This window comes from Salmonella sp. HY31 (assembly GCF_042604575.1).
Classification (GTDB): domain Bacteria; phylum Pseudomonadota; class Gammaproteobacteria; order Enterobacterales; family Enterobacteriaceae; genus Salmonella; species Salmonella diarizonae.
In genome coordinates this window covers 2,930,542-2,988,212 of record NZ_CP170479.1, presented here as the reverse complement: position 1 = coordinate 2,988,212, position 57,671 = coordinate 2,930,542, and the positions used below count along the sequence as shown (strand labels likewise).

The window sequence follows — 57,671 nt, the reverse complement described above, 5'->3', positions numbered from 1 at the left end:
CACCTCCCGGGAGATAGATATCCTTTATATGAGGATACTATTCCACTTTTCAAGTTACATGACGCGACAGGCAAACCCTTTCAGATACAGCCCTTCCGGGTAGGTGGCGATCACAGGATGATCGGCGGCCTGACGGAACTGCTCTATAAATTGTACATCACGACCGGCATCTATTGCTGCATCGGCAATGATTTTCTGAAATAAATCGCTGGTCATCAGGCCGGAGCAAGAGAATGTCAGCAGTATGCCGCCCGGATTGAGCAGTTGAATCGCCAACATGTTAATGTCTTTATAGCCCCGGCAGGCGCCCATTAACTGGCTTTTATTTTCGACGAATTTGGGTGGGTCCATAATGATAACGTCGAATTTTTCGCCGTGTTCACGGTAAGCGCGCAGCAACTTAAACACGTCATCGCGCACGAATTCGGCTTTGCTCAAATCCAGTTGGTTCAGTTCAACGTTTTGTCTGGCGATATCCAGCGCATCCTGCGAGGTATCCACGCTGACAACCTGGCGACAACCGCCCATTAACGCCGACACGGCAAAACCGCCGGTATAAGAGAAGCAGTTCAGTACCCGTTGATTTTCCACATAGCGGCGCGTCGCCAGACGACTGTCGCGCTGATCAAGATAATAACCGGTTTTGTGGCCGCCCTGGATATTGACCAGTAATTTCATACCGTGTTCTTCAATTGGCAGAAGCGCAGGCGGCAGTTCGCCGGTGACCGGGCCTTGCGTCAGCGCCATTCCTTCTTTTTTCCGCACGGCGACGTCGCTGCGATCGTAAATAGCGCAATCCGGATAGCATGTTTGCAGAGCGCTAATTAATACGGCGCGTTGATATTCGGCCCCGGCGCTGAGCAGTTGCAGCACCAAAAAATGACCAAAACGATCAATAGTGACGCCAGGAAGGCCATCGGATTCACCGGCGATCAGACGATAGCTATCCAGACCGTCTTTTTTTGCCAGCCAGTCGCGCCACTGCTGCGCCTGGCGCAGGCGACGGGTGAAAAACGCAATATCAATGGATTCTGCTTTATCAAATGTCCAGACGCGCGCGCGGATCTGAGACGCTGGCGACCAGGCGCCGCGTGCTAACCACTTTCCCTGATGATCGACGATATCGATAGTTTCACCGAGGTTGGCTTTGCCTTCCAGACGCGAGACGGCGCCGGAAAAGACCCATGGGTGGCGGCGGAGTAAAGATTTTTCTCGCCCTTTGCTGAGGACTAAACGGGGATATTGCGGAAATGTAGATTCAGTCATGCGGAGTAACCTCTCACAAACAGTGACGCGAGCCGGATGATAGTTCCAGCCTGGGACCGTGAAAACGAAATGGCGCGTAGGGTAGCACAGATGAGAGGGGCAATCATCAGCGTATGGTGGTGAGCGTTTCTGCACAAAATAGAATCGTAAAGGCACAGTTTCTTCAGTGGGCGCTTTTTATATTGCTATTTCTTTACATGAAGAAGGAAATACAATGAAAACAGTCTTCTCTTTGACCGCAGCCGCAATGATGGCATTGAGTGGCAGCGTATCTGCCGCGTCGGCGTTTAGCCTCAGTAGCGCGGATATTCCGGCGGATTTTCGTTTAACGCAACAACACGTCTTTAAAGGATTTGGTTGTAGCGGAGAAAATATTTCGCCGCAACTGAGCTGGCGCAATCCGCCTGCCGGAACCAAAAGCTACGCTATTACCGTCTTCGATCCCGATGCGCCTACCGGAAGCGGCTGGTGGCACTGGACGATGGTGAATATTCCAGCGCAGATTCACGACCTGCCAACGGGGGCTGATAAAAACACCTTACCCTCGGGAGTGGTGCAGGGACGTAATGATTTCGGTTATGCTGGCTTTGGCGGCGCTTGTCCGCCGCCGGGCGATAAGCCTCATCGCTATCAGTTTACCGTGTGGGCGCTGAATACGGCAACACTGCCGCTCGGCAGTGAGGCAAGCGGCGCGTTGGTAGGGTTTATGCTTAACGCGCATGTGATTGCGAAAGCGAAATTCACGGCCACATACGGAAGATAAAACAGAGGACGGCACGGTGCAGGAGATGCATATTCGACATCAGGATCTTACGACGGCAGAGGTGCGCTCCAGTCATCTGCACCGTTTGCATCGTGTTACGCTTTTTTCCGCCGCTATCTGCCATATTACGCAGGGCAGTAAAGTCATCATTCAGGATGATAACCGCCTTGTCGCCGGGCCTGGCGAGTTGATTATTATCCCGGCGAACACGCCGCTGGAGATTATTAATCAGCCTGCGCAGAGCGGTTTTCGCTCCGACCTGTTGTTACTTTCACCGGAGATTATTGCTCGCTTTAAAATGATGTACGTTCAGGATTATCCACCGGCAAAACTGACATCGCTGTGTACGCCGATGAGCTGTAGCCTGACATTTATGTGGGCGAACGTGTTGGATGCTGTGCGCCAGGGCTTACCCGTCGGATTACAGGAACATCAGGCAATGGGGTTACTGTTAGCGCTTTTGCATGATGGCGCGGCGGGACCGCTGCTTATTGAACGGCGTTACACCCTCACGGAGCAGGTGCGGCAACTGATAATGCTCTCGCCTGCTAAGCTATGGACAGCCCAGGAGATAGCCCGCCGTCTTGCTATGGGTACATCGACTCTGCGTCGGCGTTTGCAGCGCGAATCACAGAGTTATCGGCAAATTATTGAAGAGGTGCGCATGTCCTGCGCGCTTTCTCAACTGCAATCGACGACGCTGCCGATCGGCGAAATAGCGCTACGGTGCGGCTACCTGTCGGGGTCGCGATTTACGGCCAGATTCCGCCAACATTATGGGTGTCTGCCCAGTCAGGTACGTTAAGTATGTCCTGTATGAGCCTCCACCACTGATTATGAAAGGAGAACCATCATGTCGAACGTCTGCATTATCGCCTGGGTTTATGGTCGCGTTCAGGGAGTCGGATTTCGCTATACTACGCAGCATGAGGCGCTGCGACTGGGGTTAACCGGCTATGCGAAGAATATGGATGACGGAAGCGTAGAAGTGGTGGCCTGTGGCGACGCGGCGCAGGTGGAAAAGCTCATCAAGTGGCTGAAAGAAGGCGGGCCGCGCTCTGCTCGTGTGGACAACATCCTCACTGAACCGCACAGCCCTCGTGAGACGTTAACAGGCTTCAGTATTCGGTATTAAATACATTTTACCGGCTTGGGCAGGCCAGCGATTTTGGTCGCTTGCTTTGCCGGGCCTTTCGGGAACAGACGATACAGATAGCGGCTGTTGCCTTTTTCTTCGCCGAACTTATTCGCCATCGCTTTTACCAGCATTCGGATGGCGGGAGAGGTATTAAACTCCAGGTAGAATTCGCGCACGAAGCGCACGACTTCCCAGTGTTCCGCAGAGAGCTCAATGCCTTCATTCGCGGCGATAGCGACTGCCAGCGGTTCACTCCACTGCGTCGTCTCTTTCAGATAACCTTCGCTATCAGTACTGATTTCTTTACCTTCAAAGATCAACATAACGTTTCACTGCATAATCAACACGGACAGCAGTGTAGCAAAAAATAAAGCCCCGCATAAGCAGGGCTGGAAAAGGTGAATGTCGATTAATCGCGGCTGGCGAAGCCCAGAATGCTGAGCAGGCTGACAAAGATGTTGTACAGCGAAACGTACAGACTGACGGTCGCACGAATATAGTTGGTTTCACCGCCGTGAATGATGTTACTGGTTTCATACAGGATAGCGCCCGAGGAAATCAGGATAAACACCGCGCTAATCGCCAGGTGCAATGCAGGCAGTTGCAGGAAAATATTCGCCACCATACCAATCAGCACGACGACGATCCCGGCCATCAGCATACCGCCCAGGAAAGACATATCCTTACGGGTGGTCAGGACGTAAGCGGAGCAGCAGAAAAACACTAACGCAGTACCACCCAGCGCCATGCCAATGACATCGCCCATGCCTGCTGACAGATAGGCGTTAAGAATCGGACCCAGGATATACCCGAGGAAGCCGGTAAACGCAAAAGCAGACAGGATACCGGTCGGCTTATTGGCGGTTTTATAGGTCAGAAACATCAACCCATACATACCGACCAGCGTCAGGATCAGGCCGGGAGAGGGCAGCATCAATACCGTACTGGCTGTCGCGGTAATTGCGGAGAAAGCCAGCGTCAGGCTCAGCAGAAAATAGGTATTGCGCAGTACTTTGTGCGTGCTCAGTAGCGAGCTACGATCACGCGATGATGTAATGATACGATCCATAGTCACTCTCTTATGACAGATGTAATTAATAAAGAAGAATAATAAAAACGGTCACTATCACCCAGTGGTTTTACCCATCTTTACGCATCCGTTTACGTTTAGTTTCCTTAAGAGATTTCAGGCAATTACCGCCGTTAAAAAGGTCTTCCCACACTAGCGCTAGCCATGAAACAGGTGGCAGCGCCACCAAAGCGCTAGCGACAAAAAAATCGATAATCACAGCGGTAAAACAGAAGGGACGATAAACACGCATTAAGCCAGCATTTGTGTTGAAGAAATGGTCAATATGCTGTCATTTCAGGCGATTAAAGAAATTTTGCCTGTTTTTCACGCAAACGAACACATTCGGTCTTTACATGACGCACCGGGATGTTTATAGTGCGCCTCATTCCGGAAGTGTGGCCGAGCGGTTGAAGGCACCGGTCTTGAAAACCGGCGACCCGAAAGGGTTCCAGAGTTCGAATCTCTGCGCTTCCGCCAGATTAAACAAGGGGTTACCGAAAGGTAGCCCCTTTGTTTTTGAGGCGAAGAATAAAAAAGAATATTCTCAGAGAATATCGTATCTTTCCATTTGAATAAAAATTCACTTTTCCCCAATAACCGGATGATACAGTGTCGGGCTGATTTGTACCTTCCTGTCGTAGATAAGCACCTGGCTTTCTATTTTGTGACCGCTGAAAATCTGCTTATCCCTGCTACTACCCTCAAAATCTGAAATAGCTTTTGCCTCGATATCGTGGAACGTGTAATCCAGTTGTCGGCCCGGTTCACTTTGTACGGCGCGTACAGCTTTTAACCAGCGATTATTGAACGTCTTGCGGATGAACTGACCACGATCGTTGTTGTAGAGAACCAGCACGTCAGGTGACAGTTTTGGACATTCTGTCTGTGCTATTTTCAGTGCTTGCTTATATTTTCCATGGAAAATAATTCATATGAGAGTGAGTTCATGTGCTCTTCAAAACCTGACTGACCGGAACCGCCAGCTTAATGAAACTGCGCCACTGATTTCTAACCTGTGGCACATTAATTATTTAAACCAGTGGTTAATAATTATTTTGCCGGGAAATATTTATCCACTAACGCATAAAGAATTGCCGTTGTTTCAGCATCAGCGACACCATCATAATTCTTTTGTCGGAAGTGAAGCTGAAATGTACGGAGTAAATTCTTGTATCCGATTTCTGTTCCAGCATCTGAGATGTCATATCCGTATACTTTTAACTTAGCAACAATATCTGCTTTAGATGGTACAGACTTGCTGAATTGCGTCAGATAGTGCTGCATGGTCGATTCCTCATACCATGCACCAATACCTGCGTCGTAAAGTTCTTTCCACGGGAAAGCAGCTCCAGGATCACTTTTTCTCCCCGGGGCAATATCGCTGTGTCCGACAACGTTCACCGGCGTAATATCAGGATATCGTTGCAGAATATTGGCGGCCAGCGCCTTGATTGCATCAATCTGGACCGGATTATAGGGAGGAAAGACAAACACGCCGTTGTTATCACTGGCCAGGTTAACCGTCTCAATCCCGATGGCGGTATCATTCAGTTGGCTGCGTCCGGCCCATGAACTTACGCCAGCATGCCAGGCCCGCTCATTTTCATCAACCAGGTTGAATATACGCATATCCTTAAAACCAGCATCAATATACGTTTTTTCTGAAGGGTCAGGAACGAGATAGTGAGCGCTCACCGAAGGCCCGGTCAAAGCGGTAATTGACGCCTTAAAATCAATAGCAGTGTAATGCATCACAAGGAAACGAACACGACGATTGAAACCTTTTACCGAGCGATAGCTATTATAATCAATTGAGTACATAGCCAAGTCCTTTATATTAATATGTAACCTATTGATACCATTATATATGTCAACAAAATGTACACAAAGTTAGTATGGAGTTATCTCTGGAGGAGTTTTTGTGATGTAAGTCATAGTTTGTTGTTAGAGTAAATAAAAACATCTGATCAAGTTGCTTCGTGCCCAGAAAGCGAAAAGGATTCATCTGATAAAAAGTTGACCAAGTAATATTCGATGCTGCTATCTAAAGTTAATTCAGCATATGTGAATGATTAATCTCTAAAACAGGCGTTCGTCAACAACATTAAGAGTTCCCAAAGGGATTGGATTAAATTTAGCGATTCTAATTGTAAGTTATATTCATTCCAGATTGATAATAAAAGCTCGGCATATCAAACGATCATTCAATGAATGTGTTGCAAAAATGTCAGAAACAAGAGGGAAAGAGTTGGCTGAGCTTTCTGGCAACACATAGGGGTAGGGAAATAAATTTTAAAAGGTTTTTCTTGCGATCTCTTTTAACTCCTATCTGAATGCCACCTCCTGCGGAGGTGGTCAGCAAGAGGTTGGCTCTGCCAAAATGCTACTAATGGTTAAAGAAAGCATCTCATGTGCTTTGGTGTTGTCAATATTATATTGTCTGGACACCCAAATGCCAATTTCGCATCCTGCGGAACAATGTTGGCAAGGAAGTCTGCAAACAGTTCAGGATTTCAGGTGAGTAGCTCGGTATAGAAATAGTAGAGCTAAATGTTCAGTTGGATTATGTGCATCTTTTAGTAAAAATCCCGCCAAAATTATCGATATCACATGTGGTAGGACATCTAAATGTAGCGGTACTCTGAATTTGGCCACCTGAACAGAGGTGATATGCTCACCTCATAACAACACAGATGCCCCTATGAAAAGAAGAAATTTTAGCGCAGAGTTCAAACGCGAATCCGCTCAATTCACTTTATTAAACAATGTTAATGTTCTGATGGGGTATTTTTATAGTGGTTAAACATATATTTAATTTATGCTGTCTTTGATATTTCACTGATTCAGCGACAGGGAGATACAGTGTTTCTCTATGCTGACGGGCATAGTATTGCGCGAAAATAATGGATTGAGCTTGATGCTCAGTAATGGGGGGAATAAACCATGGATGAGGATATCATCCGATTGTCTCCACTAATGTACAAGCATATCAATAAATTGGCATACCCTACGTTCATACTGCTGGAGGATGCTCGAAGGGAGAGTTGGGCGCACTAAATTTTAATTAAACAATAAATTATCTCCTTAGTGTACGTTTTCGTTCTATTGTCCCTCATCCCACTACAATGAAAACCACCTGCACAATACCCTGGGATACCTGTCACCAGGGGAATTCAGGAGCCAGCGGGTAATGTTAACTTAGAGACAAAAGCTGACAGGAGAGGGTGGGCAAGATCAATTCTCACCACAATCAAGAAGGGGGTAATGATGATAAAAAAAATACCATTAAGAAAAAAATATATTATGTTTGTACTTTTCTGCATAATATGGTCTTTGTTATCTGGCTGTAGTCATAAAACTCAATATAAACTCCCGTTAGCGCAATGCGGTAGGATTATTGCCCATGAAATGGGGGCCACTGATAAAGGCGTATTCGATGGAAAAGCATTCAACTTTAGAGCATTTGAAGTTTGTAAGCCTACGAATAGTGCTTTTAATACTTGTCCTGGACAGGTAACTGCAATCAGTAAGTACAATACTATTGTTAAAAGTGATAAAGAAAAGACGATAAGGTTTTTGAAAATGTCAGTGCGTACATTATCAGACCACACTTGGGTTGTGGCGCATAATGATAGTCAAAGATCAAATGGTACATTCTTCTTATTGAGTAAAATAAACTCTGAGCAACTTAATGAATACAGGAAAAAAGATCCAACACTTGGTGTTTACAGAATAGATGACTATGTTGCTATGGATAAAAATAAAGAATTCTGTTTTATGTTTAACACAAAAACAACACCAAATGAGAAGTTAATTGATAATATTAATAAATTAGATCTTGCTCAGCGTACATTGATAGAATCCGGTAGCCAAAATGACGCTAACTGGCTAAACGATCATCAAAAATCAGTTTATTTTACCACCAGGGTTAATTCTCAATCATCTCTTGATAATGCCTTGAAGGATATAAAGAGTAAAGGATATAAAAAACTTTATTCAATTGAAGTTGATCCTAACCCCAAAAATATAGATGAAACAAAATTACTGGTGCAACGCATTCAAAAACAAGGATTTACTGCTGAAGTTGACTCCATGCCCTACGATCCGTTACGAGAGTTTATTATAACTGCTTGTCGTATTCCTTTAGAAAGAATAGGCGCAGATGTTACCATGACAAGTCGCCCCGTTGAGTGTATAGAAAAATTTCCGAATAATTAAATAGACTCTGTCGCATTGATGCTGACAGCATGAACAATTATTAGAGCCCAACCTGACGCACTTACGGGAATTCAAATATCTGCCGCCTATCTGATTCTCCAAATATTTCTTCTCCTTGTCCGGCATGTGCCGGACAAGGAGAGTGGTTTAAAACAGAACTGAGTAATTCAGACCGAAGGTGCGGCCGCGGCCTTTATAGTCATACAAGGAAGCGGGGCCGTAACCCGGGCTGTAGTACATCGGCGCGCGCTGCCCCCAGACGGTGGTGTAGTCACGGTCGAAGAGGTTCTCAACGCTGAAGCTGAGTTTACCCACCGGAAGCTGATAGCTGCCGAGCAAATCGACGGTGGTATAGCCATCAATGCTGTAGCCTTTTGCATCGCTCACATCGAATGAAGTGGTGCTCTGTACGCGCAGGCTCCACGGATCCGGCGCCCAGCCAATGTAGGCTGTCGCTTTCGATGGGCTTGCCACCTTCACGTCATATTTCTGCCAGCTACCGTTCACTTTCGACTCGGTTTTCAGCACGTTGAAGTTCGCACCGGTACTCCAGTTGGTATCTGGAATCAGATAATCCACCGCGCCTTCCACGCCGTAAATGCGGCGTTTGTCATCTACCACACTGATGGTCAGATCTTTATTCGCCACCACGCTCTTATCGGAAATCGAGTAGTAGGCTGCGATTTGGGTGCGCAGGTTGTCGCCGGTAAAGCGCCAGCCCAGCTCATAAGAATCGACCTTCACGCCTTCCAGCTTGCTGTCATCAACGTTCACGCTGTTGGTCAGGGGCAGATGGCCGTTCACCGCTGCGCCATAGGTGCCGCGACCATAGTATTTACCAGGGTCCGGCAGCTCTACGCCCTGGGAGAAGTTAAGCCATGCCTGCTGGCGTTCAGTGATGTGCATCAGCAGACCAGCGTTGAACAGGACGTTGTCGTAATCGACCGAGCCGCCCGGAATGGCGTCGGCGGATGTTACCTTCCCGGCGGCAATCTGCTGTTGCTGCGCATAGCCGATGAAATCATCAACCTTGTTCTCAGTGTATTGATAGCGTACGCCGCCGCTGAGGGTAAAAATATCATTGATGTCATAGCTCGATTGCAGGAAGGCCGCCAGGTTGGTAATGTCATACGATGGATAGCGTCCGGTGGTGTATATCTTTTGGTTATTCAGGCCCCCGGAAGCGCTTGCCTGGGCCAGATCGAAGAACATTTGGTTGGAGGTAAAGCGCTCGTGGTCGGCATCCAGCCCGTAGGTGATTTGCCAGCCGTCCAGCGGTTTGCTGTTCAGAGTCAGTTTCATGCCGTACTGGTCGGTGTTCTGTTGTGACGAAGAGAAAGCCGTCACCTGTTTATTAGCATTTACGGTTGGGAAAGGGTAGAACAGCAGCGACTCATCGCGGTAGTAAACCTGGCCGACCAGCTCCTGGCCCAAGAAATCGCTGTTAGAGTATTGCAGGCTGATCAGATGACGCTCGGTGCCGGGAATACGGTCGGAATTCAGCCCCTTATTGACGTATGGCGTGCTGGCCCCGCTAATAGCTGAGAAATCTTTCCCAAGATTCAGCCCGTAATCGTCGTCGCCCTGGCTTTTATAGTACTGTGTGATCAGTTGAAGCTGCTGGGTATCATCAATGTTCAGTGTACCAGTGCCCATGATGTCCAGGCGATCGGAGTACTGTAGGCCGGTCTGGGTGTTATCGAGCAGGGTGGCATCGCCGTTACCGTCAAACCAGCCGCCAAACTTCTGGTACGCTACTGAAACGCGCCCGGAGATATGGTCGTTGCCACCGGAGATAGCGCTGGCAATGCGCTCATCGTGATCTTTACTGCTGTTAAAGCCGCTTTTGGTGCCAGCCTCAAACTCCATCTGGGTTTCTGGCTGACCTTTTTTGGTCACGATGTTGATCAGACCACCGGTACTACCGCCACCATACAGGGCCGTCGCGCCGGAGATCACTTCAATATGGTCAATATTGAAAGGATCGATAGAGTCCAGTTGTCGGCTGTTGGTACGTGAGGAGTTGAGACGCACGCCGTCAACCAGTACAACCAGTGGACGGCCCCGCACGTTCATACCGTAGTTGGTTCGGCTCTGGCTGCTGACATCAAGGCCTGGGATCAGCTGAGCCAGCGCGTCTTTCAACTCTTTACCGCCCTGGATCTGTTGCTCCAGTTCGGCGTTTTCGATAACCCAGGTGGTTTGCGCCATCTCCGCTACGGTGCGATTGCTGCGGTTGGCAGATACCACGAGCGTATCATCATCGGTTTGTTGGGCGACTGCTGGCGCCATCATGGCGAGAAGCAGCGGGTTAAGAGCCCAAAGCGTATATTTTTTGCTTATCATCATTATTCCTTCATACGGGCGAAAAATATCAGCCCAAAGATGCTGTGTAGCGAGTTAAAGAAGCCGCTTCCGGCTGCGGTTTTTCCCGGCTGCCGCTGCGCCACTGAATCAGAGCGGGCGGCGTACTGAGATCGAATAAATCACGCCCCAGCGCGCGATTAAGAATACGGGCGGAGCGCCAGGCCATCAGGCTGAGCTGTGGTTCGGCAATGCCGTGGGTTTGCATACTGGCGTTGACTGCGAAGATGTTGTTCTCTTTCGGGCCGTTCCACTCCAGAGTGAAGTCGTCGCGTACTTTGAAATTGCACTCATCGCGCATGGCGATTCGCGGCATCAGCGGTGAAAGTATCTGCGGCAGCGCGGGACGGTAACCGGTCGCGAAAATCACCACGTCGCTTACCAGGGTGTCATAGCCGTTATCCAGATGATGCTCTAGCAGCAGTTGCCAGCTCTGGTCGCGACTTTTCAGCTCGGTGACCGAACGGCTTGGCAGCAGATGGGCGTTACGCGATTGCCCCAGCACCTCGAAGCGGTGATACAACTCGCGATAGATGGTTAGTAGCGAGTCAGCCGTGATGCCATCGGAAGTCATTTTCTGCTCGTCGAGCATCTTCTGGCGCACGCTTTCATTCAGACCGACGAAGCCTGAAACGTACTCAGGCGTAAAGTATTCGTTGGCGAATGCCGCCTCATCCAGCGCGTTAAAGTTATTGCGGCGCGAAACCCAATTGATCTCTGCAACGTCGCCCCATTCTCCGCGCAGCGCATTGAGGAACAGGTCGGCGCCGCTTTGCCCGCCGCCAACCACGGTGACCCGCTTGCCACCGAGGTCTGGCTGGCGCAGGATCATTTCACTGGCGTGGAAGCAGGTTTGCGTCGCCGCTTTTACGCAAGGCGGCAGGTGCGGTTGCTTACCAATGCCCAGACAGATGTTGCGGGCATAGCTTTCACCCTGACTGCTCTGCACTACAAACAGTTGGCGTGTCTCGTCGAAATCAATACTTTCAACGGTATGATTGAAATGCAGATTGTTCATACCCTCGGCGGCCCAGCGGAGGTAGTCGGAAAACTCATCGCGGGATACGGTACGCAGCTCGGTGGTCAGGAAGCGGTAGAATTTTTTGCGCTGCACCAGATAGTTAACAAAGCTGTACGGGCTGGTGGGTGCCACCGCGCTAACCAGATCTTTCAGAAACATAGTCTGCATATGGCAGTCCGGCACCAGCATGCCGGGATGCCAGGCAAAATTCGGGCGGCTGTCAAGGAAGCGGCTACTGAATCCTTCGGCCTGATGAGACAGTGCCGCGATGCTCAGGTTGAACGGGCCGATACCTACGCCAATAAAATCTACAGTGTTTGTCATGATTCAGTCCCTGGTTGCCAGCCACAGCGGGTTTTGCAGATCCTCAAGGTAATTCGGCAACATGCGGCTGCCGCCATCCTGGTCAGGCCAGGTCAGTTTTACCGGGTTCAGCACCACGCGGATGATTTGTGGCTTGAAGAGTGAGAAAAGCGCAAAGCGCGCTGACATTTGTGGATGTTCCTGCATGTAATCACTCAACACTGCTGCCAGCAGTTGATAAAAACGCCTCTCCGGTACGCCAAGGCGAGCCATCAGCGGCGAAACAAAGCGCAGAACCGTCACGAAGTGGCCGGTCTGCAAATCATGAATTAAGTAGTCGGCACTCAGGCGAGCGGTGACGTCACGTACCTCCTGAGGCAGAGAGTTCATCTCCGGGAACTCATCTTTCACCAGCCGCATATCGCCCTGGAAATCTTTCAACAGAACGCGCTGTGGTACGCCATCTTTCATCGCGAGCGTTATATTTTGTCCGTGGGCGATAAGCGCGACGCCGTAGCGGCAAAGCAGGTGATACAGCGGAACCACAACCACCCGAAACAACTGCGTAAGCCAGGTTTCAGCGTCCAACCCGGAGCGGCTGATATATGCGCCTATCAGCGGCTGGTTGTTTTCGTCGCACTCCATCAGTGTCGCTATCAGAATCGGACTTTCGTCCGGCTTCAGCCAGCGACACGGATTCTCACGCCAGATAACGCCGAGCATCTCCTGGTAGCGGTAGGGGGCCTGGGCAAGTGCGGCATAGCCTTCATGGCACACATAGCCCGCCGCTGGTTCACCGAGGATTACTGCGCCGCTTTGCATCAGCGTGGCGTCGGTCGAAAAAACCTGTTGCAGCCAGCGTGAGGCCAGCGGCCCGGCGGAAATGTATTTGCCTGGAATCCCCCGGTAGCAGGAGGTGTTGTAGATGGTCAGCGGCAGCTTGATATCCAGCCCCCCCTGGCGACTGGCGTTGGTCAGGGTGCGCAGCGACTGCTGCGCAAGCCACAAGTCGCCAAACTCGCCGAGGGAAACCATTCTGCCCCTGGCAAGATCGGCGATGAAATCGAGGGCGATTTTTTGCTGCCACTGCCACGGATGTACCGGCAGCGGAAGCCAGTTATGGTCCAGCCCGTTTTCCTGCCAGATCTGATTGAAGCGGGCAAACTCCTGCGGATCCATCGCGGCCGTCAATAATTGCTGAATATCCAGCTCGCGGTCGCAGCGCCAAACCATATGCTCACGTTTTACCGCCAGCCAGTGCAGTCTAAAGGGGGTGGCATACTCTGGCGCATATCGCTCCAGCGCCTCTTTACCCCAGCCGCGGCGGCCTTTATTAAAAACGAATTTAGGATGGCCGCTTAGCAGACATTGCAGGCGGTCGGCATCAAGATCAATCAGGTCACTGGCGCTCAGCCCGCGACGCGCCTTCAGCAACTGTAGGTCACCCAGCAGCGTGGCATACAAATCCTGCATATGCTCAGCAATGGCGGCATCGCTCATCGACAGCACCGGCTTTAGCTGCATCAGTAGCGTTTGCGCCAGAACCGGCTCATCCGCGCAGCGCAGGGTTTGGGCATCAATCCACAGCCAGCCCCAGATGCCGCGTTCAGCGCTGAAGTGCCATTCCGCACCCGGCAGGTTAATGTAGTAGCGGCCGTCACCCTGAGAGTCAGCGTGGAAAACCTGCTCATATTCGAGCTCGGCCAGCATTTTTGCCACCAACTGACGGTTAACAAAATCCCAATCTTTGTGATTCATTACAGGCCGACCTCCGTGAAGAAGTGATGGCGACTCGCCATCACCATGCGCGAGCGCTTGTGCGGGAAGTCGAACTCTTTAATTGTCCGGTATCCCGCAGGTTCAAGGTGGCGAAACAGGCGCTGGTTATCCGCGCGAGGCTCAAGTACGGTGTGCTGCGTGCGTGGTTCATCCAGCAGCAGGTAATGCGTCAGTCCGCGCAGCCAGCTTTGCACGTAGTGGGCTCCGCGCCATTGCTGTTCACCAACCAGCAGATGCAAGCCACGGTCAAAGGGGTGCCACAAATAGTGGCGACCAATGCGATCTTCTGCCGCCCAGTAGATTTCGAAATAGCTAAACGGCTGATCGTTGAAGCAGCCGATCAGTGGGAACGCATGTTTACCGGTGAGCAGACGCTCCAGGTAAGCGATCTGTACCTCCAGTGAGCCGCTTTGCTCCCAGAAATACTCAACGCGCGGATCGTTCATCCAGCGGGTGAACCGTTCTGCATCAAGAGCGGGATCGGCAACGCGGAAACTCAGCGTCTTGCGAACGCGTGGATCGTAACGGCGATAAACCTCTCCCTGCGGACGAGGTGGGCGCTGCGGGAAATAAATCTCACGCTCTGCATCAAAAATCATTTCGCCGGAGGCCCGGTTTGCCGAAGAACTCAGCCATAGCGGTAACTGCCAGAAGGCGGCGCGGTGGATGATGTCGCTTTTGACCTGCCCGAAAAGCGTCAGCGCCTGTGGCTCCTCGCGCCATTCGGCATAGGGGAGAACCACCGCTGAAATTTGCGGTGCGGCGATAAATATCTGATCCAGCGCGTCGCGCAGCCACCCTGTCGGTAGCGGCCCCGGGTAGTGCAGCACCGCGCTATTGTCCTGGCTCCAGCCAAGATCCAGAGGCTTGTCAAGTTTTTCACAGCGCAGTCCATATCCGCTGTGAACGATATTTGTCTTAGACATTTAGCCCTCCTGGGCCAGCAACGGATTGGCGAAATCGAAGTAGATCACTGAGGGATCGAGGATAGTGTTCTCGTTGTAGTCGTTCAGATAACAGAAAAAATTACCTTTTACGTTCCAGTACGGACTTTCCAGCACGTAGTTGAGGCAGGTTTTATGGGTCACCTGTTCACGTATTTCAGCCAGAAAAGTTCGTATGCGCGCCATCAGATTCGCTTCACTGTCCAGCCCGGCTGCGGCCAGCGCGGCGGTCACGGCAAAAGTGGAATTAACCAGCAGGTAATAAGGGAAGTAACGTAGCAACTGCTCATGGGTGAAGATGTTTTCCGCCTGCGCCTCGCCAATGGTGTCAAGCCAGTCTGCCGCGTGAGGCATAAACGCACTGCCCTGGCAGTCACGGTAGATAAGCCCGACCGGCAGATCCCCAAGCATCTGAACCAAAATATTTTGCTGATGCGCCAGTAGCACCAGACCGTAATCCGCTTCAGCCGTAAACAGCGGTTTCAGCACCTGCTGACAGTAAGCATCGACCCATGCGTGGGCGGCCTGCCGTGCAGTGGTGCCGAGGCGATCGCTCAGGCGTTTTACCGCCGCAACCAGTAGCGAATCACCGCCATCCGGTGCGGCCTGAGTCAGAGAGACCAGTACGTTAGTCTGGCTTTGTGGCTGATCCACCAGCAGGTTTTCACGCAGGGCAAACAGGCTTTCCTGCATGATGTTGCCGTGGAGATCGCGCAGCCCAGCCCAGCCATCTTCCTGCATCACCCGGAAGGTTGGGAAGCGGGCTTGTAACGTCTGCCAGTTGTCGGTTTGCGCCAGGCGGGCCAGGCGCATTCCACGCTTCACCTCTTTCACTGACAGGGTACGTATGGAGTTGGTCAGACGCACGCTCAGGGAGAATTTGATCATGTCGCGGCTGGTGGCGCAGTAGAGCGAGCGAGAAGAGGTGGTCGGTAGCCACGGCTCGCCAGCCTCGCCTAAATCTTTAAGCAGCCCTTTAGCGACAAGCTCCTGGCACCACTCCTGCTGCAATAGATACTCCCCCTGCCACGGGTGTAGCGGGAATAGCCATTGATTGTCGCTTAATTCGTTGAGTAACTGCGGCGCATTCTCTACGGCAAAACGCGTCAACCGCTGTTGCAGACTGAGATGCAGGCTTTCACCGGCGATCTGCGTTTTGTCCACCGCAAACCACCGCAGCGGGAAGTGGGGAGCGAAGTCCGGAAGGTAGCGTTCGGCCTCCTGCTGATTAAACGGTTCATGAGACTTAGGTGCCGGGTGGAAGGCATGCCCGACCAGCAGAGCCTGCTCCGCCTCGCCAAAGTCCAACGCTTTTTCACGCAGGGCTACCCAGTCATGGCGAGCGTCAATCGCCTGCTGAGTATGGGCGTGGCTTTCCATCACACGCTGATGGAAGGTTTTGCAACGGGTCGCGGGCAACAAGAATTGGTGCTGGAGCTTATCAATAATAAGCCGGGAGAAGGTGGTGAAATCGACGGGTTGACTACCGGACGCTGTGACCAAACGAGCCGGAAACTCAAAACGGTGATGCTGGGTTGGGGAGAAATAAGCCACTCTGAAATGGAGTGCCTGCTGTTCGCCCAGCGGGATGATCAATTCGGCTGGCTGGTATTCAGTCTGCCGCCAGTCTTTGGTTTCACGAACCAGGGAATTCAGGAAACACTGCGCAGCTACATCCAGGGCCGGCGTTTTAGTTGGCAAAGTCATAATCAAATAGATCCCACGCGTTATGATAATGCGAATTTTGCCGATAATGTTTCTCATTATCAATGGCAATTGTTAGAATCTGTAGAATTAATTTTACAAATAAACACAATTAATATACGGAATTGCAATATCGTGACGTCTGTTGAGATAGCGGAAACGCCGCAAAAGCCATTGTCCTGCTGGCCGCTTGCGTTCAGCGTGGGGCTACTGGGTGTCGGGCAAAACGGCCTGTTGGTCGCGATCCCTGTGCTGGTGATTCAGACAAGCCTGAGCCTGTCGATTTGGGCGGCTTTGCTGATGTTCGGCTCAATGCTGTTCCTGCCATCTTCCCCGTGGTGGGGAAAGCAAATTACCCGTGTGGGCAGTAAGCCGGTGGTGCTGTGGGCTCTGGGAGGATACAGCGCAAGCTTTACGCTGCTCGGACTGGGTTGCGTGCTAATGGCGACCGACGCCGTAACGACAGCGGTGGGACTGGGAATATTAATCATCGCGCGGATCGTTTACGGGCTTACCGTGTCGGCGATGGTGCCAGCCTGTCAGGTCTGGGCATTGCAGAGAGCGGGGAAAGAGAATCGCATGACCGCTCTGGCGACCATTAGCTCCGGCTTGAGCTGCGGCAGACTATTCGGGCCGCTGTGCGCTGCGGCAATGTTGGCAATTCACCCTTTGGCGCCGATAGGGCTGCTAATGGCAGCCCCACTGCTGGCGCTGTTGATGCTGCTGCGTTTGCCGGGCATGCCGCCACAGCCCGCAGCGGAGCGTAAGAGCGCCAGACTGAGGTTGAATTGTCTGCCATATCTGCTTTGTGCGCTGCTGTTAGCCGCGGCGGTGAGCATGATGCAGCTTGGTCTTTCGCCCGCCCTTACTCGCCAGTTCGCCACGGATACTGCCGCCATTAGCCATCAGATTGCGTGGCTGTTGGGTCTGGCCGCAGTTGCTGCGCTTATCGCACAGTTCGGGGTGCTCCGCCCTCAGCGCCTGACGCCGATGGCGCTGCTCTTGAGTGCCGGGGCGCTGATGATTAGTGGTTTGGCGATAATGATTGCCGAACAGCTATGGTTGTTTTACCTCGGCTGTGCGGCGCTATCGTTTGGGGCCGCTCTGGCAACGCCCGCTTATCAGCTTTTACTGAACGATAAGCTGACAGACGGCGCAGGTGCGGGCTGGATCGCTACCAGCCACACGCTTGGCTATGGGCTTTGTGCATTGTTGGTGCCGCTGGTGTCGAAAACTGGCACCGCAGCGGCGCTGATTATGGCGGCCTTGTTTGTCGCTGTGTTATTTACTGTGGTATCTGGCTTTATCTGGCGCAGCCGCTACCGTTCACAGCATTCTGCGATTTAAGCGTAAGGAAAAGTTATGGCTGGAGTTCAGGGCTACCGCCTGTTCAATGTTCAACTGGTGCGTAAGACGGAGCTTTCCCCTTCGCTGCTGAGCCTGGTTTTCAGCGGACAGGAGGTGTCGCAGATGAAGTGCGACTCGCCGGATCAGCGCATTAAGATACTGTTTCCGTCCGAAGACGGTACACCGCCGTCGTTACCTGCGGAAGGGCACTGGTATCAGCTTGTGCGGGGGATGCCAAAAGAGAAGCGCCCGGTTATCCGTACTTATACGCTGCGACATGTCGATCCTGTTTGCCAGGAGGTCACCGTGGAGTTTATCAATCATGGTACAGAAGGCGCGGCTTCGGCATGGGCGATTAATGCCAGACCCGGTGATGCCATTCAGATGGTGGCGCCTGATGCGACGCATGTTGAAGACAGCGGCGGCTATGAATGGACGCCCCCTCATGGACTGCGGAATGCATTAATCATTGCTGATGAGACGGCGCTCCCTGCTGCGCGAGGAATCCTGGAAATGCTGGCGGAACAGACGAACCCGCCACAGGTTCAGGCGTTCTTTGAAGTTCCTGAACAGGGTGACTGTGCGAATTTAAGCGAGTTTAATTTCGCCAAAATTTTTTGGTTGCCGCGTAATTCCTCGGCGGTGAAGCACGGTGAATGTCTGATTCAGGCCGTGAAAACGCATGCGAGAATACCCGAAAGTCGCCATCACGATACGGTGCGAGAAGAAGCCGAAGGGGATATTATCTGGGATAAAGCCACAACCAGCAACACAGAGTTTTATGGATGGGTAGCCGCAGAGTCCACAGTCGTCAAGCGACTGCGCCGCTATTTAATTGGTGAGTGTGGCGTCGAGCACAAAGCGATTAACTTTATGGCATATTGGTCTAAAGGGCGCGCGTGATAAAAGGATTAATTTGGCTATAGGATAGGGCTGTCGGATTCCGAATACAGCAGGCTGGCAATTCGACTCTCCGGTATCTCTTCAGGTATTAGTGTCCGTAAACGCATACCTGGCGCACTCAGGGCTGAGTTCACGGTCTGTCCCTGCTGAAGGCCACCGCAATCACCGTACTGTCCATCGGTGCCGGAACGCGGTGTAAAAAAAAGCTTATCGGTTAAGTGCCCGTCGTATCCTTAAGGTATTTGCGCCGGTGTGGATGCTCAGTCCATTTGATGCTGACGTCAGAGTGGTTTTGATATAAAAGCCGGGAGATTTCATTTGCACAGTCAGCCAGAGAGTCAAAGGCATCCTCGCCTCCCGAGTGCAGGTATAAAGACATCACATTAGTATTGACAGTGTAATGAAGCCATACTCCGCCACAGTACCAGCATATTATCTTTTTATTATCAAGAGAAACGGCCCCCTTTTCCCTCGTTTTTAGCCATCGAATGAACGTATTTTCTACCTGTATTTGTATTGTCTTATCTACAGTCACCGTGGCCTCCAGAAGCACATCGTCATCCTGTCTTCGTCTTCTGTTTTCCCATCCGGGGGGGATTCTGTAATATCCGGGCATGGCAACCTTTGTGATATCAGAGACATTTGCGAGTAAAAAGTCCCGCTCACGGGGAATAAAGCGGGCAGTAGCAACTGAATGTTAAGGAGATTTAACATCACCTCTCCAGTCGCACAGATGTGTTATTAAGGCGCATTTATTCATCGGCTGAAACTGGCAAACTTATTTCCAGCCTGATTGTTATCTGTGCAATGGCACACAATTTACATGACTTTTATTGTAGAAATGAACAGATAAATCCTAAAAAATGAATAACGTAAAATATCACGTCGTGAAATGTGTATAGGAGATGAGTTTTACTGATGCGGTAAAAGGGTAATCCGGTGGTTTACCATGCTGATTTTTAGTGAGTTATAGTGGTTCTGGAAACAGGATATTTATCTCCGTAATCCCGGGCTTCTGTGGAGAGCAAAACAGTCCTGCCAATTCTTTGCCCAGGCATTTTCGCGGATTCATCGACTTAATATTTCGCTACCTGTTAGTGTTTAATAGCACGGGATTTATCATTCATTTTTCCCCGTGAGTCAGGGTTGCCGGGCATCCCGGAATAATGTATCCCGGGATGTAATCTGTGGTACTTTCGGGAAGGCCGAATAGTTTTTATTTACCTTAATGTATTACCGTGCATCACTCTTTATGTGAGCGCAATGGAGGGCAGATAATCGGCGGATTACTGGTGGCAGTCAGTTCATTATTTCAGTCATCAGATAAAGAGGGGCATTACAGGGGGAGATAAACATAGTTATTATTTCTTTGTGGATAATGTTGGCTTAAAAAGATAGCCCGCTCAGAATATTCCATATGCTATGACGTTAGCCAGAGCTGGTAACAGATAAACCAGGATGCTAATGAAGCCGTTCGTGACTTTATGTTTTTTAAGGGATTATAAAACAAAGAGATAAGTAAGTGGCAATAGAATGCCAGATCGATAACGACGATCTATTTTTAATGTTTGATAGTTGTTTCCTGTCAATTAATTAGTGATCAAACGATATAAACACGTTGAATTTTATGTTGCCGTCAATAATACTTTCTGTCAGATAACTCCTGGTTTGTATTTATAAAGGTCTTGTCTGTATTTATTTCATTGATGCTGGTAATCGTACTTAATGCTGTTATTGAGGAGCAGTTGCATGAAAAAGACTTTCATCGCCACAGGTATGTTGTCGTTTATTTTTTCCGCCAGTGTTCTTTCCTATGACGGCACAATTAATTTTGTGGGAAAAATTCTGGACCAGACATGTTCGGTGACAACCGGCAGTAAAAATTTAACCGTGACGCTACCGGCTGTTTCAAAAACACTTCTGGACACTCCGGCTAAAACAGCGGCGTTAACACCATTTGTGATTGAGTTGAATGGATGTGATACCGGATCGTCTTCCGGTGGTCAAAGTGTAAAAGCCTATTTTGAACCCAACGCCACCACTGATTTTACTACCGGGAATCTGAATAATACGGGAACGGCAACTAATGTGCAGGTTCAGTTATTAAACGCCGATGGAAATACTCCGATTACCCTGGGTAAAGATGTCTCCTCTCAGAATACCACAGCAACCCGGATTGACGCTTCAGATGTAAAACTGCGTTATAACGCCAGATATTATGCAACAGGCGCTGCAACAGCCGGGGATGTGGCCGCTACCGTGAATTACACGATTGCATACGAATAATTCTCCCTGAGTGTTTTGCAGCAAATCCGGTTTTTCCTGTCTGAACAGAGGTTACCATGCCCGGACTGATACTCTTGATTATATCAGGACTGCTGTCTTTTTCTGCCTGCGCCAGCGTTGTTATTATGGGGACTCGGGTGGTATATCCGGAGCAGAAAAAAAGTATTAATGTGCAGCTCCAGAATGGTGATAATTCACCGTCACTGGTTCAGGCATGGCTCGATACAGGGGATGCGTCTGGTTCTCCGGGATCTGTCAGGGTTCCTTTTGTCATCACCCCTCCGGTCTCCAGAATAGAACCGGGAACAGGACAGACTTTAAGAATTATGTATACCGGGGAGCCTCTTCCCCGGGACAGAGAGTCGGTATTTTATCTGAATGTACTTGACATTCCTCCCAGGCCTGAATTCGGAGGAAAAAAGGCGGATGTCGGTAATGTAAATTATCTCCAGCTTGCTGTCCGCAGTCGTATTAAACTTTTTTTCCGGCCTGCAACTTTAAATCAATCTGTAGCGGATGCCGCCAGACAGGTTACGTGGTCACGGGTAAACAGAGGAAACCAGATCTTCCTCAGGGCTGATAATCAGACACCTTATTTTGTTACCTATAAAAAAATTGCACTGAAGTCTGACAGAGATATTCAGTCATTAACGCAGCCGGGGATGGTTTCACCTTATTCTGTTAAAGAGTTCACCTTGCCGGGGAAAAACCTTTACGGTGCCAGCGTCATCTGGACTGTCATTAATGATTACGGTGGTTATGAGGAAGGCAAGTCATCAATTAAGTAAAGGATGAACAGTGGAAAACAAATGCCGGTTACAAAGGACAACAACAGGCAGGCCATCGGTATTATTGCTTTTCATTATATTGCCGTGTCTGGTAAACAGGGATGTACTGGCGGCAGCCGATGTCGAATTTAATCCGGTATTTTTACAACATATACCCGGAGAAAACATTATTGATGTGAAGCGTTTCAGTCATGGACAACCTGTTCCGCCGGGTGAATATTACTCCGATATCTGGCTTAATGGAGAATGGAAAGGAAGAGCGGTACTGCGTTTTAATCTTTCATCCGGTATGGACAGAACTCTCCTCTGCCTGACACCCGAGCTGTTATCATTACTGGATTTAAACGAAGAAGCGCTGAGTGACAGGATAATAAAAAATAGCAGAGGTTGTACGGATATTTCTTCTGTCATACCGGTATCCAGAATACGGTTTGAACCATCAGAGTTGCGTCTGAATATCGATATTCCCCAGGCGCTGCTTATCCATCGTCCCCGCGGTTATATCTCTCCGGCACAGTGGCAGACGGGGGTACCTGCCGCGTTTGTTAACTATAACCTGAATAATTACCGTTACCGGGTTGCCGGTACACAGGAAGACAGGACGTATCTGGGGATCAGAGCAGGATTCAATTTTGCCGGATTTGCTTTACGACACAGGGGAAACTGGTCCGGAGGGCGTACCGGGGGGTACCGTAGCACAGAAACCAACCTCCGGCATGATGTTGCAGCCCTGCGTGGTCAGTTGACGGTGGGGGATTTCAGTACGGGAGGAGAATTGATGGAAAATGTCAGCCTCCGGGGAGTGAGACTGGCATCCGATGACCGGATGTTACCGGGCTCCCTGAGAGGCTATGCGCCGGTGGTACATGGTATCGCCAGCAGCAATGCAAAAGTAACCATCAGACAGAACGGGAATATCATTTATGAAACAACCGTTCCGGCTGGACCGTTTACCGTCAATGACCTCTATCCTTCCGGATATGGTGGTGACCTGACGGTCAGCGTGACAGAAGCAAACGGACAGACACGCCTGTTTACTGTTCCGTTTGCTTCAGTGGCGCAACTTGTCCGTCCCGGGTATACCCGATACCAGGTATCAACAGGCCGCTACCGGTATGCAGACAATAATCTGGATGAAATTGTTTTTCAGGGAACTCTGCAGTACGGATTAGTGAATGATGTGACGGTAAACTCCGGGGTGATGGCAACACCACATTATATTGCAGCTCTTGCCGGCGCGGCATTTAACACCCCATTTGGTGCCATTGCATCTGATATCACGTTCTCGGAGACGAAACTGAGCCGTAATGACCGTACGCAAAAAGGGTACAGTTTGCACGCCAGCTACAATGTGAGTATGCCATTAACAAACACCAGCCTGACACTGGCCGCCTATCGGTATATGTCAAAAGACTTTTACAACCTGCGGGATGCCATGTGGGCTAACCGGGTGGATTATTTCAAAAACAGCCAGGCCAGAAATAGCATGTTCTTTCGCCCGAGAAACCAGTTTCAGTTATCAGTAAACCAGGAACTGGGAGCAGGAAGGGGCAACCTTTATCTGACGGGTTCAACATACAGCTACTGGAGCCGTAAAGGGACCCGCAGCGAATATCAGGCAGGGTACAGTAACGTATATCGGCGGCTGAACTACCAGGTGGGTTATTCCCGGTCATTTGACACTGACAATTTGCGTGATGATCGTCGTATTTATGTGAATTTCTCCATTCCTCTGGGGGAAAGTCAGCAGAGTCCGCTCTTATCCACCACGCTGAATGGCAGCAAAGGTGCCGGAAACAGCCTGCAGACCTCGGTCAGCGGGGTTGCCGGAGAGGACAATCAGTTTTCATATGGCCTTTCTGCCAGCGCGATGGAAAAAGGCGGTTCCGGATATTCAGCCAGTACCGGTTACCGTTCGCCTTACGCTTATTTAACCGCGACAGCCGGTAACGACAGTCTTAATCACCGCCAGACCTCGCTTGGCGTTTCCGGTGCCGTCGTGGCTCATCCATTTGGTATCACCCTGAGTAACGATCTGAGTGACACATTCGCTATTATCCATGCGGAAGGCGCCGGTGGTGCAACCATTAATAATTCTCCGGGCAATCGTCTCGATCCATGGGGAAACGGTATCGTCCCTTCTGTCACACCTTATGAAAAAAATGCGGTCAGTATCGATCCCGAAGCGTTGCCGATGAATGTTGAGCTGTCAGCGACAGAACAGGAAATTATTCCGCGGGCAAACAGTGCGACGCTGGTGAATTTCACCACGCAGTCAGGTGAAGCAATGTTGTTTGATATACGAATGTCAGACGGAAGCATCCCTCCTATGGCATCCGAGGCCTTTGATGCTCAGGGTAAATCTGTTGGGTATGTTGTTCAGGGAGGACGACTTTTTGCCCGGGGTCTGAAGGATAAAGGAACCATAAAGGTGATATGGGGACGGTATGCTGCTGATCACTGCATCTTTTCTTATCACTCTGTTGTAAAACGCCAGACGGATAAACCCGTAGTCACCATACTGCCAGTCCGCTGTATGAAACCGCAAAAACAATAACTGTGGTTATTGAAAAGTAATATGCGCTGTATTCCTGGCTCTTAATTAGCCGGGGTCTGTAACGGGTGCTGAGATGAAAAACTCAGGCATGTTATCCACCGACAATGTAACTGAGGATAGGGAGACTGCGATTATGAAGGCGTTGCCGGCTAAAATGCGTTACTTCATTGTACTTCTTTTTCTTTTCCAGTCTGGGCAGAGCGCAGCGGCCCGTTTCTGCAATAACACACCTAAAAATTTTATTCTCAGACCGGATATACGGTTCAGTAATCTTGATGCTCCCGCTGATGCGTCTTCCTATCCGTACCAGGTGGGTAAAAGTGCTTATTACAGTGAAAACGTCTTGTTTGATTACTGCTGGCCATATTATCTCAGAGGGCAGGCTGTAATAACCCGTCCGGTCGTGGGCCAGTATAACGGGCAGGATATTTACGATATTGGTGTGCCTAACATCGGGGTGACTTTTACGATAGCGGACAGTCAGGAAAGCGGGTTTGGCGAAGGAGTGGAGATGAAAGGGAATAATCTGATGGACGTTATACCGCCTAATGGCCGATGGTATCTTGTCCCAAGAATGGGGGCATCGATAAGGATTGGCGTCATTGTGTTGGGCAGGCTTGCACCCGGGTGGATTAATGTCCCCCCTGTTCATGTGGGAAACTTTTCAGTCACATCAAGTAACAGTGGGGTCAACAATCTGGGAGGCACCTCATTTATTATTCTGAACGGTTTTAATTTCTTTGTTAAAACAAAAACATGCAGTCTTTCGCAACGTAACTATACTGTTCAGTTAGCTGCCGCCTATAAAAAACAGTTCCCGTCAGTCGGCTCAGAGGTACCAGGAGGAAAACTCAATTTACAGTTAAAATGCCAGGATAACATAGATGTTTATGCAACACTGACGGATGCCACGGACCCGGCAAACCAGAGCCCGGTACTTTCACTGGATAACGCATCAACAGCACGAGGGATGGGTCTGAAGATATATAAAGACGGACACTCTGAAGCCTTAAGATTCGGCCCAGATTCCTCAGTAAAAGGAAATACAAACCAGTGGCGATTTTCGACATACAGGGGAGATCCTGCCCCTGCGGTCAGTCTTAAAGTTAATTATATTCGCACCGGAGACATTCAGGCAGGCACGGTTCAGGCTATATCAACAATAACATTTTCATATCAATAAAACAGGTTAAGTAAGGCCATGTTAGCCGTTGTCATGAGACTGGTTACGTCAATGCCTTATCGACAACCAGATAAGGAAAAAGGTAGCAATAAATGCCGGGGAAATAAGAAACAATTTCATAGCAGAGAGAGTAATGAAGAAAAATAAACAGGACTGGTTCTTTTAGTTCAGAAAATGTCAGAATAAGGAAACCCAGGTGAAAGTAGCAGAGTCAAACCGGTATAAACTTTCAAACGATGAACTGGGTTATTTAATTCGGCAGTAGATCATCGTTTTGCAGAGCTGACAATGAATAAACTATATGACAGATTTCCGGCAGGGTGCGGTTTGTCAGATAATGGTTGAAGAAACAGATTCCGGACTCTTTTTTATAGTCTTTTGAGTGGAGGCCAGCGGTGTTGTTCGAAAAATATGACCGGGGGGATGCCTATTTTGTGTCAGCCTTGCGGGCTGCGGGGGGACCGGTCAGGGTTATTCCTGCCGCACCACTAAAATTAGCGGAGGTGGATATACCACCTCCTGATATTTATTACTGCTTTTCTCCCCCGAACACGCCACCCCAGCTGTCATCATCTTTAGAGTGGACCGAACCGGCGACGATTTCACCGTCCTTTCCGTAAAAATTGCCATAAATGTACCCGTGCATGTTGGTGTCTGCACGGTTATTCGTCCCCACTAACACGGCCATGAAACTGCCATCTTCGTCCACTTCGTGAGGTTTTCGGGTATCAATTTCCATGCTGAAATGTGGGCGATCTTTATCTAGTATGGCCCCGGTAACCTGACGATCTTCATAACGAAGGCTGATATCGGCTTCTTTTCCTGCGGCCTGCTCCTGATCGTAGTAAAGTTTACCGGTATAGTCAGCCGCGACAGAAGGGAGTTTCTTTTCTTCTCCGTTCATGGCAACGATATAATCCATTCTGCCATATTTTTCTTTGCCTGACAGATTTCGGGTAGTTTCACTCGTATACGTTTCCACGATGCCGTAAAAACCGACAGCCTCACCACTTTTATCCCTCAGGATATTAAGATTTTTTGATACCAGCTCACGGTAGTCAGCCGGATCGCCGGTATTTATTGGTTTGACATCCACGACAACTTCACCGTCTTTCATTCTGAGAGTAAAGGCATCAGGATTGCTTACTACATCATTTCTATGAAGTATTTTGGAGTCCGTATCATTTACTGTACGGGTAAGGATGGTGCCTGAGCTGTACTTAGCCTCTGGAATACGAGTCTCACTGGACGGCGTTGATATTACAGGCTCTTTCTGTAACGTAGTTCCGCTAGTTCCGCTAGTTCCGCTAGTTCCGCTAGTTCCGCTAGTTCCGCTAGTTCCGCTAGTTCCGCTAGTTCCGCTAGTTCCGCTAGTTTCACTAATTGCAGGTATCCCCGTATTGTCGGTGGAATCATTTCCCGTGGAGCCGACGGTTTCAGTTATCTCATCTGAATTATTATTAGATGAACCGGGGGTTCCTGATGTGGTGATACTCACGACGTGAGTGGATTCACTCGTGGTTGTCAGCGCCAGTGATATAAGACGGTAATTCACCATTTGGATTGTCCGCTCCACCCAACATGTTGTTTCCTTAAGGTTCTCACACCAGAAAGGACATCAACATGCTGAGCAGAGAGGACTTTTACATGATAAAGCAAATGCGCCAGCAGGGCGCGTACATTGTCGATATTGCGACTCAGATTGGTTGCTCTGAACGGACGGTCAGACGCTACCTCAAATACCCTGAACCGCCAGCCAGAAAGACCCGCCACAAAATGGTTAAGCTGAAACCGTTTATGGATTACATCGACATGCGCCTGGCAGAGAATGTCTGGAATAGTGAGGTTATCTTCGCGGAGATTAAGGCAATGGGTTATACGGGCGGACGTTCCATGCTGCGTTACTACATCCAGCCCAAACGTAAAATGCGTCCGTCAAAAAGAACAGTTCGCTTCGAAACTCAGCCTGGATACCAGCTCCAGCACGACTGGGGCGAAGTTGAGGTGGAGGTTGCCGGGCAACGGTGCAAAGTTAACTTTGCGGTTAATACGCTGGGGTTCTCCCGCCGCTTCCATGTCTTCGCAGCACCAAAACAGGATGCTGAGCATACCTACGAATCACTGGTTCGCGCCTTCCGCTACTTCGGTGGTTGTGTGAAAACGGTGCTGGTTGATAACCAGAAGGCTGCGGTGCTGAAGAATAACAACGGGAAAGTCGTGTTCAACTCCGGATTCCTGTTGCTGGCCGACCACTATAACTTCCTGCCACGGGCATGCCGTCCACGCAGGGCCAGAACAAAAGGTAAGGTTGAGCGAATGGTGAAATACCTCAAGGAGAACTTCTTCGTCCGGTACCGCAGGTTCGACAGCTTCACTCATGTTAATCAACAACTGGAGCAATGGATAGCCGATGTGGCTGACAAACGGGAACTTCGCCAGTTCAAAGAAACGCCGGAACAGCGCTTCGCGCTGGAGCAGGAACATCTGCAGCCGTTACCGGATACGGACTTCGATACCAGTTACTTCGATATCCGCCATGTGTCCTGGGACAGCTATATCGAGGTTGGTGGTAATCGTTACAGCGTTCCCGAAGCGCTGTGTGGTCAGCCGGTATCGATACGAATATCGCTGGATGACGAGTTGCGGATCTACAGTAATGAGAAACTGGTGGCCTCACATCGCCTCTGTTCGGCATCGTCTGGCTGGCAGACAGTGCCGGAGCATCACGCCCCGCTCTGGCAGCAGGTCAGTCAGGTGGAACATCGACCACTGAGTGCCTATGAGGAGCTGTTGTGATGCATGAGCTGGAAGTCCTGCTGAGTCGCCTGAAAATGGAGCATCTGAGTTATCACGTTGAAAGCCTGCTGGAACAGGCAGCTAAAAAAGAGCTGAACTACCGGGAGTTCCTGTGCATGGCGCTACAGCAGGAATGGAACGGCAGGCATCAGCGCGGTATGGAGTCCAGGCTGAAGCAGGCTCGTCTGCCGTGGGTCAAAACGCTGGAGCAGTTCGACTTTACCTTCCAGCCGGGCATCGACCGTAAGGTTGTCCGGGAACTGGCTGGTCTGGCGTTCGTGGAGCGCAGCGAAAACGTGATCCTGCTGGGACCTCCTGGTGTCGGAAAAACTCATCTGGCCATAGCTCTTGGCGTGAAAGCGGTGGATGCGGGACATCGGGTACTGTTTATGCCACTGGACAGACTGATCGCGACACTGATGAAAGCGAAACAGGAAAACCGTCTGGAGCGTCAGCTGCAGCAACTGAGTTATGCCCGGGTGTTGATCCTGGATGAAATAGGCTATCTGCCGATGAACAGAGAGGAAGCCAGCCTGTTCTTCCGGCTACTGAACCGTCGATATGAAAAAGCGAGCATCATACTGACGTCAAACAAAGGGTTCGCAGACTGGGGAGAAATGTTCGGAGATCACGTGCTGGCAACAGCGATACTGGATCGGTTGCTACATCACTCAACCACGCTGAATATCAAAGGAGAGAGTTACCGGTTAAAAGAGAAACGTAAAGCTGGAGTGCTGACCAAAAACACAACGCCAATCAGTGATGATGAAATGGTGAAAAGCGGACAGCATCAGTAACGAAAGTATCTTAGCGGGCATGAAAATGGCAAATAACGGTCAAACATCGTGGCGTTGACATGGTGGTACTATGTGTTTTGCTGCTGTTTCCCCCTCCGCCACCGCAGGCCGTTAACAGGCTGCACGACAAGATTATGCTGGTGATAATAAAAGTGGTTTTCATTGTATCCTCTCAGAAGTATTTGCTGAAACTCAGGAAAAGACGATTCCTCTCTGTGTCGTAGAAAGGATGATTACTGTCAGTTCTCTGATAATTCCATGTTATTTTTGGTGTTACTCCAAAAAAATAAATATCGCGATGCCATACTGTTACAGACGTACTATATTCATGGTTCATTTGTTTTATTCCCCAGAAGTCTCCGTCCAGGTATTTTTTATAACCATAAGCAGCTTGTAAGAGCGTTGATATACCTCCATCCCATTCGTACATCCACCCGGCCCGGAATGCTGACTTATTGAAAGAGCTATCTTTTTCTTCAGTTCTGAGCATACTGTATCCCAGACCCGCAGAAATATACTGGCGTGAATCAGGGAAATAAATCAGAGTTTCATTAAGCGAGTAGCGATATCCGTTAAGGTAAGTCTTTTTCTTATACTCATTTTTATCCAACTTAGCATCTGAATATAAACGCCAACGTGATGCGAGCTGGAATTCTGTTTCCACCTTGATACCAGTTGTATCAGAGTAAGACTGCAAACCACCATCTGATGTTTGACCTCCGCTATAATAACTTTTTTCGTAAAATGGGATAAACTGGACCATGGTATTTACATTCCGATAACCTGCTCCCACGCCAACACTGCCATCCAGCTCATCATAAGAATGGTTATTCCAGTATGTTTTCCCTGAAGTAGCCAGGCGGGTAATAACAAAAAAATTATCCGGAAGAGAAAACCTTTTTTCCGCCTCTCCCCAGAACATCACCCCTTTACCCGACTGCGGTTTTTCGGGCTTCCATCCTCTGATGGAACGTCCTGACGGTGGAACATTATTAATGTTTTTTTCATTCAGATATGTAAAACCACCACGGAATGACCAGTGATCTGTTTTTTGTACCCTGGCAATAAATCTGTCAATGAGACCAGCCGCCTCTTCTGTCAGATGTTCACTGCGTAACTTTCTCAGTTGCTCTTCAGCCGAAAGAATGTCTTTGTTCAGATATAAGACTGTGGCCAGTTGTAACCTTGCACTGTACCAGTCAGGCCTGGCTGAAATTATTTTTCTGTAATATTGTATTGATTCAGCATAATTTTTCTTGTGATACTCAAGAATAGCGTTAGCCCAGTCGAGAAAAAGAGGGTCGATATTCTGCAGGCATTTATCACAATATTGCAGAGTGTTTTTCACACCTACAGGATCATTATTCACTAAATAGTTAATAAAATCAGTATGTACGATTCCCTGGTTTTTTTGTTTTGCTGGTACGGAGGAGGAAAAAAGAATCAATAAAATAAAGGTCATAGCTGATGGATTCCCCTGCATCAGCCGTATGTATGCAATAATTTTCATGAAAATATATAATTCTGTTTATGTGTTTCTATAATTACTGAATGATTATCGTTATCATATTTAACATGATTACATAATAAAAAACTATTCGAATAATCACCGCTGAATGCTCGGTTTTTTCGAGGTGAGTCATTTTTTGTCCTGCCGAAATAGGTTGTTTTTTATCTCCGTTGGGTCTGCATCTGCATTTGTGCAAGAGTTTATGGGGTATACAGGGGGTTCATGTTGTCTCTCGATATACGTGCTAGTCGCTTAATATGTATCCGTAGATTCAAATTATGTCGCTCAATGTGATGTGTGAATGCCTTGCTTATAAGTGGATTTCTGGCGGAACTTCATGTTCATAACTCCCCCAGTCATCTGTGGTAATAAAGCCAATGTTGATTACCTGCTTTGTTAAGAGTTTTTTAAGGTTCTGATAACGGTGTTTATGCCCACTTTCAGTGGTTCGTACTGTATCGCTGATGCCTGAACCATTGAGAAATAGCTTTTTTCACATCCTGCTTGTGCGCATTGTCGCGGTAATTAGCCTGAAACGAGCGCTGACAAATACGGCAGTGGTGTTGTGGCTCTCCGGTTTTTACGAAGGCATGCTTGTGCACGGGTTCTATTTGCTGAAAATAGCGACAATGGATATTATTTTCGGCTAATGAAAACACCTGGTTTATTTGATTGACTGAAGGCTGGCTCTTATTGTCCGTAGTGACTTCTGGTTTATCTTTGGTGTGTTACGTTCTACGCCAAACATATCATGAAAAGGGCTGCTTATGTTAATTATTAGATATAGTAAAATTATAACGCTTACTGCCGTATCCTTTTATGTAACTCTTGTGGCTTTTGGTAATCTTACTGATTACCAGACTAATTTTGCATTTGTAAAATTAGTAATGTCTATGGAGTCAATTTTACCGTCTTCCACTATCTGTTACAGAGCGGTACTTAACCCTATAGCCTATCATATCGCATATTCTATTATTATAGCATTTGAAGTAATGATCTCTGTGACTGGATGGTATGGCGGATATATTATGTTTTGTTGCCGGAATGCGTCAACAGAACAGTTTACTCACTCAAAAAAATGGGGGATCGTTGCCCTTACACTAGGGGTTATTCTCTGGCTGGCGGGATTTGCTGCCATAGGTGGTGAATGGTTTAGAATGTGGATGTCTACTAAAACTTACCACGGCGTTGAGGCATCATTTCGACTTTTTATGATGATGATTGTTGTGCTTATTTATCTCATTATACCTGAAGGTGATTCGACGCAATCGACAAATTCAAAGTAGGCATTGAAAAATTGAGCGACAGTGATGTTCATCTCATCCTGATATATATTCTTGGTCATACATGGCAGGCATGAATTTTTATTTGTGGTGCAGTGCGTGATTATTAAATTAGATATAGTAACGCACGGCCTGAATATGTTAATGATTTAAACAATAACACTGCTGTATAGTAATGGTTTAGAACGACTGTGTTATTAGTATCACTATAAAAGTCGTGCAGCGCGTCCTCATTGTATAAACAGGCGGGTAAATCATCATAACGGTTAACTGACTCTCAACTATCTGGCGGTAAATTATGATTGGTCGTTATCAATCGGTGAGAAAGAAGGGGAGAAAAAAAGATGAAATATCAAAAAATATTGGCAGGAATGATGGTTGCTACCGTCATGATGATGACGGGATGTTCAACCTATAATCCCGTACAACTCCGTCAGCATCAATTAGAAAGAAACTATACCTACTATCTTCTTGATCCTCCGCTATATGAAGGCGATGTAGTACAATATAAATGTAAAGATGGCAGTCAGGATACGGTGACTATCCAGAAAGTTACGCCACAATCATTAATTACGAGTACCGATCAGGTAATTCCGCTGGCAGACCTGACCTCACTTGAGAAAAAAGATATCTCTAAAGGCAAAACCGCCGCAGTTGTCGGGGCTGGCGTTGGTGTGACAGCGGTAGCTATTGCTGCGATTTTTGCTGCAACACTGTCTGCAGGTTTAGCTGCGATGATAGTCAATAGTTAATAGATAAATAGTGCGCTATAGTGATATGAAAATAGCGCAGCGAACGCAGGCATACTATAAAATTTCTCCCACAAACAGATCAGCATGAGAGAGATGAGCGTTTGCTCCTTACATTTCCACTAAAAACCAACCCCAGCGAATAACATTCGCTGGGGGTTATCTTTGGTTTGTATATAGACTGTGGCTTTGTCTCTTTAGGCAACGAGAATACGCATTGCGTTTTATCTCCTGAAGAGAGCATATTGATATATTATGTATAATGTTCTTTAAATTGCTTCACGTTTGAAATAAGTAATTCAAAACCAGCGAGCGCCTCTTCTTCGGTACTGGTTTGTGGTAAGCGATAAAGCGCCACTAAAGCAGTATTGTCTGCGTCAGCACCGATAGTCACAGAGCTGGTATAGTTCAGGCGTAAAAAATGCTGCAAAGTCAGGATGTCGTCAGGCAATGGCATAAAGGGACAGCACATTTCCAGAGTAAGATCGGATTCATTAAAATAAACCTGTATCTCATCATCAATGATGAGAAGCGGTTCATCTTCTGGCGCATCCAGGCCTAACGCGTCATATAAACGATTTAATAGATTTTCCATATACTACCTCAAGACTCAAGAAGTGATTAATGAAGAAATTCCTTTTACCGATTGCCAGATATTTTCATCCCCAACTCGTTTTTGATAGGAAAGATTGAGCACTTCTGGCGACAAATTTTTCATTACTTTGTTTCCCGCCCCGCCCGTATTTTGTTTCTGAATTTCCAGGTTGCCGCTATTAAGTAATACTTTTTGGAAAATTTCCTGTCCACTGCGATCTGGAAGGCTGCCAGGAGCATTTAAAGTATGGGTCTGATGTAAGCAAATGATCTCTCGCTTGATTTCTGAATCCATCATTCCTGTACGATCTTTGCCGCTTTTACAATTCCAGGCGGGCACTGCGTCGATTTCATTGGCTAACATTGCGAGGCGTTCTGCGAGTTTATAGGGTTCGCCGCCATCTTTATGATGAAGGTTATTTTTCCAGATATCTTTAATCTGGCGTGCTAATATGTTTACGACTTTATAATTATTCGGGTATTGCGCCAGCCAGTCGCCAACCCAGCCGCCCGGTTTGGCCTCAGGGCGTAAATCATTACCTAATAACTGATGTAGCGCCTCGACATTATAGCTATCAGATGTCTTAAGGCCAAAGCCAAGCTTGAGCGCCAACTCATTGACACCCACATTGAACGCGGCGATTTCCGGCTTTATTTTTACCGTCTGTAGTTCGCCATCTTTATTGCGGATTTTTAAGTGAATCATTTTTCCCGGTTGGGTCAACGATTGCCATGCACGCATTTGATCCTCGACCATTGTTCCCTCTTTGCCGAGAACATTCGACGCGGTGAGTAACCCAACAGATACCAATTTCAGATTTACCGCTTCACCCTCTAAGGCCCTGGTAAGCAAATCAGGTTTACTAAAAAGTGCTGCAGTTAATACTTCTTTGGCTTTGTTTTCAGCGCCGGCCTGACGCAGAAGCGGATCTTTCACATCATAGGGTGAAAGAACGCCATGACGTATCCCGCAAAAAAGCGTTTTATCTTTACCGTCCTCATGCGCACTCACCGTGGACATCCACAGATTATTGGCGTGATGAATATTCTTGGTATCCCAACTGCATACGCCCTTTCCCTGGTAAGCGCTGGGAAAGATATCCTGTGTGCCGATTTTCATATCTGCGGCAGGGAGCTGCGTGTTGGTATATTGATGCCCGTTATGTGTTAACGTATTTTTTATGGTTTGCCAGGGTTGACTATTAAGATGCTTGACCTGAGCGTCCCTAAACGTCGCTGCTGCAAGGCGGTAAGCCTCTTTTGCAGGCAGGCCACTCTGCTGTTGCTTTGCAATAAGTTCGATAAGGTTTTTTTTCAACGCTTTTGCGGCGGCTTCTTCTTGTTTCGTTGCTGGCCGGTCCGTTTTAACTTTTGCTAACTCCATTTGATTTGCCATTGACATTAGTACCGGGTCTTGTCTATCCAGAATCGTTGCCGCGACGGTAAGAAGGTCATGCTGTAAATTATAGATGTGATGCAGCGAGTGGTTAGACGCCTTCTGATCCTGTAGATAATTTCCCCATGTTGCGCCAGGCTCTCGCAGGACAATGATTTCCGGGCGAACATCGGGTGCTTTAGCCGGCGCTTTTCCCTGACCAGATAGAATCTGCATTCCGTTGTATAAGGTTTTTTGTAGGCTTTTAAAAGCCTCCTGGGTTCTTAATGAAGCCGAGTGATAGAAGCTCTGTATTTGCATAGCAGTTTTAATATCCCTGAATGGTGTAGTGGGAACATTCGACAGGTTCAACGACCTCTTAAAAGGGTGTGGTTTTTATTCGCCAGAAACTTTAAGAAAACGTCCTTTTTAGTGGAAAAACACTTCTGCTCAGGCTGGGGAACGTCCTGACGCCCATACATAGCGGTGATGATGAGGGGAGAACGGCACATCAGATGTTCATAAAATCTACAAACTTCACAATTTACGGCACAACTTTTATTGAAAACCTGTCTTTTTGATTCAGATCAAATTCACCAATTTGCTCCTGCGTAAAGTAACGGCGTTACATCAAATGTTATACAGGTGTGTGTATGCCAGCCAAGCCCCGGACAAGTAAGACCGTGACGAAAAATATTCGTTTTTCCTATTCCATGCTCGAACAGATAGAATTCGCGTTAAAATCAGAGAAGACGCAAAATTTTTCAGCATGGGTAAAAGAAGCCTGTCGGGAGAAGTTATGTAATACGGGACATAAGCTGTAGCTATCGTCTTATGCGAGAGGGGGGCTATTTTGAAAAGAAAAACGTGCTTATATACCTCCTGGGTTTTTGCCGCTTTTGTCTCTTTACTGATATTCTCCTGGAGTGTAATAAACTATCCTCTCTATGAATCCATAATAATTATTGTCTTTTATATCTGGCTAATTTTGCTGCCGCTTTATCTTATTGTTTATGAGTGGCTAATAGATTACCATTAAATTTATGGTTGCGTACTTGAAAAGTGATATTTCATATCTGTATGGTAAGTCATTGTTGTAATAATATTGTTTGTCAGACGATGGGCGAGCGTCTGCGCACTTTGCATCGTTTTATCTTCAAAATTTTGCAGTAAGCGTTGCGCTTCTTTCAGATGCGACGCATATAATCTCAGATAGGCCTGTTCCATCGTATGCTGTTGCTTAGCCGTTTGCTGTTCAAATGTTTTCCAGGCGCGTTGCACATCTGGCGCAAACGTATCGTAGTCCTGCATAACCAGCGTTTGCAGCGTGCGGAATGTCCAGTAGGTAGAATCGTTACTCGCCCGATCGGTTCCTTTATCATATCCAGGTTGATAATGACGTATTCCCTGATAATAGGGGAGATAGACGCTAAGGGATGGCATTCCATAGGCAATGTATTCTATTTCGCCGATAGCCTGCGGTAATTTCGGTCTGACCTGTAAAATATGCGACTCCTGGGTACGAAAAACGGATATGGGGCGCCATGGTTCTTGAGGATTATGACTGGCATAAGGATCGTGAGACGTTCCCTGATAGTGATTGCGTAACGCGTTTTGTACTACCGCCACGTTGATTTTCGTCATTGGCGTTAAAAAAATGGGAAAGGTTTCCCCTTCGTTAACGGCAGTATTCAGATGCGGATTAAACTGGTGTTGCAGCGTCCAGACGCGAGGATAATTATAGGTGATATCGATTTTGTTATCCTGCGAATAGGCTTGATGGAAGTCGAATCTGCCGTGAGCCGGATCATATAATCCCTCCTTTTTCGCAAAACTTACTAACGTCGGCGACGCCATATAATTCGCTTTATCATCCGGATCGTAATGGCGTAAACGTCCCTGATTTGCGGAAACGAAATATTTATCTGCCGGAAGTCGTACTGCCAGCCATTGATGACCACTCCCCGTCTCCAGATACCATATCTCTTTGCTATCAATAAAAGCGACGCCGAAACCTTCGCCCGCGCCTTTTTGTTCAATAATGTCGCCCAGTAATTTGGTGCCCTGACGCGCCGATTGCGCCACTGGCAGGATCACGGTCTGAATGGCGTCTTCAGTAATTCCTGTTTTTGTCACGTAAGGATCGGCGGCCAGCGCCGCTCTGCCGTTATAAATGGTTTCCGTTGCGCTCATTCCGACGCCCGCCGAATTGAAACCGGCTTCCCCCATGGCGTTATCGTTAGTATCAAAGTCATGAATCGCCGTATAGCGCATCGCTGTCTCCGGAAGAGGCCAGCTAAAGTTGTTCCGGTGTGCTTTATACTCGCCGTGTTGATGAAACGCGATTGGGTGAATAACCATATGCTTGGCGTTGTTCGCCGAGCCATCTTCGTTGCGCGCGATAATGAAGGAACCGTCAGCCGAAGCCTGATTGCCTACCAAAAGGGTAGTACAGGCAATGACTTTACCCATACCCAGCAGCGTAATGGCGAATGCAAGATACATTTTCATAAAGATTCCTACTGAATGACGCGTTATGGGATGAATTGACCCTGGATTGGAAACCGAGAAAGTGATCGCGTCGGCAATACTCTTTACTGACATATCTTATTTTCTTTTTATTGAGGTTGTATTGAGAACAATAGCCCTGTGGCAGGGAAGGGGAATAGAACCTGTACTGCCCTTAGCTATCAAACGTTATCAGGCAGACGAACCAAAAAAATGTTGTGTTCATCGGCATAGCGGTAAGACGCCGAGCCGCCGTGCAATAGGGCAATCGCGTTAACCAGCGATAGCCCCAGGCCGAAACCGGTGGTGTGGCGGGCATTATCTCCTCGCCAAAAACGCCTGAAGAGCTTGTTCGGATCGGCGGGGGGGCTTCCCGGATTAGCGACCCGAATTTCTGCAATGTTATTCTCATAAGCGCTTTCAATACGTATCACGGCGTTTTCATCAGAATAACGGATGGCATTCGTCAACAGGTTTGAGAGTACTCTTTGTAATAACATTTCATCAGCCCATACCGTCCCCTGACATTGACTTATAAAACGGATGCCCTTCTCCTCGGCAAGAGGGCTAAGATAATCGAGCATATTTTCGACCAGCGCATTTAGCGAAACAGGCTGTTTTTTTACCGCTATATTCTGGTGCTCCGCGCGCGCCAGAAAGAGAATATTTTCTGTCAGTCGCGACAGTCTCTCCAGCTCTTCAATATTATCGACAAGGGCTTGTTGATACTCTTCGGTGCTGCGCTCCTGACTCAGCATCACCTGATTCTTCCCCAGTAAAATATTAACCGGCGTGCGCAGCTCGTGCGCCAGATCGTCGGCAAATTGGTTCAGGCGTTCAAAATCGTCGGAAAGCTTCTGGCGCATGGTATTTAGCGCTTGCCCAAGCGGCCTGAGTTCGGCGGGTAATGCCTGTTCCGCCAGCGGCTGGCGAAGTGTGCCGCTATCTGTCGCCGCGGTGAGCCGGCTGAGCGACGTAATGGCCCGCAGCCCATTTCTGATGACTAACGGACTGAGTGCCGAACAGACGAGGATCGCGATAAGACTCATCAGCAAACTGTTGCGACGATATTGCTCCAGCATTTGTCGCCTTTCCGTCGCCAGCCTGGCAATGGTAAGGGTCAGCGGGATATCGTCGCGTCTGGCGATTACCCGTACCGCGGTCAGCTCTGTTCCTTGTACCGTCTGGCGAAATAAGGCTTCGCGGGTTATGTTTTTAACCACTGGAATTGTGTTAAAGCGTTGGTCGGGGATGCCGCTATGATTAATCGCAACACTATGGCCTGTTGGTGAATGAATCAACAAGATATCCTGCTTCGTATCCACCATCCGATTAAAATAGAGCGGCAGATTCTCCGGCCTGGCGCCATCCAGTAACAGTTGTTGCATTTGCGCTGCCCGGTTTATTAGCGTCATATCATCCCGATACGTTAATTCCTTGCTCAGCGCGTTATAAAGCGTCCAGCTAATGCCGGTACAGGTGAGGATAAGTATGGTGATAAAAGAAATTGTCAGGCGCAGCGTCATTGATAACTTAACCATTCTGCGACACTTCCGCCTGTAATCGATAACCCATCCCCCGGACGGTCATAATGAGCTTCTTTTCAAATGGATCGTCTACTTTGGCGCGAAGCCGACGAATCGCGACATCAACGGTGTTGGTTTCACTATCAAAGTTGATCCCCCATACTTCGCTGGCGATCGCGGTTCGGGGCACGATTTCTCCTGCCCGGGACGCCAGTAACCAGAGGAGCAGGAATTCTTTGCGGGTCAGGGAAATCGGTTTTCCATTTCTTGACACTGATTGCTTTGTGGCATCCATGTCCAGACTATTGATCGTCAGTCGGGTCAAGACAGGGACGTGCTGTCTGAGTTGAGCTCTCACCCTGGCCAGCAGTTCGGCGAAGGAAAAAGGCTTAACAAGGTAATCATTAGCGCCCGCCTCAAGACCTTTGACGCGATCCTCAACCGAGTCGCGCGCCGTCAGGCAAATAACAGGGTGCTGATGCGCAGTGCGTAACGCGCGTAAAACCTGCCATCCATCAAGCCCCGGCAGCATAATATCAAGAATAATCAATGAATAATGTTCCTGAAGGGCCAGGTGTAATCCGTCTCGTCCATCACAGGCATAATCAACCACATAGCCTGCTTCCGTGAGTCCCTGACGTACCCACTCAATGGTTTTCTGGTTATCTTCAATCAATAAAATCTTCATCAACGCAGTATGCCATAGGCTTGTTAGCGAATCCGTCAATCTCCAACAAGATGACATAATTGTAATGTCCGTGTAAGGTTAATCCTGGACGCGCCAGATATATTTTCTTGCATCAATACCGTAAAGGAGTGAAGCATGAAACGATATATACTGGCTACCGTGATAGCGTCTATTATTGCAGCCCCGGCAATGGCGCTGGCCGCTGGGAACAATATCCTCAGCGTACATATTCTCGATCAGCAAACAGGCAAACCAGCGCCCGGCGTGGAGGTGGTACTGGAGCAGAAAAAGGACAACGGATGGGCGCAATTAAACACCGGACATACCGACCAGGATGGGCGTATTAAAGCACTGTGGCCGGAAAAACCTGCCGCGCCGGGGGATTATCGCGTTATTTTTAAAACCGGCCACTATTTTGAAAGTAAAAAACTGGACACGTTTTTCCCGGAGATTCCCGTCGAGTTTCATATCAGCAAAACGAATGAGCACTATCATGTGCCGCTGTTATTAAGTCAGTATGGTTATTCAACCTATCGCGGGAGCTAATTTACGTTTTGTTAAACGCCGCGATTTATGACGGGCAGACATCGCGGCGGGAATAAAAATCTTCAGCGTATCGGCTATCTTCCCACAAGCGGTGGTTATGCCGCTTGTGGGCATGAGTGGCGATTAAACAGGCACTTCCATCTCAAGTCTTACCGGATGAAAACGGCGTTTGAAATAAATCAGGCCATGCCCATCCTGGCTAAGGATAATATTTTTGATTGCTACCAGATACACCAGATGCGTGCCAATGGTTTGTACATCGCTGATCTCGCCTTCAAGACCGGCCAGCGCGCCGTTAAGTACCGGCTGGCCCAGCGGCCCGTTTTGCCAACATGGCTGGTGAAAACGCTCCTCCATCGCCATCCCCGTCATACCGGCAAAGTGGCGCGCCATCAGCTCCTGCTCATGGTTAAGTACATTAATGCACAGCCTGCCGTTGCCCTGAAAAACGGGGTTCATGGCGCTATTGGCATTAATACATACCATCACGGAGGGCGGCGTATCGGTGACGGAGCAGACCGCTGTTGCGGTGATGCCGCAGCGTCCGGCGTGACCCGCAGTGGTTACAATGTTGACCGCTGCCGCCAGACTCGCCATCGCATCGCGAAAACGCAGACGTTGTTCATCTACTTGCATGAGAACCTCCTGCCGCGTTATTTCAGCAGCTTATCCAGTTGATTGATGTCGTCGTTATTGTGCAAATGCGAAACCGTCCAGCCGTTCTGATCATATTCGGAGAGGCAGCGATCGACCATCGCCATCATCTTATCCATATTGCCGGAGCTCTGGGCCTGACGCAGACACTGCAGACGAATTTCATCCTGGCTGCCCGAGTAGTTAATCTCATAGAGCTCGTGACGGCCGCCAAACTCGCTGCCGATGGCATCCCACATCAATTTAAGGATTTTGATGCGTTCAACATGATCCATCCCGTTAGAGCCGCGTACATATTTCGCCAGGTACTGGTCGATTTGCGGATTATTCAGATCGCGGGCGCTGGAAGGCAGGTAAATCAGACCGCTGGTAACGTTACGTTCAATAATATTTTTAATTTTCGCATAGGCCATTGGGGCCATCACACGATAGGTTTGCAGCGCGGCGTGGTCCGGTAGCCAGGCGCCGTTTACCCACGGGGTTGCTTCAGAACACATAGAATCGCTCAATGCCCAGAACATATTGCGCCAGGCCACTACTTCGCCGAGATCGGCCTGCACGCCCCGGAACTCTACGGTGCCCGTACATTCGAGCGATTTTTTCAGCAGAGCGGTAATGAAATCAAGTTTAACCGCCAGACGAACACAGGCTTGCAGTGGATACATACGGGCAAAGCCGCCTTCCATCGTCCAGCGACGACAACGATCGAAGTCACGGTAAATTAACACGTTTTCCCACGGGATCAGCACTTTGTCCATCACCAGAATGGCATCGTTTTCATCAAAACGGCTGGAGAGAGGATAATCAAACGGCGAGCCCGTCGCACCCGCGACCATTTCATACGAGGCGCGCGAAATAAGTTTTACGCCTTCGGCATCCATGGGCGCGACAAACATCAGGGCAAAATCCGGGTTTTCGCCCATCACCTGGGCTGAGCCGAAACCAATCATGTTGTAGTGAGTCAGGGCGGAGTTAGTGGCGACGACTTTCGCTCCGCTGACAATAATCCCCGCGTCCGTTTCTTTCTCCAGCTTGATATAAACGTCTTTCACTTCGTCGGCAGGTTTATGGCGGTCGATCGGCGGATTGACGATAGCATGGTTAAAGTACAGGCCGGTCTCCTGAATACGGGTGTACCAGTTGCGGGCGTTCTGCTCAAACTGGCCGTAGAAGGCTGGGTTAGCGCCCAGAGCGCAGCCAAAGGCGGCTTTATAATCCGGTGTGCGTCCCATCCAGCCGTAACTCAGACGTGACCATTCAGCGATAGCATCACGCTGTTGGCGCAGATCGTCTGCGCTTTTCGCCACGCGGAAAAATTTATGCGTATAACCGCCGCTGCCGGTATCGGTATTCCAGCACAGGGTATCTTGCATCGACGGTTTATGTAATGCGTCATACAGTTGTGCAACAGAGGCTGCGGCATTGCGGAATGCCGGGTGTGTCGTAACATCTTTAACACGTTCGCCGTAAATATAAATTTCCCGCCCGTCCTGCAGGCTTTTTAAATACTCTTCGCCAGTTAACGGACGCTTGTTATCAGTACGAAAATCTTCAGGTTTCATTGCGGCCTCTTCCTCGTTAATCGGAATGTTTTTGTTAATAATATGTTTCTTATTTGTTGTTTAATTGAATAGGTAGAAGCGTAAACTGTGAAGAGACTTTCAGGACAACGGCGGGTACTTTTCAGATGAACGTCGAAGAAGAAGAGTAAAATGCGATCGCCGTCAATGTTATAAGCGGGAGGGCATTCCCGCGTCGGCGGCGTGGGAAGGTAAGAATGCTATGCTTCCTCTTCGCTATCAGGAAGCTGGCGTCCCAGGGCAATAAGATCCTCCAGCAGTAGCATCAATTGCTGTGTTTTTTCGGGCGTGAAATCGGCCTCAATTTTTCGATAAGCCTCTTCTACCTGCGTCCGGGCACGGGCGTACAACGTTTGTCCCTGCTCCGTCAACATGACATATAACTTACGCTGATCGTTAACCGGCTTGAGTCGTAACACCAGTCCGTCTCGCTCCATGCGCGTCAAGATTCCGGTCAGACTTGGACGCAAAATGCAGGTACGAAAGGCCAGATCGTGAAAATCCATTGATGGGCTATCGGCCAGTATTCGAACAATGCGCCATTGCTGGTCGGTCAGATTGTGGCTTTTAACGATGGGGCGGAAATAGGTCATTGCCGCTTCGCGCGCCTGAAGCAATGCGATGGTTAATGAATCATGCATAAGTGGTTCTCTTTTGCAGAATTATTAATACCTGAATAATCGTATATACCGATGTTAACTATGACATCCGTTTTGTGATTAGAGTCTATCAGAAACAAGGTGTTTTATTTAACTATTTGATATTTATGTTTTTAAAAATAATTTTGTGAAAATATTGTTAATCACATCACAAATACTTTACTTCGGCTTGCTAAATGTACAGCGAAAGCATAAATCTAATCATTAATATATTAATGAAATTACAGCCCGTTAAGTCGGCCTGAGGAGTTTATGTATGAAGGGTACAGTTTTCGCCGTTGCGTTAAACCATCGCAGTCAGCTTGATGCCTGGCGAGAGGCTTTCTCTCAGCCTCCCTATAATGCGCCGCCTAAAACCGCAGTGTGGTTTATCAAGCCGCGTAATACAGTGATTCGCCACGGTGATCCCATTCCTTATCCGCAGGGAGAAAAGGTACTGAGCGGCGCGACAGTGGCGCTTATCGTGGGAAAAACCGCCCGCCGGGTACGCCCTGAAGCGGCAGCGGACTATATCGCCGGGTATGCGCTGGCTAACGAAGTTAGCCTGCCGGAAGAGAGCTTTTATCGCCCGGCGATTAAAGCGAAATGTCGCGATGGCTTTTGCCCGCTGGGTGAAATGGCGCCGCTGAGTGATGTAGATAATCTCACCATTATCACTGAAATCAACGGACGAGAAGCTGACCACTGGAATACTGCCGATTTGCAGCGTAACGCCGCACAACTGCTTAGCGCGTTAAGTGAGTTCGCTACGCTTAACCCTGGTGATGCGATCTTACTTGGTACGCCGCAGAATCGCGTTGCGCTACGTCCCGGCGATCGGGTGCGTATTCTGGCGAAAGGTTTACCTGCTCTGGAAAATCCGGTTGTTGCAGAAGAGGAATTCGCCCGCCATCAGACTTTTACGTGGCCGCTGTCAGCGACGGGAACGTTATTTGCGCTGGGGCTGAACTACGCCGACCACGCCAGCGAGCTGGCATTTACCCCGCCGAAAGAGCCGCTGGTATTTATCAAAGCGCCAAACACCTTTACCGAACATAACCAAACATCGGTGCGCCCGAATAACGTCGAATACATGCACTACGAAGCCGAGCTGGTCGTGGTGATTGGCAAAACGGCGCGTAAGGTGAGCGAAGCCGAAGCAATGGAGTATGTGGCCGGTTACACCGTCTGTAACGACTACGCGATCCGCGACTATCTGGAAAACTACTACCGTCCGAATCTACGGGTAAAAAGCCGCGACGGCCTGACGCCGATAGGCCCGTGGATTGTCGATAAAGAAGCGGTTTCTGATCCGCACAACCTGACGCTACGCACCTTTGTCAACGGCGAGCTGCGCCAGCAAGGGACGACCGCCGATCTGATCTTCAGCATCCCGTTCCTGATTTCTTATCTGAGCGAATTTATGACGTTGCAACCGGGCGACATGATTGCCACCGGCACGCCGAAAGGACTGTCTGATGTGGTGCCGGGGGATGAAGTTGTCGTTGAAGTAGAAGGCGTGGGGCGCCTGGTTAACCGAATCGTCAGTGAGGAGAGTGCAAAATGAAGAAAATAAATCATTGGATTAACGGCAAAAACGTTGCAGGCAACGACTACTTCCAGACTACCAACCCGGCGACCGGCGAGGTGCTGGCGGAAGTGGCCTCCGGCGGTGAAGCAGAAGTGAACCAGGCTGTCGCGGCGGCAAAAGAGGCGTTCCCGAAGTGGGCTAATCTGCCGATGAAAGAGCGCGCGCGCCTGATGCGCCGCCTTGGCGACCTGATTGACCAGAATGTACCGGAAATCGCGGCGATGGAAACCGCCGATACCGGCCTGCCTATTCATCAGACCAAAAACGTGCTGATCCCGCGCGCCTCGCATAACTTCGAATTCTTTGCTGAAGTGTGTCAGCAGATGAACGGCAAGACCTATCCGGTTGACGATAAAATGCTCAATTATACGCTGGTGCAGCCCGTCGGCGTCTGCGCACTGGTGTCGCCGTGGAACGTGCCGTTTATGACCGCTACCTGGAAAGTCGCGCCGTGCCTGGCACTGGGCAACACGGCGGTGCTCAAAATGTCCGAGCTGTCGCCGTTGACTGCCGACAGGTTGGGCGAGCTGGTGCTGGAGGCAGGAATTCCGGCAGGCGTGCTCAACGTGGTGCAGGGCTACGGCGCGACGGCGGGCGATGCGCTGGTACGTCACCATGATGTGCGCGCGGTGTCGTTTACCGGCGGTACCGCCACCGGGCGCAATATCATGAAAAATGCCGGCCTGAAAAAATACTCGATGGAGCTGGGCGGCAAATCACCGGTGCTGATTTTTGAAGATGCCGACATTGAGCGCGCGCTGGACGCTGCGCTGTTCACTATTTTCTCGATCAACGGCGAACGCTGCACCGCCGGGTCGCGCATCTTTATCCAGCAGAGCATTTACCCTGAGTTCGTGAAGCGCTTTGCCGAACGCGCGAATCGCCTGCGTGTCGGCGATCCGACCGACCCGAACACCCAGGTCGGTGCGCTGATTAGCCAACAGCACTGGGAGAAAGTCTCCGGTTATATCCGCCTCGGCATTGAAGAGGGCGCAACGCTGCTGGCGGGCGGCGCGGAAAAACCCACTGACCTGCCTGCGCATCTGAAAGACGGCAACTTCCTGCGCCCAACCGTGCTGGCCGATGTCGACAACCGTATGCGCGTAGCGCAGGAAGAGATCTTTGGGCCAGTCGCCTGCCTGCTGCCATTCAAAGACGAAGCGGAAGGGCTACGTCTGGCAAATGACGTGGAATACGGTCTGGCCTCTTATATCTGGACCCAGGACGTTAGCAAAGTGCTGCGCCTGGCGCGTGGAATTGAAGCTGGCATGGTCTTCGTCAACACCCAGAACGTCCGCGACCTGCGCCAGCCGTTCGGCGGCGTGAAAGCCTCCGGCACCGGGCGCGAAGGCGGCGAATATAGCTTCGAAGTGTTTGCGGAAATGAAAAACGTCTGCATCTCAATGGGCGACCATCCTATCCCAAAATGGGGAGTCTGATATGGGCAAGTTAGCGTTAGCAGCAAAAATCACCCACGTGCCGTCAATGTATCTTTCTGAACTGCCGGGAAAAAATCACGGTTGTCGTCAGGCAGCCATTGATGGGCATATTGAGATTGGCAAGCGTTGCCGCGAAATGGGCGTCGACACCATTATCGTATTCGACACCCACTGGCTGGTGAATAGCGCCTACCACATTAACTGTGCCGACCATTTCCGGGGGGGCTATACCAGCAACGAACTGCCGCATTTTATTCGCGATATGACTTACGACTATGACGGCAACCCGGAGCTGGGCCACCTTATCGCCGACGAAGCGGTCAAACTGGGCGTGCGCGCCAAAGCGCACAACATCCCGAGCCTGAAGCTGGAGTATGGCACGCTGGTACCGATGCGCTACATGAACAGCGACAAGCACTTCAAAGTGGTCTCCATCTCGGCGTTCTGTACTGTTCATGACTTTGCCGACAGTCGCAGACTGGGCGAAGCAATTCTCAAGGCGATTGAGAAATATGACGGTACCGTAGCGGTATTCGCCAGTGGTTCTCTGTCGCACCGTTTTATTGACGACCAACGGGCAGAAGAGGGGATGAACAGCTATACCCGCGAGTTCGATCATCAGATGGACGAGCGCGTGGTCAAGCTGTGGCGCGAGGGCAAATTTAAGGAATTTTGTACCATGTTGCCGGAGTACGCCGACTACTGCTACGGCGAAGGCAACATGCACGACACAGTAATGCTGCTGGGAATGCTGGGCTGGGACAAATACGACGGCAAGGTGGAGTTCATCACCGATCTGTTCGCCAGCTCCGGTACCGGCCAGGTGAACGCCGTTTTCCCGCTGCCTGCGTAAGGAGTGTTTATGCCGCACTTTATTGCTGAATGTACTGAAAATATTCGTGAGCAGGCTGATTTACCCGGCCTGTTCAGCAAAGTGAACGAGGCGCTGGCCGCCACTGGTATTTTCCCGATGGGCGGCATCCGTAGCCGCGCCCACTGGCTGGACACCTGGCAGATGGCTGACGGTAAGCATGATTACGCCTTCGTGCATATGACGCTGAAAATCGGTGCCGGGCGCAGCCTGGAAAGCCGTCAGGAGGTAGGCAAAATGTTGTTTGGGCTGATTAAAGCCCACTTCGCCGCTCTGATGGAGAGCCGCTATCTGGCGCTGTCATTTGAGATTGCCGAGTTACATCCGACGCTCAATTACAAACAAAACAACGTACACGCGTTATTTAAATAGCGTGCAAATTGCCCGGCCGAAAACCGTAGGCCGGATAGACGAACGCTATCCGGTAATGCAATGTCACAGGAAACACTATGCTCGATAAACAGACCCATACCCTGATCGCCCAGCGACTTAATCAGGCTGAAAAACAGCGTGAACAGATTCGCGCAGTGTCGCTGGATTATCCCAACATTACTATTGAAGATGCCTATGCCGTACAGCGTGAATGGGTCAATATCAAGATTGCTGAAGGGCGCACGCTCAAAGGCCACAAAATCGGCCTGACCTCGAAAGCGATGCAGGCAAGTTCGCAAATCAGCGAACCGGATTACGGCGCGCTGCTTGACGATATGTTCTTCCATGACGGCGGCGATATCCCCACCGACCGTTTTATCGTCCCGCGTATTGAAGTGGAGCTAGCGTTCGTGCTGGCGAAACCGCTGCGCGGCCCCCACTGCACGCTGTTTGACGTCTACAACGCCACGGATTATGTGATTCCGGCGCTGGAATTGATTGACGCTCGTAGCCACAACATCGACCCGGAAACCCAGCGCCCACGCAAAGTGTTCGACACTATTTCCGACAACGCCGCTAACGCCGGGGTGATCCTCGGAGGTCGTCCCATCAAGCCAGACGAGCTGGATCTGCGCTGGATCTCCGCGCTGCTCTATCGCAACGGCGTGATCGAAGAGACCGGCGTCGCCGCAGGCGTGCTGAATCATCCGGCCAACGGCGTGGCGTGGCTGGCGAACAAGCTTGCTCCCTACGATGTCCAGCTTGAAGCCGGGCAAATCATCCTCGGCGGCTCGTTCACCCGCCCGGTGCCGGCGCGCAAGGGCGACACCTTCCATGTCGACTACGGCAACATGGGTGCGATCAGTTGCCGGTTTGTGTAAGGAAAAAACGATGAAAAATGCTTTCAAAGACGCGTTAAAAGCGGGACGCCCGCAAATCGGTTTGTGGCTGGGGCTTGCCAACAGTTATAGCGCCGAACTGTTAGCGGGCGCCGGCTTCGACTGGCTACTGATTGACGGTGAACACGCGCCAAACAACGTGCAGACGGTGTTGACCCAGTTGCAGGCGATTGCGCCCTATCTCAGCCAGCCGGTGGTGCGTCCGTCGTGGAACGATCCGGTACAGATTAAGCAACTGCTTGACGTCGGCGCGCAAACTCTGCTGGTACCGATGGTGCAGAATGCCGATGAAGCACGAAAGGCCGTGGCGGCTACGCGTTATCCGCCTGCCGGTATTCGCGGCGTGGGTAGCGCGCTGGCGCGGGCATCGCGCTGGAATCGCATTCCGGACTATCTCCACCAGGCCAACGACGCCATGTGCGTACTGGTGCAGATTGAAACGCGTGAGGCGATGAGCAATCTGGCGTCAATTCTCGATGTGGATGGTATTGACGGCGTGTTTATTGGCCCGGCGGATCTTAGCGCCGATATGGGCTTTGCCGGAAACCCGCAGCACCCGGAAGTGCAGGCGGCGATTGAGAACGCCATCGTGCAGATACGCGCGGCGGGGAAAGCGCCGGGGATTCTAATGGCCAATGAACAACTGGCGAAACGTTATCTGGAGCTGGGGGCGCTATTTGTCGCCGTCGGCGTTGACACCACGCTGCTGGCACGCGGCGCACAGGCGCTGGCGGCGCGCTTTGGCACAGAAAAAAACAACATGTCCGGTTCGTCCGGCGTCTATTAAGCCAGGCCGGATGGCGCAGCGCCACCGGGTAACCCGTAGTACCCTACAAAAATTCCCATCAGAGGAAAAAAAATGAGCGACACATCATCTGCACTTCCGGAAAGCCCTGAGTCTGTCAGTTCGCACAAAACGCTCAGCACGGGTCAACAAACCGTCATAAATAAACTGTTCCGCCGACTGATCGTATTTTTATTCGTGTTGTTTATCTTCTCGTTTTTAGACCGTATTAACATCGGTTTTGCCGGGTTGACGATGGGGCAGGATCTGGGGTTAAGCGCCACCATGTTTGGCCTTGCCACAACGTTGTTTTACGCCACCTACGTCATTTTCGGCATTCCCAGCAACGTGATGTTGAGCATCGTCGGCGCGCGCCGCTGGATTGCGACCATTATGGTGCTATGGGGCATTGCATCTACCGCCACGATGTTCGCGGTGGGACCGAAAAGCCTGTATGTGCTGCGAATGCTGGTGGGCATTACCGAAGCGGGCTTTTTGCCAGGAATATTGCTCTATTTAACCTACTGGTTCCCGGCGTTTTTCCGCGCCCGCGCCAACGCGTTATTTATGATTGCCATGCCGGCCACTACCGCGTTGGGGTCGATTGTCTCCGGCTATATTTTATCGCTGGACGGTATATTCAATCTGCATGGATGGCAGTGGTTATTCCTGTTGGAAGGATTTCCGTCAGTTTTGTTAGGCATTATGGTCTGGTTTTACCTGGATGATACCCCGGCAAAAGCCAAATGGCTGACGAAAGAGGATAAAAAATGTTTGCAGGAGATGATGGATAATGACCGCCTGACGCTGGTTCAGCCGGAAGGCTCCATCAGCCATGACGCCATGCAGCAGCGTAGTCTGTGGCGCGAAGTATTCACGCCAATTGTACTGATGTATACGCTGGCCTATTTTTGCCTTACCAATACGCTTAGCGCCATTAGTATCTGGACGCCGCAAATCCTGAAAAGTTTTAATGAAGGCAGCAGCAATATCACCATCGGCCTGCTGGCGGCGATCCCGCAGATTTGTACTATTCTGGGTATGATTTACTGGAGCCGCCATTCGGACAAACATCAAGAGCGTAAACATCACACTGCGCTGCCGTTCCTGTTTGCCGCCGCGGGCTGGCTGCTGGCGTCGGCGACCGACCATAACCTGATCCAGCTCCTGGGGATCGTGATGGCATCCACGGGTTCCTTTAGCGCGATGGCGATCTTCTGGACCACGCCGGATCAGTCGATCAGTTTACGCGCCAGGGCGATAGGCATTGCGGTCATCAATGCCACCGGCAATATTGGCTCCGCACTCAGCCCATTTATGATTGGCTGGCTAAAAGATATCACCGGTAGCTTCAATAGCGGACTCTGGTTTGTCGCTTCTCTGTTAGTCGTCGGCGCTGCCATTATCTGGCTCATTCCCATGAAAGCATCGCGTCCGCGCGCCACCCCTTGAGGAGAAACTATGTGCCAACGTGCGATCGCCAATATTGATATCAGCAAAGAGTATGACGAAAGCATGGGCAGTAACGATGTGCATTATCAGTCGTTTGCTCGTATGGCGGATTTCTTTGGTCGTGATATGCAGGCGCATCGCCACGACCAGTTTTTTCAAATGCACTTTCTTGATACCGGCCAGATTGAGCTACAGCTCGACGATCATCGCTATTCGGTGCAGGCGCCGCTATTTGTGCTAACGCCGCCCTCGGTGCCGCATGCTTTTATTACCGAATCGGATAGCGATGGTCATGTTCTGACGGTACGCGAAGAGCTGGTTTGGCCGCTGCTGGAAGTGCTTTATCCCGGTACCAGAGAGGCCTTCGGCCTGCCGGGAATCTGTCTGTCTCTGGCGGATAAACCCAACGAACTGGCGGCGCTCAAACATTACTGGCAGCTAATTGAGCGGGAGTCCACGGAACAACTGGCTGGCTGCGAACATACACTGGTGCTACTGGCGCAGGCGGTATTTACTCTGCTGTTACGCAATGCGAAGCTGGACGATCACGCCGCAACCGGGATGCGCGGTGAATTGAAACTCTTTCAGCGCTTTACCTTGTTAATTGATAACCACTTCCACCAGCACTGGACGGTGCCCGATTATGCCTGCGAGCTGCATATTACCGAATCTCGCCTGACCGATATTTGCCGCCGCTTTGCTAATCGCCCTCCTAAGCGCCTGATTTTTGATCGGCAATTACGCGAGGCGAAACGACTGCTACTTTTTTCCGACAATGCTGTCAACGAGATCGCCTGGCAATTAGGTTTTAAAGATCCGGCTTATTTCGCCCGTTTCTTTAATCGCCTTGCCGGCTGTTCTCCCTCGCAGTTTCGCCAACGTGAAGTTCCCTCTTTCCTTAACTAAGAAGAGTAAAAACATGATGAAAAATAGCGTCGCTATGCTGGCGGTTTGTATGCTGGCGCAAAGTCACCTTGCTATTGCTGTCGGGGCTCCTGCGCCTCAAGAGATCAAAATTGTTTTACTGGGCACCAAAGGCGGACCTTCTTTGCTCAATACGGCCAGACTACCGCAAGCTACGGCGCTCACTATCGGCGATAAAATATGGCTGATAGATGCCGGCTACGGTGCCAGTCTGCAACTGGTGAAAAATGGCATTCCACTGCGCAGCATCAATACTATTTTGCTCACCCATCTGCACAGCGACCACATACTGGATTATCCTTCCTTGCTGATGAATGCCTGGGCAAGTGGCCTGAAAGACCATACCATACAGGTTTATGGCCCGCCGGGAACCCAGGCGATGACAAAGGCTAGCTGGAAGGTTTTTGACAGGGATATCACGCTACGCATGGAAGAAGAGGGGAAACCCGATCCGCGCAACCTGGTTAAGGCGACAGATATTGGCCAGGGCGTCATCTATAAAGATGAACTGGTCACAATAAGCGCGCTGAAAGTGCCTCATTCCCCTTTCCCGGACGGTGAAGCGTTCGCTTACCGTTTTGATACCCAGGGTAAGCGAATCGTCTTCTCTGGCGATACGTCCTGGTTTCCGCCGCTTGCAACATTCGCTCAGGGGGCGGATATCCTGGTACATGAGGCGGTACATGTCCCTTCGGTAGCAAAACTGGCTAATAGTATTGGCAACGGAAAAACGCTTGCTGAAGCGATTGCGTCGCATCACACCACGATTGAAGACGTAGGTAAGATTGCTCGCGAGGCCCACGTGAAAAAACTGGTGTTAAGTCATCTGGTGCCTGCGACGGTTGCGGATGACGTCTGGCAACAGGAAGCCATGAAAAATTACCCGGGTCCTGTCATTGTCGGTCATGACAATATGACGCTAAGCGTACCGTAAACATCAGGGGAGGGGTAAACCAACGGGCTGACATGATGTCAGTCCGTTATGTTTTTGGCGATCAGCATGACGCGTAGATCTTTTCGTCTGAAACATTATTTTTTCTAAACACTACTTGCTGATTTTTATGCAGAATAAAGGTAAGATAATTGCTCTGGTGAAATATTACTAAATAAGAATGTCACGGATGGAATTTATACAGTGTTAAAAGCAATGCGTTTCTTTGTCTGCCGGCCATCAGTAATATCCTGTGTACCGGCTCATCGTTGCCAAAGTGAAGGTTAGATTAAACAAATCAAAAAATATCCGAACTGGACAATTTTTATATCAAACATATTTAACTGCAAAATACTGCAAACGTGCGCGAATACACTTAATCAGTAGCATAGCTTATGCATACTTTATTTCCTAAACTTTCTTATTATCTATTTGAATATTTCTGGTTAAACCAAATGGACAAACGGACACCAGACACTCGAAAGGATAATTGCAGTTTTCTGGTTTTGGATTGCAGGTACCAGGACAGTGGCTATTTTCTTTAAGCGATTTCCATAGTACAGGATTAAACCTGGTAACGTTGTAAACAGTAACGGGATAAAGTTTATCGTTTATTAAGACCCCCTTATTAAAGGGTATGATAATGCTACCAGGAGGCATGTAAACATCTGCCTGATACCATAAGGTCAATCTAAGATTTTTTAGGCTATGTATGCATGAGAATGACACTCCGGTAGAGGGGCTTATAACTGTATCAACGACCTTCCATTCCATTACAGAAACCTTTTAAGTGAAATAGTCAATGGTGTAAATTACATTTTTCGCAAGCCTATTCAGGATAGATGAAAATCTGAAAAACATAACTCGTTGAAAACGATCGTTTTTTATTGACCACTCCATTTATATTGATTTTTTAATAAGTTATTTATTGTATGCTCTTATTTTGTTTACATTCTATTACATTTTTGTGTTTTAGTATCGGTGTAAATATTGGACAGCAGGGGATGTTATAATGCTCAATAATTAAACTGTAAGTGTCTGTTGTCTTTCTTATTTATAAATACCGCAACCTGTAAACGCAGCGGCACATTTTACCGGATATTGGCAGGAAGAAGATGTGTATCAACCAGGGAGTACGAAACAGCGAAAGAATATATTCTTCAGACAATAAATGAATGCTGGCGTGTAAAAATAACAAAAACATCTAAAACATGTGAACTTGCGGCTGGTCTTTATTTAAACGATGAGGTTCTTAATGGTGCATTAATTCATAACATTGGTGGTTTGTTGAACAGGCCGCAGGCGTTGTGTAAGACTATATATCTTCAGTTGGTGGAGCGCGTCAGATGCGTTCTGGTATTTTATCAGGTGCATATAAATCCGAGGCGGGCTGAAAGCCCACCCGCGGTTTATTGCCTTTATTGCGGATTAAGGATGAGAGATAAAGCGAGAAAGGCGTTGCAGCAGGAGTCGGTTTTCTTCGCGCAGCCGTGAATTCTCTTCCAGCAGCGTTAACGCGACCGCGATCCCTGGCCAGTCGAGCGCCAGCTCCTCGCGTAAGCGTAGCGCACGTTGTACCACGCTCGCTGCGCGATCGTCGAATTGCCAGTCGGCATTATCATTCTCGTAAGGTTCAATCACGCCAAGTCCGACGATTTCGTTCAGCTCCTCTTCCGTCACGCCGGTGTGCAAACAAAATTCGGTGATGGTAAAGGTGACAGTGATGTTAGCCATTATGCTTTCCCCCATTGCTGGCGTGGATTAAAGGACGACTGCGCGTCCGCCAGTTGTTGCCACAGGGCGGCTGTCTTCTCATCGGGTTTCGGCGGCATAACGATTTTGATGACGGCATAGAGATCGCCTGTGTGTTTTTTACTGGCTAATCCTTTGCCTTTAATACGCAACCGCTGGCCTGCCTGGCTGCCGGGGGGAATGGTCAGCAAAATGCGCTCTTTAAGCGTTGGTACGGACACCTTAGCGCCGAGCGCCGCCTCCCATGGGGCAAGCGGAAGGACGACTTCCAGATCCTGATTGACGATATCAAAGAGCGGATGCGGGGCAATATGGATAACGAGCCATAAATCGCCATTAGGTCCGCCGTTTTCCCCCGGCGTGCCCTGGCCTTTCAGTCTGATTCGTTGCCCGTTGCTGACACCAGCCGGGATCTTCACATTCAATGTCTTGGGTATTTCCCGTTCCACCAGGCCGAACGCGTTATAAACGGGGACGGAATAGCTAATCGTACGCTGGTGCTCGTCCAGCGTTTCTTCCAGGAATACCGCCACTTCGATTTCGATATCATGACCGCGTGCGGCGTGGCGGTGGTGCGAATGGCGACCATGCTGACCAAAGATAGATGAGAAAATATCATCGAAATCTTCGGCGTTATACGGTTGGCCTTCGTGTTGCTGGAACTGGCGATTAAATTGTGGATCGTTACGGTGTTGCCATAACTGGTCATACTCGGCGCGCCGTTGCTCATCACTCAGCACTTCCCATGCTTCAGCAACCTCTTTGAAACGGGCTTCGGCATCGGGTTCTTTACTGACATCAGGATGGTACTTGCGGGCCAGTCGGCGATAGGCGGTCTTAATCGTCTTGAGATCGTCCGTCGGTTTCACGCCCATAATGGCGTAATAATCCTTAAGTTCCATAGCATCATCTCGCTAAATCAATACATACAGAAGGGACCCCAAAAAGGTATCTCCACTAAGTGTAGGGTAAACCTGAAAAATGCGTATGAAAACACCAGTTATATCATGAGTAAGAATAAATTACGTCGTCCGACTATCAGAGGTTGCGTAACGCGCCGACATAACTTTACAGGGGAAAGGTTGCCAAAACCGCCCCAGTGGCTAAGATAACTCGCGTTAAACAGTGAGGGCGCAATGGCGAAACAACAACGGATGGGCTGGTGGTTTCTTTGCCTTGCATGTGTCGTGGTAATGGTTTGTACCGCGCAACGCATGGCGGGCCTGCACGCCTTGCAGATGCAGGCGACGGCCTCTTCAGCGGTAGTTAGCGCCCATCCCTCGACGGATGACGCCTCGCCGGTCACTCCCTGTGAATTAAGCACCAAGTCGCTGCTGGCGGCACCTCCGGTACTCTTTGAAGGCGCTATCCTTGCGCTTTGTCTACTGCTTTCCTTGCTGGCGCCTGTCCGGGTCATGCGCCTGCCGTTTTCGCCTCCACGGGCTATTTCGCCGCCCACATTACGGGTACATCTACGATTTTGTGTCTTCCGTGAATGACAGACCGGTTATTGCTAACGGTTAATTACTCATTCACGGAGAAAAAATATGATGATTTTGTTCAGGCGGATACTGTTCTGCCTGTTATGGCTTTGGCTGCCCGTCTCCTGGGCGGCGGAAAGCGGCTGGCTGCGTTCGCCCGATAACGACCATGCCAGCATACGGCTACGTGCCGATACGTCCGCTAATGGCGAGACCCGGCTGTTGCTGGATGTAAAACTGGACAACGGCTGGAAAACCTACTGGCGCGCGCCGGGGGAAGGGGGCGTCGCGCCCTCTATCGCCTGGAAAGGCGACATGCCTGAGGTGAGCTGGTTCTGGCCAACCCCCTCGCGCTTTGATGTGGCGAATATCACCACCCAGGGCTATCACGACGAGGTGACCTTCCCGATGATCGTGCGCGGTACGCCGCCCGCGACCTTGAGCGGCGTGTTGACGTTATCAACCTGCAGCAATGTTTGTCTGTTGACCGATTACCCCTTTTCCGTGACGCCCACTGTGCAGAATGCCGATTTTGCCCATGACTATGCGCGGGCGATGGGCAAAGTTCCGCTACGCAGTGGACTAACGGACTCGCTTGAGGTCGGCTATCGCACGGGAGAACTGGTGATCACTGCTACGCGAGCGGCGGGCTGGTCATCGCCCGGGCTCTATCTTGACACCATGGATGACGTTGATTTTGCGAAGCCTCGTCTGCGCGTAGAGGGCGACAGGTTACAGGCGACGGTGCCGGTGACGGACAGTTGGGGCGAAAAGGCGCCCGATTTGCGCGACAAATCGCTGACCCTCGTGTTAGCCGATGGCGCTATCGCCCAGGAGAGCACGCAAACCATTGGCGCGGCGCCAGCGCAGACGCCGGACAATGCGGCGCTACCTTTCTGGCAGGTTGTATTGATGGCGCTGGTCGGCGGACTGATTCTTAATTTAATGCCCTGCGTGCTGCCGGTTCTGGGCATGAAACTTGGCTCTATCTTATTGGTAGAGGAAAAAAGCCGATCGCACATCAGGCGACAATTTTTGGCTTCGATCGCCGGCATCATTGCGTCATTTATGGCGCTGGCCGTGTTTATGACCCTCCTTCGCCTGTCGAATCATGCGTTGGCCTGGGGAGTCCAGTTCCAGAATGCATGGTTTATTGGTTTTATGGCGCTGGTGATGTTGCTGTTTAGCGCCAGCCTGTTCGGGCTTTTTGAGTTCCGGCTTCCCTCATCTATGACCACGAAACTTGCCACTTATGGCGGTAACGGTATGTCGGGACATTTCTGGCAGGGGGCGTTCGCCACGCTGCTGGCGACGCCTTGTAGCGCGCCGTTTTTGGGCACGGCGGTAGCGGTGGCGCTCACGGCGTCGCTGCCGGCGCTTTGGGGGCTGTTCCTTGCGCTAGGCCTGGGAATGAGCGCGCCGTGGCTACTGGTCGCGATACGACCAGGGCTTGCGCTACGTTTACCGCGCCCCGGGCGTTGGATGAACGTCCTGCGCAGGGTTCTCGGTCTGATGATGCTGGGGTCGGCTATCTGGCTGGCGACGTTACTCCTGCCGCATTTCGGCTTCACGGCGTCAAAGAGCGCGCAAGACAATGTTCAGTGGCAACCGTTGAGTGAACAGGCAATCCAGTCGGCGCTGGCGCAGCATAAGCGGGTATTTGTCGATGTCACTGCGGACTGGTGTATTACCTGTAAAGTGAATAAATACAACGTGCTGCAAAAAGAGGATGTGCAGGCCGCCTTGCAACAGCCGGATGTTGTGGCGCTGCGGGGAGACTGGACGCTGCCGTCCGATGCCATTACAGATTTTCTGAAAACGCGCGGCCAGGTCGCCGTTCCGTTTAATCAGATATATGGCCCCGGCTTGCCGGAAGGGGAGGCATTGCCCACCTTGCTGACCCGCGATGCGGTATTACAAACGTTGAAAAAAGCGAAAGGAATAACCCAATGAAATACATGATTGTTTTACTGCTGGCGCTGTTTTCGACGCTGAGCATCGCGCAAGAAACCGCCCCTTTTACGCCGGATCAGGAAAAGCAGATTGAAAATCTGATCCATGCGGCGTTGTTTAACGATCCTGCCAGCCCGCGGATAGGCGCTAAACACCCTAAACTGACGCTGGTGAACTTTACGGACTACAACTGTCCGTATTGTAAACAGCTCGATCCGATGCTTGAGAAGATTGTGCAGAAATATCCTGACGTTGCGGTCATTATTAAACCGCTGCCATTCAAAGGAGAGAGCTCCGTACTGGCGGCGCGTATTGCGCTGACCACCTGGCGCGATCATCCGC

Annotated in this window: 54 protein-coding genes, 1 tRNA gene and 3 pseudogenes (1 of these 58 running past the window's edge); 32 read left to right on the top strand and 26 right to left on the bottom strand. The window is 49.8% G+C overall.

Features of this window, described 5'->3' with window-relative positions:
* Positions 1-54: 54 nt before the first annotated feature.
* Positions 55-1,266, bottom strand: coding sequence for a 23S rRNA (cytosine(1962)-C(5))-methyltransferase RlmI (gene rlmI / locus ACE15A_RS14265; RefSeq protein ID WP_023247029.1), 1,212 nt, complete (start codon positions 1,264-1,266; stop codon positions 55-57).
* 214 nt (positions 1,267-1,480) lie between these two features.
* On the opposite strand from rlmI, the gene ACE15A_RS14260 reads away from it, so the two are divergent.
* Genes ACE15A_RS14260 through yccX form a run of 3 tightly spaced genes read left to right on the top strand, consistent with a single transcriptional unit; the run spans position 1,481 to position 3,164 of the window.
* On the top strand, positions 1,481-2,029 hold the full coding sequence (locus tag ACE15A_RS14260) for a YbhB/YbcL family Raf kinase inhibitor-like protein (protein ID WP_053509647.1): 549 nt from the start codon (positions 1,481-1,483) through the stop codon (positions 2,027-2,029).
* 25 nt (positions 2,030-2,054) lie between these two features.
* Complete coding sequence (locus ACE15A_RS14255) at positions 2,055-2,834, top strand: AraC family transcriptional regulator (RefSeq protein WP_023247026.1); 780 nt, start codon at positions 2,055-2,057, stop codon at positions 2,832-2,834.
* A 48-nt stretch (positions 2,835-2,882) separates the two neighbouring features.
* Positions 2,883-3,164, top strand: a complete 282-nt coding sequence (yccX, locus tag ACE15A_RS14250) for an acylphosphatase (RefSeq protein ID WP_023247025.1) — start codon at positions 2,883-2,885, stop codon at positions 3,162-3,164.
* Here the strand turns inward: yccX and tusE are convergent.
* Positions 3,161-3,490, bottom strand: coding sequence for a sulfurtransferase TusE (gene tusE / locus ACE15A_RS14245; RefSeq protein ID WP_000904448.1), 330 nt, complete (start codon positions 3,488-3,490; stop codon positions 3,161-3,163). The two genes, yccX and tusE, sit on opposite strands and share 4 nt — an antisense overlap.
* Positions 3,491-3,576: 86 nt before the next feature.
* Positions 3,577-4,236 (bottom strand): FtsH protease modulator YccA, encoded by a 660-nt coding sequence (yccA, locus tag ACE15A_RS14240; RefSeq protein ID WP_023247024.1) that lies wholly within the window; start codon positions 4,234-4,236, stop codon positions 3,577-3,579.
* A 392-nt stretch (positions 4,237-4,628) separates the two neighbouring features.
* Between yccA and ACE15A_RS14235 the strand changes: the two genes are divergently transcribed.
* Positions 4,629-4,716: transfer RNA gene (locus ACE15A_RS14235), tRNA-Ser, on the top strand.
* Positions 4,717-4,819: 103 nt separating this feature from the next.
* On the opposite strand, the pseudogene ACE15A_RS14230 reads toward ACE15A_RS14235, so the two are convergent.
* A pseudogene (locus ACE15A_RS14230) lies at positions 4,820-5,152 on the bottom strand (integrase); the annotation flags it as partial.
* 137 nt (positions 5,153-5,289) lie between these two features.
* On the bottom strand, positions 5,290-6,060 hold the full coding sequence (locus tag ACE15A_RS14225) for an N-acetylmuramoyl-L-alanine amidase (protein ID WP_023247021.1): 771 nt from the start codon (positions 6,058-6,060) through the stop codon (positions 5,290-5,292).
* A 282-nt stretch (positions 6,061-6,342) separates the two neighbouring features.
* On the opposite strand from ACE15A_RS14225, the gene ACE15A_RS14220 reads away from it, so the two are divergent.
* The 3 genes from ACE15A_RS14220 to ACE15A_RS14210 all read left to right on the top strand — a co-directional run bounded on the left by ACE15A_RS14220 (position 6,343) and on the right by ACE15A_RS14210 (position 8,457).
* The gene (locus ACE15A_RS14220; protein WP_108418454.1) at positions 6,343-6,450 is read left to right on the top strand and encodes a lysozyme inhibitor LprI family protein; all 108 of its coding nucleotides are present in this window, start codon (positions 6,343-6,345) and stop codon (positions 6,448-6,450) included.
* Between the two features lie 356 nt (positions 6,451-6,806).
* The gene (locus tag ACE15A_RS14215; protein WP_229031263.1) at positions 6,807-6,884 is read left to right on the top strand and encodes a transposase; all 78 of its coding nucleotides are present in this window, start codon (positions 6,807-6,809) and stop codon (positions 6,882-6,884) included.
* Positions 6,885-7,503: 619 nt separating this feature from the next.
* Positions 7,504-8,457, top strand: a complete 954-nt coding sequence (locus ACE15A_RS14210; protein ID WP_226296218.1) for a hypothetical protein — start codon at positions 7,504-7,506, stop codon at positions 8,455-8,457.
* A gap of 147 nt (positions 8,458-8,604) precedes the next feature.
* Here ACE15A_RS14210 and iutA read toward each other — a convergent pair whose 3' ends face one another.
* From iutA to iucA, 5 genes are read right to left on the bottom strand one after another with little or no spacing between them, the layout of a single operon-like run.
* Positions 8,605-10,806, bottom strand: a complete 2,202-nt coding sequence (gene iutA / locus ACE15A_RS14205; RefSeq protein WP_064055931.1) for a ferric aerobactin receptor IutA — start codon at positions 10,804-10,806, stop codon at positions 8,605-8,607.
* Positions 10,807-10,831: 25 nt separating this feature from the next.
* Positions 10,832-12,166, bottom strand: coding sequence for an NADPH-dependent L-lysine N(6)-monooxygenase (gene iucD, locus ACE15A_RS14200; RefSeq protein WP_023247018.1), 1,335 nt, complete (start codon positions 12,164-12,166; stop codon positions 10,832-10,834).
* Positions 12,167-12,169: 3 nt separating this feature from the next.
* Positions 12,170-13,903, bottom strand: a complete 1,734-nt coding sequence (iucC, locus tag ACE15A_RS14195; protein ID WP_023247017.1) for an aerobactin synthase IucC — start codon at positions 13,901-13,903, stop codon at positions 12,170-12,172.
* Positions 13,903-14,850 carry a N(6)-hydroxylysine O-acetyltransferase gene (gene iucB / locus ACE15A_RS14190; protein WP_053509652.1) on the bottom strand — a complete coding sequence of 316 codons (948 nt, stop codon included), beginning with the start codon at positions 14,848-14,850 and terminating at the stop codon, positions 13,903-13,905. The genes iucC and iucB overlap by 1 nt, the downstream gene beginning before the upstream one ends.
* Entirely contained in the window at positions 14,851-16,575 is a 1,725-nt protein-coding gene (gene iucA, locus ACE15A_RS14185) for an aerobactin synthase IucA (protein WP_149667725.1), read from the bottom strand.
* Positions 16,576-16,707: 132 nt separating this feature from the next.
* Here iucA and ACE15A_RS14180 point away from each other — a divergent pair, with 132 nt between their 5' ends.
* The 7 genes and pseudogenes from ACE15A_RS14180 (at position 16,708) to ACE15A_RS14150 (ending at position 25,981) form a co-directional block, all read left to right on the top strand.
* Positions 16,708-17,919 carry an MFS transporter gene (locus ACE15A_RS14180; RefSeq protein ID WP_023247014.1) on the top strand — a complete coding sequence of 404 codons (1,212 nt, stop codon included), beginning with the start codon at positions 16,708-16,710 and terminating at the stop codon, positions 17,917-17,919.
* A gap of 15 nt (positions 17,920-17,934) precedes the next feature.
* A complete protein-coding gene (locus ACE15A_RS14175; protein WP_023247013.1) occupies positions 17,935-18,822 on the top strand; it encodes a siderophore-interacting protein in 888 nt (295 codons plus the stop codon).
* A gap of 1,749 nt (positions 18,823-20,571) precedes the next feature.
* A complete protein-coding gene (locus ACE15A_RS14170) occupies positions 20,572-21,108 on the top strand; it encodes a fimbrial protein (protein ID WP_023247011.1) in 537 nt (178 codons plus the stop codon).
* Between the two features lie 56 nt (positions 21,109-21,164).
* A complete protein-coding gene (locus ACE15A_RS14165) occupies positions 21,165-21,896 on the top strand; it encodes a fimbria/pilus periplasmic chaperone (RefSeq protein WP_053509657.1) in 732 nt (243 codons plus the stop codon).
* A gap of 64 nt (positions 21,897-21,960) precedes the next feature.
* Positions 21,961-24,453, top strand: coding sequence for a fimbria/pilus outer membrane usher protein (locus ACE15A_RS14160; protein WP_226998591.1), 2,493 nt, complete (start codon positions 21,961-21,963; stop codon positions 24,451-24,453).
* Positions 24,454-24,526: 73 nt separating this feature from the next.
* Complete coding sequence (locus ACE15A_RS14155; RefSeq protein WP_226296220.1) at positions 24,527-25,636, top strand: fimbrial protein; 1,110 nt, start codon at positions 24,527-24,529, stop codon at positions 25,634-25,636.
* A 133-nt stretch (positions 25,637-25,769) separates the two neighbouring features.
* Positions 25,770-25,981 (top strand): annotated as a pseudogene (locus ACE15A_RS14150) (Hha/YmoA family nucleoid-associated regulatory protein).
* A 184-nt stretch (positions 25,982-26,165) separates the two neighbouring features.
* On the opposite strand, the gene ACE15A_RS14145 reads toward ACE15A_RS14150, so the two are convergent.
* Complete coding sequence (locus ACE15A_RS14145; protein ID WP_380910984.1) at positions 26,166-27,194, bottom strand: transferrin-binding protein-like solute binding protein; 1,029 nt, start codon at positions 27,192-27,194, stop codon at positions 26,166-26,168.
* A 65-nt stretch (positions 27,195-27,259) separates the two neighbouring features.
* Here ACE15A_RS14145 and istA point away from each other — a divergent pair, with 65 nt between their 5' ends.
* The gene (gene istA, locus ACE15A_RS14140; protein ID WP_000952373.1) at positions 27,260-28,432 is read left to right on the top strand and encodes an IS21-like element IS21 family transposase; all 1,173 of its coding nucleotides are present in this window, start codon (positions 27,260-27,262) and stop codon (positions 28,430-28,432) included.
* A complete protein-coding gene (istB, locus tag ACE15A_RS14135; RefSeq protein ID WP_000544830.1) occupies positions 28,432-29,229 on the top strand; it encodes an IS21-like element IS21 family helper ATPase IstB in 798 nt (265 codons plus the stop codon). The genes istA and istB overlap by 1 nt, the downstream gene beginning before the upstream one ends.
* Before the next feature lie 172 nt (positions 29,230-29,401).
* On the opposite strand, the gene ACE15A_RS14130 is transcribed toward istB, so the two are convergent.
* From ACE15A_RS14130 to ACE15A_RS14120, 3 genes are all read right to left on the bottom strand, one after another.
* Positions 29,402-30,739, bottom strand: coding sequence for a surface lipoprotein assembly modifier (locus tag ACE15A_RS14130; protein WP_053510724.1), 1,338 nt, complete (start codon positions 30,737-30,739; stop codon positions 29,402-29,404).
* A 200-nt stretch (positions 30,740-30,939) separates the two neighbouring features.
* Complete coding sequence (locus ACE15A_RS14125; RefSeq protein ID WP_380913895.1) at positions 30,940-31,029, bottom strand: hypothetical protein; 90 nt, start codon at positions 31,027-31,029, stop codon at positions 30,940-30,942.
* Positions 31,030-31,135: 106 nt separating this feature from the next.
* Entirely contained in the window at positions 31,136-31,216 is an 81-nt protein-coding gene (locus ACE15A_RS14120) for an IS1-like element transposase (protein WP_071790797.1), read from the bottom strand.
* Between the two features lie 290 nt (positions 31,217-31,506).
* Between ACE15A_RS14120 and ACE15A_RS14115 the strand changes: the two genes are divergently transcribed.
* Entirely contained in the window at positions 31,507-32,025 is a 519-nt protein-coding gene (locus ACE15A_RS14115; RefSeq protein WP_053510721.1) for a DUF2165 family protein, read from the top strand.
* A 341-nt stretch (positions 32,026-32,366) separates the two neighbouring features.
* Positions 32,367-32,774, top strand: a complete 408-nt coding sequence (locus tag ACE15A_RS14110; RefSeq protein WP_053510719.1) for a hypothetical protein — start codon at positions 32,367-32,369, stop codon at positions 32,772-32,774.
* 250 nt (positions 32,775-33,024) lie between these two features.
* Here ACE15A_RS14110 and ACE15A_RS14105 read toward each other — a convergent pair whose 3' ends face one another.
* Positions 33,025-33,366 (bottom strand): type III secretion system chaperone, encoded by a 342-nt coding sequence (locus tag ACE15A_RS14105; protein WP_053510717.1) that lies wholly within the window; start codon positions 33,364-33,366, stop codon positions 33,025-33,027.
* 15 nt (positions 33,367-33,381) lie between these two features.
* Positions 33,382-35,061, bottom strand: coding sequence for a type III secretion system effector inositol phosphate phosphatase (locus ACE15A_RS14100; protein ID WP_053510715.1), 1,680 nt, complete (start codon positions 35,059-35,061; stop codon positions 33,382-33,384).
* A gap of 332 nt (positions 35,062-35,393) precedes the next feature.
* Between ACE15A_RS14100 and ACE15A_RS14095 the strand changes: the two genes are divergently transcribed.
* Complete coding sequence (locus ACE15A_RS14095) at positions 35,394-35,564, top strand: YlcI/YnfO family protein (RefSeq protein WP_023248731.1); 171 nt, start codon at positions 35,394-35,396, stop codon at positions 35,562-35,564.
* On the opposite strand, the pseudogene ACE15A_RS14090 reads toward ACE15A_RS14095, so the two are convergent.
* From ACE15A_RS14090 to hprR, 4 genes and pseudogenes are all read right to left on the bottom strand, one after another.
* Positions 35,565-35,673: pseudogene (locus tag ACE15A_RS14090) on the bottom strand (hypothetical protein).
* Between the two features lie 108 nt (positions 35,674-35,781).
* On the bottom strand, positions 35,782-37,251 hold the full coding sequence (locus ACE15A_RS14085; protein WP_129382452.1) for a C69 family dipeptidase: 1,470 nt from the start codon (positions 37,249-37,251) through the stop codon (positions 35,782-35,784).
* A gap of 179 nt (positions 37,252-37,430) precedes the next feature.
* Positions 37,431-38,789, bottom strand: a complete 1,359-nt coding sequence (locus ACE15A_RS14080; RefSeq protein WP_023248729.1) for a heavy metal sensor histidine kinase — start codon at positions 38,787-38,789, stop codon at positions 37,431-37,433.
* Positions 38,782-39,462, bottom strand: a complete 681-nt coding sequence (gene hprR, locus ACE15A_RS14075; RefSeq protein WP_053510711.1) for a response regulator transcription factor HprR — start codon at positions 39,460-39,462, stop codon at positions 38,782-38,784. Before hprR ends, ACE15A_RS14080 begins: the two co-directional genes overlap by 8 nt.
* A 135-nt stretch (positions 39,463-39,597) precedes the next feature.
* On the opposite strand from hprR, the gene hiuH reads away from it, so the two are divergent.
* On the top strand, positions 39,598-40,008 hold the full coding sequence (gene hiuH, locus ACE15A_RS14070; RefSeq protein WP_023248727.1) for a hydroxyisourate hydrolase: 411 nt from the start codon (positions 39,598-39,600) through the stop codon (positions 40,006-40,008).
* Positions 40,009-40,131: 123 nt separating this feature from the next.
* On the opposite strand, the gene ACE15A_RS14065 is transcribed toward hiuH, so the two are convergent.
* From ACE15A_RS14065 to hpaR, 3 genes are all read right to left on the bottom strand, one after another.
* Positions 40,132-40,644, bottom strand: a complete 513-nt coding sequence (locus ACE15A_RS14065; protein ID WP_023248726.1) for a 4-hydroxyphenylacetate 3-monooxygenase reductase subunit — start codon at positions 40,642-40,644, stop codon at positions 40,132-40,134.
* A gap of 17 nt (positions 40,645-40,661) precedes the next feature.
* The gene (gene hpaB, locus ACE15A_RS14060; RefSeq protein WP_000801496.1) at positions 40,662-42,224 is read right to left on the bottom strand and encodes a 4-hydroxyphenylacetate 3-monooxygenase, oxygenase component; all 1,563 of its coding nucleotides are present in this window, start codon (positions 42,222-42,224) and stop codon (positions 40,662-40,664) included.
* Positions 42,225-42,442: 218 nt separating this feature from the next.
* Positions 42,443-42,883: a homoprotocatechuate degradation operon regulator HpaR gene (gene hpaR, locus ACE15A_RS14055; RefSeq protein ID WP_023248725.1), complete on the bottom strand. Its 441-nt coding sequence runs from the start codon at positions 42,881-42,883 to the stop codon at positions 42,443-42,445.
* A 274-nt stretch (positions 42,884-43,157) separates the two neighbouring features.
* Between hpaR and hpaG the strand changes: the two genes are divergently transcribed.
* The 9 genes from hpaG to ACE15A_RS14010 all read left to right on the top strand — a co-directional run bounded on the left by hpaG (position 43,158) and on the right by ACE15A_RS14010 (position 52,146).
* Positions 43,158-44,447 (top strand): 4-hydroxyphenylacetate degradation bifunctional isomerase/decarboxylase, encoded by a 1,290-nt coding sequence (gene hpaG / locus ACE15A_RS14050; RefSeq protein ID WP_053510709.1) that lies wholly within the window; start codon positions 43,158-43,160, stop codon positions 44,445-44,447.
* Entirely contained in the window at positions 44,444-45,910 is a 1,467-nt protein-coding gene (hpaE, locus tag ACE15A_RS14045; protein WP_053510707.1) for a 5-carboxymethyl-2-hydroxymuconate semialdehyde dehydrogenase, read from the top strand. The genes hpaG and hpaE overlap by 4 nt, the downstream gene beginning before the upstream one ends.
* 1 nt (position 45,911) lies before the next feature.
* Positions 45,912-46,763 carry a 3,4-dihydroxyphenylacetate 2,3-dioxygenase gene (gene hpaD, locus ACE15A_RS14040; RefSeq protein ID WP_053510705.1) on the top strand — a complete coding sequence of 284 codons (852 nt, stop codon included), beginning with the start codon at positions 45,912-45,914 and terminating at the stop codon, positions 46,761-46,763.
* A 9-nt stretch (positions 46,764-46,772) separates the two neighbouring features.
* Positions 46,773-47,153, top strand: coding sequence for a 5-carboxymethyl-2-hydroxymuconate Delta-isomerase (locus ACE15A_RS14035; protein ID WP_023248721.1), 381 nt, complete (start codon positions 46,773-46,775; stop codon positions 47,151-47,153).
* A 77-nt stretch (positions 47,154-47,230) separates the two neighbouring features.
* Positions 47,231-48,034, top strand: coding sequence for a 2-oxo-hept-4-ene-1,7-dioate hydratase (gene hpaH, locus ACE15A_RS14030; RefSeq protein WP_000884795.1), 804 nt, complete (start codon positions 47,231-47,233; stop codon positions 48,032-48,034).
* 10 nt (positions 48,035-48,044) lie between these two features.
* On the top strand, positions 48,045-48,839 hold the full coding sequence (gene hpaI, locus ACE15A_RS14025) for a 4-hydroxy-2-oxoheptanedioate aldolase (protein ID WP_023248720.1): 795 nt from the start codon (positions 48,045-48,047) through the stop codon (positions 48,837-48,839).
* A 72-nt stretch (positions 48,840-48,911) separates the two neighbouring features.
* Entirely contained in the window at positions 48,912-50,288 is a 1,377-nt protein-coding gene (hpaX, locus tag ACE15A_RS14020) for a 4-hydroxyphenylacetate permease (protein WP_023248719.1), read from the top strand.
* Between the two features lie 9 nt (positions 50,289-50,297).
* On the top strand, positions 50,298-51,194 hold the full coding sequence (gene hpaA / locus ACE15A_RS14015) for a 4-hydroxyphenylacetate catabolism regulatory protein HpaA (protein ID WP_000336602.1): 897 nt from the start codon (positions 50,298-50,300) through the stop codon (positions 51,192-51,194).
* A 13-nt stretch (positions 51,195-51,207) separates the two neighbouring features.
* Entirely contained in the window at positions 51,208-52,146 is a 939-nt protein-coding gene (locus ACE15A_RS14010; protein WP_023248718.1) for an MBL fold metallo-hydrolase, read from the top strand.
* A gap of 408 nt (positions 52,147-52,554) precedes the next feature.
* Here ACE15A_RS14010 and ACE15A_RS14005 read toward each other — a convergent pair whose 3' ends face one another.
* The 3 genes from ACE15A_RS14005 to cbpA all read right to left on the bottom strand — a co-directional run bounded on the left by ACE15A_RS14005 (position 52,555) and on the right by cbpA (position 54,797).
* The gene (locus tag ACE15A_RS14005) at positions 52,555-52,917 is read right to left on the bottom strand and encodes an anti-adapter protein IraM (RefSeq protein WP_053510701.1); all 363 of its coding nucleotides are present in this window, start codon (positions 52,915-52,917) and stop codon (positions 52,555-52,557) included.
* A gap of 654 nt (positions 52,918-53,571) precedes the next feature.
* Positions 53,572-53,877, bottom strand: a complete 306-nt coding sequence (cbpM, locus tag ACE15A_RS14000) for a chaperone modulator CbpM (RefSeq protein WP_023227206.1) — start codon at positions 53,875-53,877, stop codon at positions 53,572-53,574.
* Positions 53,877-54,797, bottom strand: a complete 921-nt coding sequence (cbpA, locus tag ACE15A_RS13995; protein WP_023248715.1) for a curved DNA-binding protein — start codon at positions 54,795-54,797, stop codon at positions 53,877-53,879. The genes cbpM and cbpA overlap by 1 nt, the downstream gene beginning before the upstream one ends.
* A gap of 234 nt (positions 54,798-55,031) precedes the next feature.
* Here cbpA and ACE15A_RS13990 point away from each other — a divergent pair, with 234 nt between their 5' ends.
* The 3 genes in view from ACE15A_RS13990 to ACE15A_RS13980 are tightly spaced (at most 48 nt apart) and all read left to right on the top strand, a layout consistent with a single transcriptional unit that may run on beyond the window.
* On the top strand, positions 55,032-55,394 hold the full coding sequence (locus ACE15A_RS13990; RefSeq protein ID WP_053510700.1) for a hypothetical protein: 363 nt from the start codon (positions 55,032-55,034) through the stop codon (positions 55,392-55,394).
* A 48-nt stretch (positions 55,395-55,442) separates the two neighbouring features.
* Positions 55,443-57,329: a protein-disulfide reductase DsbD gene (locus ACE15A_RS13985; RefSeq protein WP_053510698.1), complete on the top strand. Its 1,887-nt coding sequence runs from the start codon at positions 55,443-55,445 to the stop codon at positions 57,327-57,329.
* Positions 57,326-57,671, top strand: partial view of a DsbA family protein gene (locus ACE15A_RS13980; RefSeq protein ID WP_023248712.1) — the 5' portion only. 278 nt of this gene lie beyond the right edge of the window; the window shows 346 of its 624 coding nt (coding positions 1-346); it begins with the start codon at positions 57,326-57,328; its stop codon lies beyond the right edge, outside the window. The genes ACE15A_RS13985 and ACE15A_RS13980 overlap by 4 nt, the downstream gene beginning before the upstream one ends.

Bases quoted from the DNA above. Each gene is read 5' to 3' on its own strand.
- rlmI (WP_023247029.1), bottom strand. From the start codon at position 1,266: ATGACTGAATCTACATTTCCGCAATATCCCCGTTTAGTCCTCAGCAAA.
- ACE15A_RS14260 (WP_053509647.1), top strand. From the start codon at position 1,481: ATGAAAACAGTCTTCTCTTTGACCGCAGCCGCAATGATGGCATTGAGT.
- ACE15A_RS14255 (WP_023247026.1), top strand. From the start codon at position 2,055: ATGCATATTCGACATCAGGATCTTACGACGGCAGAGGTGCGCTCCAGT.
- yccX (WP_023247025.1), top strand. From the start codon at position 2,883: ATGTCGAACGTCTGCATTATCGCCTGGGTTTATGGTCGCGTTCAGGGA.
- tusE (WP_000904448.1), bottom strand. From the start codon at position 3,490: ATGTTGATCTTTGAAGGTAAAGAAATCAGTACTGATAGCGAAGGTTAT.
- yccA (WP_023247024.1), bottom strand. From the start codon at position 4,236: ATGGATCGTATCATTACATCATCGCGTGATCGTAGCTCGCTACTGAGC.
- ACE15A_RS14225 (WP_023247021.1), bottom strand. From the start codon at position 6,060: ATGTACTCAATTGATTATAATAGCTATCGCTCGGTAAAAGGTTTCAAT.
- ACE15A_RS14210 (WP_226296218.1), top strand. From the start codon at position 7,504: ATGATGATAAAAAAAATACCATTAAGAAAAAAATATATTATGTTTGTA.
- iutA (WP_064055931.1), bottom strand. From the start codon at position 10,806: ATGATGATAAGCAAAAAATATACGCTTTGGGCTCTTAACCCGCTGCTT.
- iucD (WP_023247018.1), bottom strand. From the start codon at position 12,166: ATGACAAACACTGTAGATTTTATTGGCGTAGGTATCGGCCCGTTCAAC.
- iucC (WP_023247017.1), bottom strand. From the start codon at position 13,903: ATGAATCACAAAGATTGGGATTTTGTTAACCGTCAGTTGGTGGCAAAA.
- iucB (WP_053509652.1), bottom strand. From the start codon at position 14,850: ATGTCTAAGACAAATATCGTTCACAGCGGATATGGACTGCGCTGTGAA.
- iucA (WP_149667725.1), bottom strand. From the start codon at position 16,575: ATGACTTTGCCAACTAAAACGCCGGCCCTGGATGTAGCTGCGCAGTGT.
- ACE15A_RS14175 (WP_023247013.1), top strand. From the start codon at position 17,935: ATGGCTGGAGTTCAGGGCTACCGCCTGTTCAATGTTCAACTGGTGCGT.
- ACE15A_RS14170 (WP_023247011.1), top strand. From the start codon at position 20,572: ATGAAAAAGACTTTCATCGCCACAGGTATGTTGTCGTTTATTTTTTCC.
- ACE15A_RS14165 (WP_053509657.1), top strand. From the start codon at position 21,165: ATGCCCGGACTGATACTCTTGATTATATCAGGACTGCTGTCTTTTTCT.
- ACE15A_RS14155 (WP_226296220.1), top strand. From the start codon at position 24,527: ATGAAAAACTCAGGCATGTTATCCACCGACAATGTAACTGAGGATAGG.
- ACE15A_RS14145 (WP_380910984.1), bottom strand. From the start codon at position 27,194: ATGGTGAATTACCGTCTTATATCACTGGCGCTGACAACCACGAGTGAA.
- istA (WP_000952373.1), top strand. From the start codon at position 27,260: ATGCTGAGCAGAGAGGACTTTTACATGATAAAGCAAATGCGCCAGCAG.
- istB (WP_000544830.1), top strand. From the start codon at position 28,432: ATGCATGAGCTGGAAGTCCTGCTGAGTCGCCTGAAAATGGAGCATCTG.
- ACE15A_RS14130 (WP_053510724.1), bottom strand. From the start codon at position 30,739: ATGAAAATTATTGCATACATACGGCTGATGCAGGGGAATCCATCAGCT.
- ACE15A_RS14120 (WP_071790797.1), bottom strand. From the start codon at position 31,216: ATGGTTCAGGCATCAGCGATACAGTACGAACCACTGAAAGTGGGCATA.
- ACE15A_RS14115 (WP_053510721.1), top strand. From the start codon at position 31,507: ATGTTAATTATTAGATATAGTAAAATTATAACGCTTACTGCCGTATCC.
- ACE15A_RS14110 (WP_053510719.1), top strand. From the start codon at position 32,367: ATGAAATATCAAAAAATATTGGCAGGAATGATGGTTGCTACCGTCATG.
- ACE15A_RS14105 (WP_053510717.1), bottom strand. From the start codon at position 33,366: ATGGAAAATCTATTAAATCGTTTATATGACGCGTTAGGCCTGGATGCG.
- ACE15A_RS14100 (WP_053510715.1), bottom strand. From the start codon at position 35,061: ATGCAAATACAGAGCTTCTATCACTCGGCTTCATTAAGAACCCAGGAG.
- ACE15A_RS14095 (WP_023248731.1), top strand. From the start codon at position 35,394: ATGCCAGCCAAGCCCCGGACAAGTAAGACCGTGACGAAAAATATTCGT.
- ACE15A_RS14085 (WP_129382452.1), bottom strand. From the start codon at position 37,251: ATGAAAATGTATCTTGCATTCGCCATTACGCTGCTGGGTATGGGTAAA.
- ACE15A_RS14080 (WP_023248729.1), bottom strand. From the start codon at position 38,789: ATGGTTAAGTTATCAATGACGCTGCGCCTGACAATTTCTTTTATCACC.
- hprR (WP_053510711.1), bottom strand. From the start codon at position 39,462: ATGAAGATTTTATTGATTGAAGATAACCAGAAAACCATTGAGTGGGTA.
- hiuH (WP_023248727.1), top strand. From the start codon at position 39,598: ATGAAACGATATATACTGGCTACCGTGATAGCGTCTATTATTGCAGCC.
- ACE15A_RS14065 (WP_023248726.1), bottom strand. From the start codon at position 40,644: ATGCAAGTAGATGAACAACGTCTGCGTTTTCGCGATGCGATGGCGAGT.
- hpaB (WP_000801496.1), bottom strand. From the start codon at position 42,224: ATGAAACCTGAAGATTTTCGTACTGATAACAAGCGTCCGTTAACTGGC.
- hpaR (WP_023248725.1), bottom strand. From the start codon at position 42,883: ATGCATGATTCATTAACCATCGCATTGCTTCAGGCGCGCGAAGCGGCA.
- hpaG (WP_053510709.1), top strand. From the start codon at position 43,158: ATGAAGGGTACAGTTTTCGCCGTTGCGTTAAACCATCGCAGTCAGCTT.
- hpaE (WP_053510707.1), top strand. From the start codon at position 44,444: ATGAAGAAAATAAATCATTGGATTAACGGCAAAAACGTTGCAGGCAAC.
- hpaD (WP_053510705.1), top strand. From the start codon at position 45,912: ATGGGCAAGTTAGCGTTAGCAGCAAAAATCACCCACGTGCCGTCAATG.
- ACE15A_RS14035 (WP_023248721.1), top strand. From the start codon at position 46,773: ATGCCGCACTTTATTGCTGAATGTACTGAAAATATTCGTGAGCAGGCT.
- hpaH (WP_000884795.1), top strand. From the start codon at position 47,231: ATGCTCGATAAACAGACCCATACCCTGATCGCCCAGCGACTTAATCAG.
- hpaI (WP_023248720.1), top strand. From the start codon at position 48,045: ATGAAAAATGCTTTCAAAGACGCGTTAAAAGCGGGACGCCCGCAAATC.
- hpaX (WP_023248719.1), top strand. From the start codon at position 48,912: ATGAGCGACACATCATCTGCACTTCCGGAAAGCCCTGAGTCTGTCAGT.
- hpaA (WP_000336602.1), top strand. From the start codon at position 50,298: ATGTGCCAACGTGCGATCGCCAATATTGATATCAGCAAAGAGTATGAC.
- ACE15A_RS14010 (WP_023248718.1), top strand. From the start codon at position 51,208: ATGATGAAAAATAGCGTCGCTATGCTGGCGGTTTGTATGCTGGCGCAA.
- ACE15A_RS14005 (WP_053510701.1), bottom strand. From the start codon at position 52,917: ATGGAATGGAAGGTCGTTGATACAGTTATAAGCCCCTCTACCGGAGTG.
- cbpM (WP_023227206.1), bottom strand. From the start codon at position 53,877: ATGGCTAACATCACTGTCACCTTTACCATCACCGAATTTTGTTTGCAC.
- cbpA (WP_023248715.1), bottom strand. From the start codon at position 54,797: ATGGAACTTAAGGATTATTACGCCATTATGGGCGTGAAACCGACGGAC.
- ACE15A_RS13990 (WP_053510700.1), top strand. From the start codon at position 55,032: ATGGCGAAACAACAACGGATGGGCTGGTGGTTTCTTTGCCTTGCATGT.
- ACE15A_RS13985 (WP_053510698.1), top strand. From the start codon at position 55,443: ATGATGATTTTGTTCAGGCGGATACTGTTCTGCCTGTTATGGCTTTGG.